We start from the raw sequence: 57,671 nt of genomic DNA on the forward strand, positions 1-57,671 counted from the left end.
AAGATTACTGTTGAAAATTCACTAAATTATGAATAAGGAGTTGTGTCATAAGTGAAAATGGAACAAGTGCAAACGCTGGAACGTAATGAAACGAAGCTGGTTGGTTACTCTGTAACGGCGTCGTTAATTCAAGATCTTGAAACTAGAATTGTCGTAAGGTTACGCGAAGAACTCTTTGGAAAGCGTCATGAGATTGCAAATCGTTTAGATGATGACGGGATTTACTTAGTCCAAGTTTACCCGGACGGAGAATGGACGCCAGATGTTCCTTTCGTAAGTATTGTTGCGGTAGAAGTCGACGATTTTGCCCATATTCCCGAGGGATTAATTCGGCATACAATACCGGCTGGAAAATATGTGAAGGTTACTCATAAGGGACCTGAATCCCAAATAGGAGAAACGTATGATTCAATTCGTGATGAATGCATAGCCAGTTCTCGGTCTTTTGATTTCGAGTATTGGGCTCACATGGAATCTCTTGAGCAAGAGGATAGCACTATAAATATTTATTTGCCCTTGTAAGCGTAAATAGGTGCCAACAACAAATGTCGGATGACAAGAATATGTACCGATTCAAACCGGGAGAATCGTGGCTTTTTCATCTTATCGAAACAGACTCTTGTCACAAGTCAAGAATCTATTTCGGTTGCCAATTGTGGACAAGAGAACGCGGGAAATGAGGTAGCTCATGTATAACGAACAATGGAAGCAGGCTGAAACAGCCCTGTCATATATGGAAGTTATTAAGCACGGTGAAAACCACCCGGTGACGATTAAAGGTGAATCGGAAGATCTGCAATGCATCGGAATCGGAACCGATGCCGCTGTATTTGTCTATGAACCTATGCCGGCTTACGCATACAAGCTATATGCGACACAGGCGCTTCCTAAGAAGGAAGCAGAGATTGGAGTCTACCGTGCATTAGTGGGGAGCCCCTATTATCCCATGTTTTATGGAGCTGGAGAGCGGTATGTCGTGATTAGCTACGAACGTGGGTTAACGCTGTACGACTGTTTACTCTTGGGTGTGTCAGTCCCCAAGCAAGTTATCGATGACGTTGAGGAAGCACGATCGTTTGTTCGGGAGAAAGGCCTTAACCCGCGAGATATTCACTTAAAAAATGTACTGCTGCAGGACGGTCGTGGTAAAGTGCTCGACGTGTCTGAATATATTCAGATCGGAAACGACAAGAGATGGGAGCATCTCGTTTGGGCGTACGACAACGTCTATCCACTACTAGAGGGGAGAAAGTTGCCGCTCTGGATGCTGGAGGCGGTGAGAAACGGATATTACCGTCTTGATCCATCTAGCGTAAACTTACAGGAATTTGCGGATCGAATTAGTAGACTGTTTTTTAGAAGATAGATACTTGGTTGATGTGACTTATAGTCAACAGACCTTAGATATGCGTTCGATTATTATTGTTATTAATGCAAGAAAGTCATCAGGCGTTCACTGATGACTTTCTTGCATTAATTTATATATAAGTAAGCATCAAATACTTCCCACCGATGCACCTCTAGCCGCCATATCATCCGATTGGAGCACAGTCGCCACATTTTGGATGCTCTTTCGGCATGGCTAGATAAAGCAGAGACCGCGTGTGCTGCCGAAGAGCGGAATTGACGTAGCGCGTGTCGTAACCGTATCTTGTCGTTAAATTTCTCGTCCGACATTCGTGCCCGTCCTATACATTTTTTCTGCTTCAATAGGACTTTCTTTTGCTGTTACATGGTGCGGAATTACCCGGTAAACTTGAACCGGTCCGCCGAATACAGCCGACCTATACTTTTCCACATGCTGCTTGGGCAAGGAGCGGTTATAATAGCCGGGTACATATTTATTGATCATTTCCTGAAGTACATGGGTGGCTTCATCCAAATCTGTGATCGACGCTGCTTGTCCAAATATCATTACGCTCATATAAGCCGTATCTGTTTTGGCAGGTACCGGATTCGTAATGGTTCCGTATTCCTCACATACCGTAAAACATACCTCAGGATTTTCACTCATGACCTGATTACGTCTTCCATCTCCAGCTCCGTGAAAATAGAGCTTCCCCTCAGTCCATACATAATTAAGCGGTACAACATAGGGCAGGTTCCCATCAACCAATCCAAGATACCCAGTTCTCGCTTGGTGAAGGAAACTTTCGATTTTCTCCTGATCCTGGCATTCCCTGATCTTGTAACGAACCGAATCCATTTCAAAATCTCTCCTTTCACTCATAAGATATTCATCCCACTCCAATTGTCTTAACTCCGATAGTCTTCTAGAGTGCGGCAACGACCCCAGATTGCAAATACCAGCGTTATTACGATAGTATATCAATGAATGGAGTGTGGTTAAATATCCAAACATCACAGTTATGAACAATCCATAATTAATATTAGATGGTTGGAGCTTCTATTTGGAGGTGTGCACGATGATGAAAGTAATTCGTAATGATAAGAAACCGGTTAGTAAATGGAATCAAGTCACTATTGATAATAGTCCCCATGAACCCTATTTGGATGACCAATTTCAAAAGAACTGGCGACAATCGTTTCTACACGCATCGGCTGAAAGGATTTATCAAGCTGGGCTTACGGTAATCCCTATGGTTTTACACCATTACGTGAGCAAATTCAGCGTTATTTATCACTTGAACGAGGTATCCATATCCAAACAAATCAGATTCTGTTGACCTCAGGAGCTCAGCACAGCATTGACTTAATCGCACAATCGCTTTTATCTGATGGGGACACTGTCTCTGTAGAAGATCCCGGTTTTCCAGTTGCCTGGATGGCGATGAAATATCAGCGTATGAATGTGGTGTCCGTTCCCGTTGACAAGTATGGTCTTGTGGTTGAGCGTATTCCCCCACAATCCAAACTGACCTTTGTGACCCCTTCGCACTAGTGCGCAGTCGGGGTCGTTATGTCGGAGCCGCGCAGGCAACAATTGCTACATAAGGCCGTTCAAGAACAATCTTGGATCATTGAGGACGATTATGATAGTGAATTTCGATATCGTGGGGAGCAAACTTCCAACGCTGATTAGCCAGGAACCTAACAATACCTTGTACCTCATGAGTTTTTCTAAAATGATTGCTCCAGGCATTCGTATTTCGGCTATCGTTGGATCTGTCGAGGCAATTGCTCAACTAGCCAGGGTACGGGAGCTAACTTACCGTCATCTTCCGATTATGGACAAGCCAGGGGAGCAATCGGCGCATCCTAACGGAATTGGATTTACGGAATCGAACCGAACAAGCTCCTTGCGAAGCTCGTTTTAGATTGTAGTTATTTTACCTGCTGTCACATTTTGGGTCGAGCTGTTCGTTGTATAGAGTGAAAGGGGGGGAGACGGCTTGAATGATGCGGAGTTAAATCAGATCATTACAGATGTGTTGAATGGGAGGACAGAAAAATTTGAGGAAATCATGGAGGTCTATCAAAAACCGATTTTTCTCTATTGTTATCATATGCTAGGCAATTATGCCGAAGCCGAGGATAACGCACAGGAAGTATTTTTGAAGACATTCCGCAACTTGCAGAAATTTACCCAGCATGAGATGAATTTTGGCGCCTGGTTATACAAGATTGCCTATCATCAATGTATCGACATCATCCGTAAGCGAAAGCTGGTGAAATATATGCCTTTCTTTTACCAGGATGACAAAGAAAATAAAGATGTCGATTTGCATATTGAAGCCAACTATTTTGATGAATCCGTACATCAGGCCATGGCGAAATTATAGGCGGAAGAGCGTAATTTGTTAATCTTACGTTGTGTCGAGGATAAAAGCTACCAGGAGATCGGTTTGATTCTCGGCAAAAACAGCGCCAGCCTTCGTAAAAAATACGAACGTACATCTGCAAAATTTCGAAAGTATTATGCTCAAGTGAAGGGAGTGGGAGTGTATGAATATGGACAAGGATCGGGATTTGAAAAAACTGTTTGATGACCCGCGCATTCCCGACGCCGACTTGACAGGAAAAGTAATGAGAATACTACATGCTAAGCCAAAAGAAAAGGAGAGGTTTTTTGTGAAATATAAAGTTGCTTTGACTGCGTTTGTAGGGATGATGTTAATGGCCTCCACGGGTTATGCGGCAGTTCAATATCATTCTTTGAACAACAAGGATGGCGAAGTCGTATATGAGACTAAATCGACGAAAGATTACGGAAAAACAGAATCGAAAGATGAGGTAGAGCGTTACAAGGCATTTTATGAACTTAAGGATAAGGTGCTAAAGAACGGGGAAGCTGGGCTGTTCTATATGGTTGCCAATAACCCGAATCATGAAACAATTCTTGGAACGAAGGTGACTATCTTCCAAGATCTTTCTCAATTGCGCGATAAGATTACGGATAAATCCATTAAGATCGCAGACAAAGTCAATGGAAATTATACATTCCAAAAGGCGGACGTAATCTTTAAAAATGCTCAGGAAGTGAATCCTCCTTCTTCGGAAGAAAAAAAGAAAATGGCAGAAAAGCTGAGAAAGCAGGCGGAAGAATCCAATCAGGGATATGCCATGATGCCGGTTGAAATGACAGATCAGTTTTTCCTTCTCTTTGCTACGTATCAAAATGGCGAAGATGAAATCGGGGTTGATATCACTAATCTGAGTGGAAAGAGCGATCCTACAATGTATATTGACGAGAACGTTGAATTTAAGCAGGAGAAGGTTCAAGTGAAGGGAGTAGAAATGCTGCATACAGAATATGGTCCTTCGCAGACGCACGAGCTGAAATGGGTATACGAGAGCCCAGACAAAAAGGTAAAATACGCCTATACTTTACGTGGAGACATAAATAAAGTAAGCAAAGAAACTTTGATGAAAATTGCCGAAGGCTATTTGGAATAATAAATATTAAAACAACGGGAATCTTCTCCAAAGCTAATTGGGGTTGATTCCCGTTTTTCCTTTTGGCAGGGACCGGCTACATGCTTTATGATTGGACCGTTTCGGGCGCAAGGCAACGAAATAGATGGCCAATATAAATTTTATTCTAGACACTCATTTAATCGGCCCCGATTATTGAAGATAAAAGTGTTTTTCGTATTAATGAGATTAGTAAATCAGATTACTTATTTGAATAAGTTCATTTTAAAGTTTTCTCTATATAATCCCAATTAAATATTTTTTTCATTTCCTCATTTGCTTCTTGCTCACTAATATTACTTCCTTCATTCACCCACCAATTGAGTACGCCTAATGATGCACCGGAAAAGGCAGCTAAAGCGATCTCTGAAGAGAATGATAGGATTTGATTACTATTTTCATCTTGAATAACATTTTTAACCCCTTTATTCATCTCTTTCATAATGATGTACCTTAAAGAATCCTTTTCTTCTGTTAACAATTGTGAAAATAGTGCTTTATACTTCAATGACATGTTGAATAATTTAATCAGGTTTTCACGAATATTACCCTCAATAAATTGAAATTCCTTGGCTATATTTTGTAATCCATAAGCCATTAAATCATATTTATCATCAAAATGCGTATAAAACGTTGTGCGATGAACCATAGCTTCTTCACAAATTTCCTTTACAGAAATAGTATGAAATGAATGACGTTCTAGTAAAGTAAATAATGATTGAACTAAGAGTTTTCTAGTTCTCATGACGCGTAAGTCTTCTTTCTTTTTGTTATCCATTCAGCAAAATCTCCTTCGTGTCTAGTTAATCGACATTTTCGAAATACTGTTCGTTGCCTACATAAGTTATACACTATATCATATAAACTACAGCAGTACAAAAAATATACACGTGTATAAAATAGGCTGTTAAGTATATTTTAAGGGAGTGTAGCTAATATGAAGGATGATTTAAAGGTAGTTATTATTGGCGGTGGGCTTGGCGGAGCAGCAACAGCAACAGCGTTACACAAACGTGGTATTCAAGCGCATATATATGAGCAAGCACCAGAGTTAACTGAAGTAGGTGCTGGAATTGTTATGCATCCACCAACGCAACATTTATTATATAAATGGGGTTTAGGTGAGTTATGTGAAGAAAAAGGGAAAACTGTTGAAAAACTTGATATGTTAACAGCAAAAGGTGAATTAATAGCAGATGGCCCGAAAAGTGGATTAGATTTATTGACTTTAGATAGTTTAGAAGGGTACAAGCCACGTGTTATCCATCGTGCACATTTATTAAATACCCTATTAACACCGTTATCAAGTGAATATATTCATTTAGATCATAAATGTGAGTCTATGATTGAGCATGAAGATCATGTAGAGATTCGGTTTACAAATGGGAAAGTTGTACAGGCAGATGTAGTGATTGCAGCGGACGGTATTCACTCAAATACGCGTAAAATCTTTAGTAATGATGAACCGATCTTTTGTGGGGCCCATTCAATTCGTACTATTTTCAGTTATGAGGAAACCAAACATCTAGTGGAAGAAAAACGTGTTGTAATGTACCAAGAGGGTGATATAATTGCGTTCCTTATTCCAGTCGCCAATGGTGTTGCATTAGATATGATCTATCCGACGCAAGATGCGTCATGGTCAAAATCTGTAGATAAAGAGCTAATTCTATCACACGTAGGACATTTTGAAGAAGGATTTGTGCGATTATTTGATTCATTAGAATATCCAGTAATGTCGCGCGCGTTATATTTTAGACAACCACTTGAGAAATGGAGTACAAGCCGTATTACATTACTTGGTGATTCAGCACATGCAATGTTGCCAACGCTAGGTCAAGGTGCAAACTCTGCTATTCAAGATGCTGAAGCAATCGCTGATGCATTAGCTTCATGTGAGACGATTACTGAGGCATTTGAACAATATGAACAAGAACGCCGACCAGTTACAACTGCTATTCAAACACAATCTCAAAATCCTGAATTGCTAAAGGCATAGTAATACTGACGTGTCACTAAGATGGGTGACACGTTTTTCTGTTTTATTCTTCTTGTTGCTTATAAGTCATATAACTATCTGCATCTAACCGAATTTACGCATCGGAAGATTGAAATATATGCACTTAATTTTTTACTGAAGCTTTCGGATAGTTTGATTAAGAAATTAAAAATGGCAATAAGATAACTAAAAAACCAGCCACTAATAAGAAGTTCCAAAAATGTGAGATAACAATTCCCCTTGAAATTCCATTACACAAAACAATATTCACTAAGTTGAGGGCTTTTTTTAGGGTACCAAAAAACCTAAAGCATAATAATTTCATATTTATTTTAACATAAATATCCAATTATCATCTATAATTCACAGAGAATATAGGAACTTCCTTTTCCATAATTATTATTTATCAACCTTAAGCTTTTAGTATAGCCTTTAAAATTAGATCAAAGATAAATAATGAAGAACAGGGGAAAGGAGAAAACCGGCACTTGCCGGTTTTTTTATTTTCTGCGGTTTTAAGCCTTTTGCATTCCGCATTGTAACAAGAGTAAAGCGACTAACCTTCCAGGAGGCCGAGCCTCATTAAAAATTAGAGAAGGGGAGAATCGGAAGACAAGATTCTCTATTGTGTTTACTTTTTTAAACCAGATTTATTTAGCTTTAAAAGTAATTCAATAATAGGATAAGGAATAGAGCACAGTTAGGAGCTACCGATTCGATCAATATTACGTAAAATTCTATTTTGACGAATAATTATTGGTTGGTGTCCGTTGTACCAATAGTAGTTGCATTGGAACCCTTATTCTATAAGGATTTTTGGGTTATGCATCTATTTTAGATTCACAAATTATGTGAACTAAAAGTAATTGCATAACATCCAAGTGTACCAAAAGTAGTAGCATAAATAAGGAAACTATTCGTTTGATGAAAGTAAATGCAACTAACATCACCTTCCTTTTTTCTTGATAAAAATACCAAATGAAAAGGAAGAGGAGAAGGCAATAGAGTTTCATTATTGGATGAATAGTAAACAAAATGTTCAATATGAGAATCTGATTTGCCCGGTAAAACCATTAAAATAATTAACCGTCTAAGCCACGATCTTCTGCCGTTGCAGTCTTCCAGCGCGTACGAGTTGAAAACGTAGAGGAGGCACGGGGACTATCAATTCCGGCAGCCTCTATTGCAGACTGTACTGTATTGATATACAATGTACTTGAACGGTAAGTACACTTACGGGAAGTGAGCTTAATTGGAAATTGTTATCAGCAGTAATACGAGTAAGCCAATCTATGAACAAATCTCTTCACAAATCAAAGCGATGGTGATGAAAGGAGAATTAAAAACAGGCGATCCAATTCCATCTATGCGTTCGCTCGCCAAGACGATCCATGTAAGTGTGATCACGGTGCAAAAAGCATATGAAGATTTGCAACGTGATGGGTTTATTGAAACGACGGTTGGACGAGGTAGTTTTATCTCCGCACAAAATCGAAATTTTATCCAAGAAGAACAGCAGAAAATAATTGAAGAATATTTAAGGTTGGCCACGGAAACCGCACGAACTAGCGGGATAAATTTAGAACAACTCATAGAGCTTTTAAAGTTGTATTACAGGGAGGACTAGTCGATGAATTATTGTTTAGAAGTCAAAAGCCTTTCGAAGACCTATCCCGGTTCCAATTTTAGTTTGGATAATGTCTCTTTTTCCATTCCTCAAGGAAGTATCATGGGATTTGTGGGAGAGAATGGGGCGGGCAAAACGACGACCATTAGTTCAATTTTGAATGTGGTCAAGCGAGACAGCGGGATGATCAAAATCTTTGGCGAAGAAATGACGGAGGAACGAACTGACATCCTCAACAATATCGGGGTTGTGTTTGATGCAATTAATTTCCCCGAGGCTCTAACTGCCAACAGGTTAGCTGCGGTGTTTAATGATATTTATCAAAAATGGGACGGCGATCTCTTCCGGAATCTAATCCGCAGACTTCAGGTGCCTGCTCACATAAAAATAAAAGATCTGTCACGTGGCATGACTATGAAGCTAGCCGTGGCAGTGGCTTTGTCGCATGGAGCAAAACTGCTGCTGTTGGACGAGGCTACTTCCGGCCTTGACCCTGTTGTCAGAGAAGAGATGCTAGATTTGTTTTTAGAGTTTGTGGAAAATGAAGAGCATTCCATTCTCATGTCTTCACACATTACCAGTGACTTGGAAAAAATTGCAGATTATATCACGTTTATTCACAATGGCAAAATCATTTTAACAGAGCAAAAAGATTTGCTGTTGTACAAATATGGAATTGCCCGTTGCAAAGTGGAGCAGTTTCAGAATCTTGACAAGTTAGAGTATCTTGCATACAGGAAAAGAGGACTACAAATCGATGTATTGATCTCTAACAAAGGGAGTTTTGCCAAGAAGCATCATGAAATCATCGTCGATGATGTGACCATTGATGAAATTATGCTGTTACTGGTCAAGGGGGATAAATAAATGAGGGGACTAATCCGCAACAATTTTTATTCTATGGCAAGCAATATCCGCTTAGCTTTAGTAATAGCCGGTTTTTTAGCATTGGTTCCTTTGGTACTCAAGGATACGACGATGATTTCGATGATTTTTGGCATACAAATATTCCTGTTTATTGCCAATACTGGCACCTCGCTGCGAGTGGATGAAACCTCCAGATGGAACAAATTTGAACTGACGCTACCGATCCGACGCCGAACTATTATTGGGGCGAAGTACGTGTCATTCTCCATACTGATCCTCTTTGGAGTGATGATGAGTTTGCTTACTCTTGCAGTTGTCTATGTTGTAGGTTTGCAACTCGATTCTCGGGCTGTGATATATAGTTTTGGATTCGGACTTACGTTGTCGATCACATCAGTGGCTTTGATGTATCCAATAATGCTGAGGATCGGTACGGAAAAAAATGAACTCGTCGTATTCTTTTCGGGATTTGGCGCTATAGGGATTATGCTGGTACTTGCCGCATTACTGGCGCCTGTTACAGGAGGCATGGAGCTTCGTCACCCGTTAGTCAGTATGGTGTCATCGTGTACGGCAATAATCCTGTTTATCATATCATTCTTTGTTTCAGTCCACATTCATCGGAATAAAGAGTTTAAGTAGTTTAGAAATTGGATTCGTGTTGCCGATAATAAAACAAAGTTAAGAAATACAAGCGAAATCCATAACCAACTAATTATGGACACGTCGTATCAGCCATTTCAATATAATCACCTTCCCTTTTTCTTGATTAAAGTACCAAATGATGGGGATACCAAGCAACCGAAAGGGAAGACCCATAAGTCAACATGGCAATTGAACGGCTGCCATTGTCTAGACTAATACACAAAACTAGTATTTTGTACATATGTCTATAAATCGATTTAATGATTTTCGTTCTGTTTTTTATAAGTTCCCCTTTCTTGCAGTAAAAAAGCAATTCGGATTTAATCCGAATTGCTTTTTCTTTGAATACTGTGCTCCGGTACCAAACCCTCTTCGATTGCCGGATTTATCATTCATCCTGGATTCCCGGCAACTCATAACGTTGTTACAAATGGCAATCCTAAAACATCAGCTATTGTTCCGCGTTCTGGAAATATTTATTAATTACTCCTTTAATCCTTCTAACTCCAGCAGCAGAAGATTGTTCTTTTTTAATACTGAACTTTCCTAAGTTTGTTGTATCTTCTACATGAGGTCCTCCACATACTTCTCGACTCCAAACTTTCCCTTCGTTATCTTTGATTGTATACACCTTAACGATATCCGGATATTTATCCCAAAAATTCCCTTCAACATTACATTCTTTCGCTTCAATTTTAGGCAGCTCTGAAATATAGGTAACTGCTTTTGATGAAATCGCATCATTCACATACTTTTCCACCTCAGCTATTTGCTCTGGCGTAAGTTTTTCATCATGGTTGAAGTCAAACCGTAATCGTTCTGAAGTAATATTACTTCCTTGTTGATGAACATGATCACCTAAAACTTCCCTTAAACCAGCAAGTAATAAATGAGATACCGTGTGCAGCGCTGTTGTTTCTGTTGAATGTTCAGCTAATCCACCTTTAAATTTACCCGCAGAAGCAGTTCTGCTCTTTTCAGCATGTTTCTTTGCCGCCTCTATATAAGACGCCTTGTCCTCCATGCTATATCCACTTTCAGTTAGAAACTCTTCCGTCAACTCCAAGGGAAACCCATATGTTTCGTAAAAATAAAAGGCATCTGCACCTGTAACTTTACCCTTATTCTTAAGATGTTTTTGTATTTCAAATTCTCCTTGCTGTAAAGTTCTATAGAAAAGATTTTCTTCCTTATTTACTATTTCGATAACTTTCTTTTTATTACCGATCAAATCCTCATAAGCTGTTGCTTCATCTATATAAACTTCAGACAACTCACCCACAAAACTTCCTTGTATACCTATTTTTTTACCTGCACGAATCGCCCTTCTTAATAACCTTCTTGTTATATACCCTGCATCACTATTAGCTGGCTCCGCACCATCATTAATTAGAAAAGTAGCCGCTCTCACATGATCAAGTATGATTCTAAACGACTTTAAATCGTCAGTATATTGTTTACCACTTAACTCCATCAATTTTTTCTTGGGATTAAGGAAGAAAGCCGTATTATAAATATCCTTGTCACCATTAAGGGCTGTTGCAACCCTTTCTAATCCGCCTCCATAATCAATATTGGGATTTTGCATTTTTACAAATCCTGTGTCTTCTTTTTTGTAACACATAAATACGTTGTTCCCAATTTCTAAAAACCTCTCGCTTACAGAAGCAGGATGATCCAGTGAATCACCGCCTGGTTCAAGATCATAGAACATTTCACTATCAGACCCACCCGGTTCACCAACAGGCATATCCAATGGACTTCCGGCTCGACTCCACCAATTTTCTTTTTCATCGTATAAGAATATTTTTCCACCTCTAGATGCCCCATATTGATAGGGATCATCTTCAATGATAGGTTCTATACCAACTGATTTAAATTTTTCTGACCAGATATGAATGGCTTCCGTATCTTTCTGTATATTCAAATCATCACTTCCTATAAAAGCACTGATATACAGCCTGCCAGGATCAATTCCTAATTCGATAATATGCCAATTCCAAATGGCATCGATTTGCTTTTTCTTATAGTTATTTTCATTTGCTTTAAACTCCCATCGACCTATCATTTCAAAAAATGTCAGATGCGACGTATCTCCTACTTCATCAATATCCACTGTCCTTAAACACTTCTGAATATTAGCAATCTCATTACCTATCGGATGCTTTTCCCCCAATAAATATGGAACCATAGGTTGCATTCCACTTCCTGTAAACAACGTTGAGGGATCATTTTCTGGTAACAAGCTAGAAGAGGGCACTTGGCTAGCCCCTATTCCTTTCATAAAATCAATATATGATTTTCTTAACTCATCTGGTGTCATTTTCACCATGCTCAATACCTCCATTTCAATTATTAATTATTCTCGGAAAATTATTTTGCAAATATTCAAACGAGAAGAAATAAAACAAAAAAGCCCTAAGCTGACATATTTCTTGTCAACTTAGGGCGAACTATTATGTCCGTGTTACCACCTAATTTCAGATTTCTCTGCACTCTATCAATACGGGATATCTCCGATATTGTTTCCTGAATAACGGTGGAACTCCGTTGAAGCCTACTAAGATTCCTCTGTTCGGTTCACAGCTCCGAGACTGCTTCACTATTAGATCAATGAAGATTCGCACCAACCATCTTCTCTCTGTGAGATCCCTAATACCTACTATTTCTCATCATAGCCTTTTCGTTTTAAGTTAAACCAATGCTATCACACTCAACTTGCTCCGTCAATTTAATTCCACTATTTTTTATAAGGTATAAGTCTGTCGATTCTACCATCAGCTTTGGTAATTCGGTTGCTTCGCATCCTCTGACTTTAGCCAAATTATAATTCTCCCCAACCTCAATTCCACATTCCTGTTTACCTGTGAAATAATCAGGAGGTACAACAAACTTGGGTGGGGAAGTATCGCCTCCGGAGCGGAGGTGATAACCCTTTGTGGCATGATGGATTTTCCCCAGAAATTCGCCCCACTTTTGAAAAGGGCAGAAATTAGTTAATCTGCCCTTTTCTTTGAAGGTTATTGCTTGTTAAAGAGATAGAGATAGGATTCATTCGTTGATAAACTTCTCAAATTCACTTTTCAGCCAATGCTGATTCTGATATGCAATATACTGTTCCATCCGAATCAGTAGATCAACCAATTCTGGCTTTGTTAACTGCATATAACGCTGTCTGACTCGATCTATGTCGCGATCCTGTTTTATGTGCTTGAAAGCATCCAGATCATTATCTAAGGGCTTAGATGACCTTTTGCGCGGATTATAAACCTTGGTTGTTCTATACTGAAGAAAATGATTATGAAGTTCTTGGTTCTTACGAATTGTGTTTTGGTGGATACCTATTCCTTCTGGATCAATAACCTTTGATTTGTCCGAAACAGTTCGGTAAGAAACCGTTTTACCCTCTTTAATAAGCGTATCAATTGCTTTTACACCAAGTTCAAGTGAACGGTTCTTCTTCTTGTCGTAAGATGCTTGAAGCCATTCCAGTTCAGTTGTTTGAGGTGATACGGATTTCCGGCGCATATGTCTCATCCCTTTGAGATTTCTCTATCAGTTGTATTTCCTTAAGTTCGTTTTTAGCTCTATTTTTTGCGATCTTCATTTTCTTTACTTCAAGGAGTAGACCCAACTGCTCAAATCGTTTTTCACTCTCCTCCGCCCAATTATAAAAGGCGGCTATTTCGTCTTTAAATTCCGGACGCGGAACTTTTGCTCCACATCCGACACAAGCCATTTTAGTCGGGCATACGGAGTCAATAGTACATATACCTCCCACTACCTTTGACATGGTTCCTACCTTTTCGCGGTAATCTTCATAAATCTCTTTAAGCTCTTCCGGTCCCCTAAGAATCCCCTTTTGGATATCGACATATGAAATCCAGTTTTCGTGAAGTGAGTTTATGGATTCGGAAACCTGTTGAGCTGTGGGTGCAGAATAGTATGAAGTCACCTCAATGTCCTTTTGATGGAGCAGCGTTTTCACAATGTCGACCGGTATTTTTTCCGTTTGAACCGCATGTGTCGCAAATGCATGTCTCAACAGATGAGCTTTCAAAACAACTTGATTGCCTTCTGCAGATTGAATCACAATACCATGCAAAAGAAAACGAAGGATCGCATTAAGTCCAGTGAACAAACTCATCCTGATCAAATAGCGATGGATCTGTTTAATGAAGTCGAAGCTGAAGCCGATCCCCTCGTGCCAGAACCAACGGTCGAGATGAAACACTACAAATACAAGTTCCGGTAGCCGATATATTGAATGGATGCTTTAAAAGTCTGAATCAAAAATGTAATGCTATTTGCCGTGTTATACAAGAAAATAAAGGAGTTGGTATAGTTGTTAAATGTAGCTGCACTCAACAGCTTTAATACTGTGAGTTCAAAAATGGTAAACCAGAAGATTTCGAATTTAGGCGTTTCTTTTGAAGATGTTCTATCGACACAGGGATCGAAGTCGGTTTTGTCGGAATTGGAGAATAAATTCGGCATTAAGATCAGCGTAAATGCTATACCAAAGACTAAAGAAGCTGTGAGGAGCGTTTACTCGAATAGTGTTGGTAAAGGTAATGTTACAATCGCTCCAAATATACTAAATAAGATGTCAACAAATCCACAATTGCAAAAAAAAGTAGAAGCGATAATACAGGATCATTTTGATTCTAGTGTTAACGATAAACCCGGTGATGCCAGTGGTGTCATTATTCATCCGGATGGAACAGTTACTTTTTGGGTTATTGGTGATTATTTGACACCTGCTGAAAGGGAAAAGATTCAAAAAGAAGTAGAGGCCGATAAAAAGAAGAAAGCGGAGAAGCTTGAGTCGTTGAGTAAATTAAGCAGCACTCCCCTCTCTCAATTGGGTCTGGCCAGTTTGGATTCAATGCTGCGAAAAAAGAATCTATTTGCGTAAATAATAAATAAATTCTTGAATTACCGCCTGGGTCAATGAGTTATGACCGATTAGGCGGTTTTGTTTTTATCGTATTATCTTCTCATGCATATGTAGAGCTTGCTAGGTGTTCACGGTTTGACGCTTACTATTAAAACTTCAACGTACAAATCACCTTGATCACTATATAGGTCATTTTCTAGACCTCTTGGGTTGCCAATGAGGAGTTTAATAAAAAGAGCAGGATACCGAAGCACCTGCTCATCAATGTGTATTATTTAACTCCCTCCAGTTCCAGAAATCCAGCCTTATGAAGCAAATGCTGTACGGTAAACTACGGGGCAATTCCTGGTTGCTCTGTCGGCTGTTTTGGTCGGATTTTTTGCTTTGAAACCGACCCCGAATCCATATTATCCAATTATCTGATGTAGCTTTCTGTAACGAGCTGCCCACTGGATGGTACCGGATTATCGTAGCGCTCTTAGAAACGTAATTTCCAATCGCTAACTGAAACATTCATCAAAGGGTGGATTCAGTCAGATGAACACTTGATATTCACTTAGTATCTTCCGGATCAGGCCGGTTCCTCCTCTATTAAATCCCTCGCGATCCTTGTGGACTGTCAAAAGAACTACTTACCTTGTGAAACCAAATAACCGGCTATAAAGTCTCTTTAGATACTTTGTAAGTATCAGTAAGTTATAGCACCGCCACAATGTAGGTAACTTTATGTCAAAATTCTATAATGTAGGCAGTTTAGTGCATTTTAGCGTGACATTAATTTACCTACATAAAAATAAAAAAGCCTGATTTATCAGGCTTTTACAGATACTGCTTATGTAGGCACTTTAGTGTCATTGGATACCCCCCATGACTGCGCGGGCTTGGCTTCGAATGCATTCCAAGCGTTCACGTGTTAAAAGGTTTTTGTTGGCTATAACCGTTGATAGATATTGCTCTGCTTGAGAGACAGTCATATCATTCTTAAATAGTCTGCTGATTTCCTCATGCAGGAGTGCTTCTAAGGAATCATTTTTATTCACCGGTATGTTCGTGGTACTGAAACACTTCACTCTCTCTTGTTCTACCTGGTTCTCCCTCAACTGTTGCTGTTCTAAGTCCAGCCGTACACTGTTGGCCTCTCTTACTATTTCTGTTTCATATTGTAATGATAGAATATTCAACCTCTCTTGCATGGAATCAGTCTCTTCGGGTTCCCACCATGTAAAGCTCTGTTTAGAATGATCGAGTGATGTAGCCCTTTCAAGTGAAATGGAAGCTCTATAAACATGGTAGCCAAACTTCTTCTGCTTTGCAGGAATAAATCGTTGGATGAAAGCATTACCTGCTCCCGGATCGACATATGCAAGGCTAAACACATCAGTTGTTTGAAAGGTCTCTTGACCGAAGTGATTTTGTAAACCAAACCATTCTCGTAACACAAATGGTTTACCGAAGGTACTGATAAACTCTGTAACAAAAGAACTCCACTGTAGATCAATTTCACTACTTACTGTCATCTGCTGCTCCGCTTTATAGAAAGAGACCATCGAACGATCCGGTACTTCTGCAAGCCATGATGAATCAATGAAAAAGAACGGTTTGAATCCTGCATCACGATATGTCTCCGAACGTTTTTGTATGTAGTTGTGATAAGACTCGTCCTGCCGTGATCCCGTGACGTAATCAACGGACCAATTCGTATCGTCTGGAAACGTTAATATAATATCAGGAACGATCTTGAGTAATGTCCGGAATAAGTAACCGTCTTGTACAATAACAGAGTGGGGTTTCAACTGACCCTCTAGATATGTACGTATGATAGCGCGTCCCACGCGATGTTTTGTCGGTTCTTCCACTGATTGAATACGATTTGTGTAGCGATCGTAGTTATGAGCACTTGGACAGGATTCTCCTTGATGTCTAAAGTGGGGTGAATTTATTCGAAGAACCATACTCACCGGTTGATTACAACACAGACAAGAAAAGGCCTTTTTTTGGGAGTGGATACGATACTTTCTCTCTAATAGGGATATAATATTTTCTTGTGGCAGCCCCTTCTCACTTTGTTCGAACCACTCTTTTGCGATCAATACATCCTGATCATAAAATTTCGCAACTTCCATATTAGCCTCCATAATTATTCCTTTGTTTAATTCTTCTACTCTTCATTACAAGTGAAGGAATCTCCCATTTAACTGCAAACTAAGTACAAAAAAAATTTTTCACTTGACGGATTGTCAAGCCAAGTGCGACAGGGCATCCATGAATGATTCGTGAGCTGTCTTCCAACCTAAGCATTTCCTTGGTCGGTTATTAATGAGATTAAGTGCGGTTGCTAGTTCATCATCAGTCACCTCAGCGAAGTCTTTGCCCTTAGGAAAGAACTCTCGAAGGAGACCATTTCCATTCTCATTGGAACCACGTTGCCAGGAGGAATAGGGATCAGCAAAATAGACATCGATGTTGTGAGTGAACTCTAAAGAGGCATAACAGGCAAACTCTTTCCCGCGATCCGTGGTTGCGGTTTGGAAAGTGCCCTGAGGATACTGAGATGCAGCAACGCCAAAGGCGATCTCCATAGAAAGTGCTGTTCGGTCAGACATTTTAATGGCCGTATATAGTCGTGTCTTTCGCTCAATCAAGGTTGCAACACATGCCATGCTCTTTCCTCGACTGGAGACAACGGTGTCGAGTTCCCAATGTCCAAATGTCTCGCGGGACCGGATTTCCTTTGGCCGCTGTTTAATCGACTTACCCACCAGAAAGCGTCCTCGTGTTTCTAACGGTTTACGTCGTTTTCCTTTGTGGCGAAGCATGCTTATCTTTGCACATGCTAAACGCCCATCGTATAGCCAACGGTAGATTGTTTTGAAAGAGATCATGGGATTTCCAGTGGTCTTGTACCACTGTGAAATTTGTTCAGGAGACCACGTCTGTCGTAGTTTTTCCTCGACTTGCTTGGCTAGTTCCGTTGTCCATTTCCCCACAGGTGTGAAGGATTCTCGTCACTTCTGATAGGATCGTTGAGAGACTTCCGCCTCATAACTGCCCTCTACTTGGTTGCGTGTAATCTCACTTGCTACGGTGGAGTGATATCGCCCAATCTCTTGGGCAATGGCACGGACGGTCCACCCTTGTCGGTTGAGGATGTCTAGCTGGCTGCGTTCAATTATGCTAAGATGAGTGTAGCTCAGGGTCTGATTCTCCTTGTGAATGGTGTTGTGGTAACTTCATTCTACACGAATCAGCCATGGGCCGTTTTTATTCTCTTAGCAGCTGTCGAACTTCATATTACAATCCGTCTATTGTTATATATCACGTAATATCACTATCTTGTTTTTGAAGTCACTGTTGATATATTCTCTTGAGAAAATTCATACCACGTTACATCCCTTTTAGCATCTTCTTCTTTAACAAAAGCTTTATATGAATCTTTAGTAACTAGTTTATTATTGATGTAGTATGCTATGGCGAATGTGGTAATTGATTCATCAGTAGCACTTGATTCATGATAAGCTAAATTGTCAATTTCACAGGAATTGGTTTGGAATCTTAATTTTCCATATCCGTTGTAAGTTAACCCGCCGCTTAACCATCTAAATGTTCCGTCAGTTTTAAGATCACTTAACTGGTCGTTTCCAAAAAAGTAGCCATAGACTTCACCGTTCATATAATGCAGGACTTCAACAAAATTTGGATTCTCATCTACTGTTAATCCAAGAACAACTTCAGGTATTTTGTCACCATCCATATCAAGCACGGCAAAGTGATTTATTTTTATTTTAGATGTAGTTCCATAAATCTCGTTATTAGTTAAAAAATCATTCAAATATACCTTTTTCTTAGTTTCTATGCTGTAAAATTCAATCTTATTTTGCAATACTATCTTATATGCTTCCATTGCTAAACTCTTATTGTTCTCAGGTTTACTTTCAGAAGGAGTAATATGGGCAGAAGAAGTAATTGTTGGAACACTGGTGTCAGAAATTTTATTACTACTTGAGCTACTGTCATTATTTAGGTTTAAACTGCTTTTATTGGTGGAACACGCAGTTATTGAAATACTTAACAGAAACATAAGAAGCACACACTTAATTTGTGATTTCATTTAATCTCTCCTCAACTATTTGCTTCTGTCGCACTTCATATTACAATCCGTCACTTATATAAATGGGATGATATATAGTAATCATTTTATCACAAAGGAATATTATGGATGTATTATTTTAGCGAATAATATATTGATAGCAAGTTTAAATTCTGATAAATACAAAAACCTCGTAGGTCGCGGTCTTATCTATATCATCTCACTGTCGATTTATGAGAAAATACTCCTCCCAGCTTGTCATTCGTAGAATTTATCGCTGAAGTGATAACAAGCTTGTAATGCCGCCGATAGACCACCTGTGGCTTATATATTTCCTCTACGGTGTCAATTACGGTACGGTCTCCTGTAAGGGGGTGAGACTGACCCTTATGTTTATCGGATTCCCCTCCTCAAACCAGCGAATTGAATTCAGGTTTTTATTTATCGAATTGCAGATAAAACTGTATTACAAATGTATCGGTCTTGTCTTATTGTTTACACTGTAAACAGAGGTGTGGCAATGAAGACAGTTCTAAAAGCAGTCGGTCAACGAGTCAGAGATTTAAGAAAACAGTTGGGTTTATCTCAAGAAGAGCTTGGAGAAAAGGCTGGCTTTCATTTTTCTTATATTGGTGGGGTTGAACGTGCCGAGAAAAACATCACGATCGTAAATCTTCAAAAAATTGCAGATGCTCTTGATGTCCCTTTAAATGACTTATTCGTTTATTCAAAATACTCTAAGACAACAAATAGAAGTAATGATAAAGATATTTTGTTGAATGATATTGTTGGACGATTATCTACTATGAAAAAAAATGAACTAAACAAAGTTCAATTGTTCCTAAATGAGTTTTTTTAGCAAATAATAAAAGAAGCAGCTCTCGTGAGCTGCTTCTTTTATTATTTTTATTTTAACAACAACTGGTGTTCAAAGAAAATAAAGTATTAGACTGAAGTTGTTGATTGGACGCGGTTTATTGGTTACAAAATCGTCAGGTGTAGAAAAATAAGATGTAGACTGAGCTACCGGCAGAGCTCTATAAGAGACTTGATTCGGAAAATAAAGTATTAGACTGCTTGAATCGTACATACTCGAACCGGCCGCCGCTGTCGGCGCGCCGATTTCAAGCCGGGCCGTATTCGGAAGCACCAGGAGCGTGTGAACTGCAGCTGCTCGATCTGGCGTACCAGTCTAGAGCTGGCCACCGCCGGGTGCAACCATCGGGAGCTCAAAGTAATTGAAACTGCAACAGGGCCAAGGACTTACTGGCTATTTCGTCGTCTGTTATTTATCCAAAAGTGTAGTTTCTGGAGGGTAGAAACTAGATTGTGTAGTATTGTGATCTGTCACTGTCCATGGTTTACTTACGAGTGTACCGTCTGAACGCTGTACACTATATTCTGAAACCAATATATATTTAGACCATGCGACATTATAGTTTTTATCATTGATGATTGAATGTTCTTGCGTTGTTTCAGTCATTTGTATGGTTGTATGACTTACAGTTGTTTCTAGTTGCTCTGTGTATTGATAAGATAAACTAGCAGCTACATTAAAACGCCCCTCCTTACCAAATTGAAACCCTGCGTCTACCCCAATCGATAGCGTATCAGAAGAATCGGGTGTTTCGAAAGCGAGTTTATATAACCATTCAGATATCCGCGAGAGGATCGAATCCTTACGCCGTCAACAATCACAAGCACCCACTCCAAAGCAAATAAAGCGTGAGATAAATGATGCGAATAAGGATATACTCATCGAAATGTTAAAACGCAAAATCAAAGCACTGGAGAACGAGAACAAAGAATTACGAGAAGAAATGAAAAAGGCTTATGCTCAGATTCACGAAAAATTTTAGTTACACTTCATTGAGCTAACGAGCAGTTTTGCGACAAAACACTGCATGTACAACATAAAGCAAACACTAGCCCTCAACAGCGCGGTTTCTCTTAGGCCGCGTCTTTTGCATTTAATCCCTCCATAACAAACGACAAAATATATTTTACCCGGGTAATATTGACTTTTTATTTTTACCCGGGTAAAATTAGTGAAGCATTCAGAGGAGGATCTACAGAATGAGAGATGATCAAACGCGCTTTTGCTGCACGGCATTTTTGGGTGTGGGAGTCGTCGCCAGTGGTTCGTTACAGCACGTTGTTTCTACAGTGAAGGATGCTCTGGATGACAGAGACCTCACACAGCTGCTTATATTTGACGATACCACGGGGAAGCAAATAGATGTTGATTTCCGTGGGAAGACAGATGACGTGCTCAAACGATTAGGAGAACAGTTTGGCGACTTGCCCGGTACGGAAATGAATCACCAGCATACACGGCGGGTCGGTCGACCCAAGCTGGGGGTTGTATCCGGTGAGGTTACATTATTGCCCAAAGATTGGGAATGGCTGAAGAGTCAACCTGGAGGGGCGTCGTTAACATTACGAAAACTCGTTGGTGATGCTCGCCGTGCTGGAGGAAAACAGAGCAAGATACGAGAGTCACAAGAAGCAACATATCACTTTATGACAGCTATGGCCGGGAACTTCCATCAATACGAAGAAGCTCTGCGGGCACTGTATGCTGGTGATTTGGATCGTTTTTACCACTGCATCGATGACTGGGCACCTGATATCAGAAACCATATCAAAAGATTAGCCGCTAATGCATTCCCTGAAGGGAACTAATGAACGAAAGAATGTGTAGGCGTAAGGAATTTAGAATAAAAAAAGGAACAACGAAAGGAGCCACACTATGACAGAATTTGAATTTAATCGTTACATCGAACCATCGCAACGTGCTGGCATGAGGTTCATACAGCGAGGCATCGAGGGCAGCATCGTCATGTTGAACCTCATGCGTTTTCGTGATGTTGCCGATTACACAGCCAATCCTGAACTAACACCGGAGGTCCCAATCAGCGGTGCCGAAGCTTTCAACCGCTATATCGAGCACACCCTCCCATTTCTCCGTGAAAGCGGAGGTGAAATCATGTTTCTTGGCGATGGCGGAGAGTTTCTTATCGGACCCGAAGACGAAAGATGGGATCTTGTCATGATGATCCGCCAGAGCAGCGCGCAGTCGTTTCTTGCTTTTTCAAGTCATCAAGACTACATGGCCGGTATCGGGCATCGGACTGCAGCGATCGAAGATTCACGCCTTCTGCCTATGACAGAACTTACAATACCGAATTAATTGGAGGAGAACATAATCATGAACATTCTGAAAGTCAAAAGCGTCGAATTGGCCTATGACAGTTTTGGTAACGAAAATGACGAGGCTATTATCCTAATCGCCGGGCTTGGAACCCAGATGATCCGATGGACGGATTCGTTTTGTCGGATATTAGCAGCGCGGGGCTTTCGCGTAATCCGCTTTGACAATCGCGACGTAGGTTGCTCGACGCATTTTAGCCATTATCCGACGCTGGATTTTGACGCACTGGCGACTGCTCTCATGTCGGGAAAGCGACCGGACATCCCTTACACTCTCGATGACATGTCCAACGACGCTATCGGACTACTCGATGCCCTTTCAATTGACCGGGCACATTTCGTTGGCAGGTCGATGGGCGGAATGATTGCCCAGATTGCTGCCGGTGAGTACCCTGAACGGGTTTTATCACTCACCTCCATTATGTCCAGTTCCGGTAATCCCACACTTCCGCAAACTTCCCCGGATGTCATGGCGATGATGACTAAACCAGCGCCGAACCCATTTGAGGATGAAGCAGGATTCTTGGCGCACAGCGTCTCTTTTGCCAAACGCATCGCCGGCACCGGCTATCTGTTTGAAGAGGACGCATATCGAGCGCTCATTCTGGAGGAAGTCCAGCGAGCCTACGATCCAGGCAGTGTTGGACGACAAATTGCTGCGATCGCTGTCTCCGGTGATCGTCGTCCGCGGCTGGCGACCATAAAAGTACCAACACTTGTCATTCATGGGGTGGACGATCCCCTGTTCGTCCCGGCGTGTGGCGAGGACACGGCTTCTGCCATTCCGGGCGCTGAGCTAATGTTGGTTGACGGCATGGGACACGACTTACCGCACCAACTGTACAAAGTAATCGCTGATGGCATAGAGCGAACGGCTCGTCGCAATTGACACGTGCTTCCTGAATAGCAACCAGCTGGAGTCCCGCGGTGCCCAATAGAGCTGAGTAGGCCCAGGGGCGCAGCGCTTATTCATTGAACTAAACGGGACACGATAGTTAAAAATAAAGGGTTCTACATATTAGTTATGCATAATATGTAGAACCCTTTATTTTCTTTCTACAACTGGAACCACCATTATTCACTAATCCAGTACCATCTTCATCTATCACAATATCCAATGTAATCGGAATTACCTTATCGTTTACTAGTGGATCATTTGCAATCTTCACATTATTTATGACATCCATAATATCGTTTTCTTGCGGTTCATCCAGCGTCAACCGGAAACTTGGACCGCAACATCCACGTTCTTTAGATGCAAATCGAAGAGAATCCCCGTGAGCTTAGTCTAGCAAGTTCTATAGAAATAAAGCCAAAAATATATGCCCTTCCTGAATATTAAGCCTACTCAGAGAGAATCATTAAAAGTCTTATATACAAAATAAAGAGAAGGGACAGTCTTATCACTGTCTCTTCTCTTTATTTAAATGACATTAGCAATAATCATGCTGTCTGTTCTTTTTTTCGTTTTCCCTTTGGTTTTATTGTTTTTTTACTTGTACTATTATTTAAAGCTTCAATACTAGCCTGAAGTGCAGTCATAAGATCTACTACATTATTCTTCTGTTGAATAACCGTATATTGAATCTGCTCACCTTGAATTTTTTTGTTAATTGCATCGTTTAACTGGTTCCTATAATCATCCTGATATTTTGTAGGCTCAAACTCAGCTGATAGAAGTTGTACTATGGATTGCGCCATTGCTAACTCTTTAGGATCAACAACAGGATTAATCAGCACATTAGGTACATCTTGAATCGGCCTGATTTCATCAAAGTAATAAAGGGTTTCTAATACTAGACAGTTATTAACGACCCTAATTGCACCCAAACTGCTTTTCGAACGAATTGACACTTTGCATATACCTATCTTGCTAGTCGTCTTTAGGGCTTCCATCAAAAGAGTGTAACTTCTATCAGCTCGATTATCAGGAGATAGATAATATGTTTTCTGAAAATATATGGGGTCAATTTCATCAATATTTACAAAATCCATAATCTTTATTTCTTTATTTAATTCAGGTAGAAGTTGGTCTAACTCTTCCTTGTCAAAAAGGATATATTGGTTCTTTTGATACTCGTAGCCCTTTACAAGATCTTGAGTAACGATATCCTGATTACACTGAGTGCACGATTTGAGTAAAGATATTGGTGAACCGCATGTTCGATGAATTTGTCTCATCGTGATATCTTTATCCTCAGTTGCAGCGTGCATCTTTATCGGTAGATGTACAAGCCCAAAACTTAATGCACCTTTCCATAATGTATGCATATTTAATCTACCTTTCAAGTTTTTAGAAACATCCTTTCCATTTTTGATGTGAATTAATCAACACTATGAATCAGACATTACGAGGTGCTTTTGGACGGTGTAATTCTCATCGTTTTACAACGATCTGGACGTCCGTTGGGGGATCTTAACGAATACTCATCTCACCTTATTAGTGTTCGATGTGCGTAACTCATTCATATCGAAGGAGCGGCTGCTTTTTTTAGTTCGTTGGCAGAAAAAGTAGCTGCCATTGAGGTGTTACGTACCCCCTATTGTCACACCGCCATCTCGCTGCGCCGAACTGGACGTGAAGCTATAACAACCAAACTTTAATTTACGCCAACAAAAAGAGATCTGTCGGGTGACAGGCCTCTTTCATTTCCCATTAAGTTTGTTTGAACTTATATACTTTCGTAGCAATGGGACCAAGTTCTTGTCCAGAGCAAAGGACAAGAACTTAATCGCGCAACAGACTCCCCCGAACGAACCTGAGTTTGCATACACGCCTTAAAGATCCCATCACCTATTTATTATCCTTTATTCGTCTCAACTATAAACGAATAGACTAACTTGCCTGTTTCTATTAGTTATTCATTAATTGACTTTTCTAAGTTTACTAAGCCCAATAAAACTCTCAAGTGCTATTGGAAATATATCCTCCCCAAAATCAGATTTATTTTGAACTGCTTTCCAAATACCAGCACTATTTTTATCATTAGAATCATAACCTATAACAGTTTCTAATTTTGGAATATTAAAGTGTAATTTTTCAAGAGAAGCAGCATTAATTAATCTCCAGTTTGTAGTGATCATACTTCGTTTTGTTTTGTCACTTAGGAGCTCACCCTTTGAATTAAAAACATTGATACTCGATACTCCATTCGTATATATTTCACTTTCTTGTAGATCTTCAAGTGAGTCGAAAGATAAATCTAATGCAAAGTTATCTTCAAAATCAAAATCATTTATACAAAAAAACTCTATTCCGAGATGTTTGCATAAATTTATTAGAACAGCAGCTGTTATCTTACCATGATGAGGAACAATCGATATATTAAAAAAACTTAAGTATGTTTCTGCATACTTCTCATCACCAGTAAGAGCTAATACTTTTTTCTTTATGATTTCTTTATATGTCATTAAGTCATTCGGACCTTCTACCAGCACAACCTTTTGACTAAAGACAATCTTATTTAAATTCGGCTCTATCAATTTTATATAATTGTTGTAATCATTAATTTCAGACAGGACAAATTCCTTGTCTTGAATCTCTGTTAATGCTCTGTCGGGTTTATGTATATGCTCATCAGGTAAATCTGAGTGGCTTGGCAAACTGGATGAAATAAGGAAGAACCTAAAGTCAGGGATGAGGTATACATATCGGGAATAAAAAATCATAGCAGTTACACAGTGAAAACCATTCACTGGCACCGTACCAGTGTTCTTACCTACGTTTGTTTGAAATAAACTCCAACATACCAGGGCAATAGTATTGTTTTTTCTAAAATTATCTGATTACAGTGGTGTTTTTCCTCTTTATCCATTAGTCCTCCAATCAGGAATAATATTCACATACCATTTATTCCCTGTCGGAGGATAAGAGCATGTACCCATTCCCTCTTAGCACTCTAGGAATGAGTTCTTCAACTTTATTTATTTAGATCATTATTAATTCTGCTATTTCTTTTGATATGGGAACAATGGAAATTTTTTTTGCTTCGTTGGCAGAAAATAGCAGCGCTTGAGGTGTTACGTCCCCCCCCCCTCTCTCATCTAAAATTGCTGTTACCAACCTAAAAAGGTATATTCCAGAGGAAAAATTTCAGATAAAGTTATACGACCTTATAATGGTTGAAACAAAGAATGTATACAGCAGTTTTGTTGACCAAAATGATTTTTCATTGCGAACACCTTTCACAGATGATCAATTGGCCATTCGGTTATTAAAATATGAGACAAGACTTGAAGTCGTGCTTCCACTTATGGCAACCGGAGCTTATTGGGGAAAACTAAACCAACATTATTTTTGAGTGAAAAACCTTGAATATTTGGGTGATATAAAGCAGTATGATGGATTAACCGTTTGGCTAGATCTTCAATTTCACCCAGTCTTATTGCTCTCTTATACTGGTGGGATAGCTTCATTAGCCAATAATCAATATGATTTTCTTAAAACTCTAATGATCAAACCAATATGTCATCGTCAACGTCCTCATATTGCATAATTTCATAAATACCCATATGTTAACTAAAATATCAACATTGGGTATTTTTCAAATAAAGCTTCTCTTTGTTGAATATCCACAATATCGGCTGAGCGGGTCCCTCAATAGAACGAACTGATGCAGGTACTCATTGAATAGCTGAATCAGCGCTGGACCACCAGCAGGACCGATAAGCGTCTTGGCAACCTGAGGAGTCCACAGATGCTGATCACATCGACTTCTCAAAGCCAGGTCATCAAGAGCTGCCTCCCAATAATGATTGAGCGCCCATCCCTGTGATTGGAACTCGCGTGCCCAACGTGTTAAAGTCACTCCGATGCTCTGCACTTGAATGGCTAGCTCGCTTCTCCACTATCCCTAAGAACCAGTGCGCTAAGCAGAAGTATAGCCTCTCTCCCGGCAATTGCCAGACTAGCTTCAAGATTATCGAGCAACAACTCCGAAGCGGTGGACTGACCAAGCTGTACCCTGATCGCTGAAAGCAACACCCCTAATTCGCGGACGACCATCCTTCGCTCGGTAAACACCGTCGGGAAGAGCCCATTCGCCATTGTTCTGTGATTGCTTAATTGACTTATTCGTCTGTTCGCCGATTAGTCCATCAATATCGATGCTCTCTCCCCATTTTATACTATGCCTACCCAACGTTAAACGATATTCTAACATTTTACACCTCTCCTTCTGTTGGTTAGGATAACATCCCTAGATTCTAATTGAACAGAAGGCACTTTATTGTATTATCGCATCAATTCAGTAAGATAAGAACATTATTGAAACTATAAAAAGACCATTTATAGAAGCATGGTTTTTCCACGTTCCAACCTTCCTATTACCTGACTCCGCTCATCATCTAACGAGTTCCCATTCAAAGCGAGCAAAATACCTGACTCTTGGAATGCCTTAGCCATATAGATTACATACTCAATACTAGTCAAAAGACCCCACTTTGTTAAAGTGGAGTCGTACACGATGATCTATTCCAAAAATGCAATTAATTATTATTTAAATACTACTGTTACATTTATCGTTGAGACATCGTCACTGAAATTCATCGCGGCGGTCAAGCAAATTGTCGCCTAGCCTCAAATATGTATAGTTATGTTTTTACTAACGTGTTCAGGGTTAAGCCACACTTCATCCTGTAATGACCATTTTCGCGTAATGTCTGATATTAAAAGAATGCATATCTGTTGTCTAAACTTAATTGATATTCGGAGATGAATATTTAGATTCATGTAGGGAAAATATATTAATGTTCAAAATAGATTATGAGGAGAATTGGTGATGAAGAAAATCTGGTCATTGTTATTTGCTTTAACAATATTTTCATGCGCGCTTTCTTTACCTGCTTTCGCGCAACAAACAAGTCGAGATAATATGATGATAACGAATAACACCCGAATGAACAACAACTTCGATACTAACAGCACAACTAATACTCAAACGAATGGGTATGAAATTGACAGTAATCGTAACAATTCTAATAACTACCGAACAAATGCGGTAACTGATGATAACGATTTTGATTGGGGATGGCTAGGCTTACTTGGTTTAACTGGCTTATTCGGATTAAGGAATCGTGATCACGAACGCAACAAAAAATAAATTTGAAAAATTTCAACAAATGAAAAGAGGTAGAAATGAAATGGGAATTCTAAACGGTAATCCAAAACATGAACCGATGCATTATGGAGAAGTATTTACTGTATGGCAAGGCTCCGCTGTAGCTAAGGGTGCCGTATCTTGCTACCAAACATACTTAAACCACGCAGGTGACAAAGACCTTAAAAAAGTGCTTGAAGCTTTAATTGATCAAGCAAAATTAGAGATTAAAGAGCTCGATACTTTACTCACAGATAACGGAATTATTCCTGCACCAGTTATGCCTGAAAGACCACTTGTAAAACTAGAAGATATTCCTGCAGGCGCAAGATTTAGTGATCCTGAAATAGCAGCTAAAATTGCAGCTGACACTTCTATTGGTTTGGTTGCATGTAGCCAAGCTATGGGCCAATCAGTAAGGGCAGATATTGGAGCTCTATTTGCTAAATATCATCTTTCTAAAGCAGCCTTAGGTTTTCGGATACTTGAGTTAACAAAAGAAAAAGGTTGGCTTGTCCCTCCTCCTCTTCAATTGATACGTCCCGAGGTTTAATTTACACTCGTTTAACTCATTTCGCTTTCAAAAAACTAGGAGGAATACACAATGATCAACAATCTAAACCAACAACAACAGCAACTAGCACAAGCAGAACAGCTTATACAGCAATTGGTGTCACAGACACAACAGGCTTCCATCCAATATCAGCACCTATTAGCTCAAGAGCAACAAAATGCAAGAACACTAGAGCAACTTTCCCAAAGAGAGCAACAAGCGGCTCAAATCATTCAAACCGCATTACAAGGACATCAAAATGCGATTCAACAATTACAACAAGTATCGGGATTATGCAAACAAATAGCTCAATCTACTAACCAATTTACTCCTAATGCGATTTTGTCCAATCAACATTTACATCCAAATACATTTCCCAACCATTCCATTCAATAATAGGAGGATCTCTATTGTATTTCTACAAAGAAGATTTAATTAATATTATTAAAAAGGACAAACCAGACCCAGCAGCAGCTAAGGTTTTGCAAGAAACGCTTGGTGGACAATTCGGAGAAATGCGTACTATGATGCAATACTTCTTCCAAAGTAGTAATTTCCGGGGTAAAGAGACACAATTCCGTGATTTAATACGTGGTGTATTTCTTGAGGAGATCAGCCACGTTGAGCTCGTTCAACAAACCATTAATCAACTGCTTAACGACTCTGGTGAAGACTCTCCAGGAAATGCTGGGGTTGATTCGGCCCCTTTGGATGAAGCCATTAAACATGCCAATCCTCATCATTTCATTGTAGGTGCAAAGAGCTCTTTGCCTGTTGATGCGGCAGGTAATCCATGGCTGGGCAATTATGTATATAGCCATGGCAATCTAATTAGTGACCTTTTGGACAATCTTGTCCTAGAGTCAACCGGGGTTCTGCAGAAATCACGAATCTACGAAATGAGCTCCAACCAAACATTTCGTGAGACCCTTGCATTTCTAATCGTTCGTGACAATGCCCATCAGAACGCTTTCGCTAAAGCGTTGGAAACGCTTGGAGTAGAATGGGGCAAGCTCTTCCCGGTACCCAATTATGATATTAATAAATACCCGGAATGCCGCAAGTATGTAGATTTGGGATACCATAATGCTCAGTTTAATTTCCGTCTGGATCAATCTCGTATTGGTGAAATATTTAATGGTAAGTCTCCTAGCCGTAATGGCGGACAATTAGAGGTTACACCACCACCAGATGGCTTTCCTATCCCCTACTTACCTGAAATGCCAAATGAACATAGCCCAGGTATCTATGATATGAACGCCTAGTAGTAATAAAAGCCTGCTTATTACTATTAAGCAGGCTTTTATTACATTTGAAACAATCAGACTTAAGATGGAGATAAAAGTATTTACAAGGTGGCGATCTGACATGGATAAAGAATTATCTTATGGTGATGACTATCACTACTTACCTATAACTTCGATTAAAAGTGGTGTTGGACAAGAAGTAACTTCAGATTTATTTTGTTTAACGATTCAAATTGTCAATGTCATTTTCATAGGTCAACCTAATTCCGATAATTGGATATTAGTTGATGCAGGAATGCCTAAATCTGCTGACACCATTATAGCGGCTTCTGAAGAACGGTTCGGTCCTAAAAGCAAGCCCAAAGCGATAATTCTAACCCACGGACACTTTGACCATGTTGGTGCTATTGTTGAGCTCATAGACCATTGGGGGGTTCCCGTTTATGCACATGAACTGGAATTACCTTATTTAACAGGCAAGCAAAACTATCCAGATCCTGATCCAACCGTTGAAGGAGGATTGATTGCCAAAATGTCTCCTTTATTTCCTAACGAAGCCATTCATCTTGGTCATCATGTAACAAAGCTTCCTTCTGACTATACGATACCATCAATGTCAGAATGGCGATGGATCCACACGTCTGGACATACGCCTGGTCATATCTCTTTATTCAGAGAACGTGATCGTTTGCTCATCGCTGGAGATGCATTTGTAACGGTCAAGCAAGAATATCTGTATGACGTTATTTCCCAGAAACCAGAAATCAGCGGACCTCCTCGCTATTTAACAACAGATTGGCAAGCCGCATTAGAGTCCGTTAGGTCATTAGAAGCATTGAAACCGTTGATTGCCATTACGGGACATGGCCTCCCCTTTGCCGGAGAAATTTTGACGCATAGTCTGAAACAATTGGCTGATGAATTTGATCGTAAAGCTGTACCGCGATATGGAAAGTATGTAAATTGACTAATTTTGTTTGAATTTAAAGCTGAGACATAGATCGTTACCCCAAGATCTTTGTGTTGGATTTTCATTTCTGTCGGACATGATAGCTAATATTATGGAAATAGCGAAATAAAAATCATCCTAGGGTGATTTTTTTAGTATACAAGTGAAATTAAGTAACAGTTCTCTACTACGCTAGCTCTATCACTAGCTAATCCTGCCTTCGGTGATGGTGTAAGGTGGTTCATGATAGCCTTCCCTGCTGGATAAATTTCCAGGTGCTCACCCAACAGTGATACATGTCTTGTTGATTCCTACCCATTCAGCACTAGTAACATGGGATACATTTTATCTTAAAGACGGCTATAATGTTTAATATTTAATGTTATCACCTTGATCGCTATTACTGGGAGTAACTGCGAATAACGTTAGTAATCCGCCGACCAACCCTACGGATGCCATAGTGCCAAATGTCAACCAATGCCCTTTGTTTATTAGAAGCGATATTACCAATGGCCCCAGTGCCACTCCAATGAACCGCATGCTACTATATAAGGAGGTAATCGTACCCCGGTTATCCTTCTCAATTCCCTCAGTAATTAATGCATCCATACAAGGTAGTGCTACTCCAATGCCAACTCCACTTAAACTTAAGAATCCCACCATCAGATAAATCCCTTTATTAAAACCAGTTAAAACCATAGATATAGTTAACAGTACCATCCCACTAAATCCCAGCCACTTCATCAGTGTTTTATTCTTTCCTATAATCTTTCCACTTCCATATGAAGAGAGGCAAAGAAGTGAGAGTGGGATAGCTAGCACAAAACCCTTTGTGGCCCCACGAAGATTATATTTAGATTCCAGTGTCTCTGATAAATAGAATAACACTCCAAAAGTTACAAACATGCAGATGCCGCCGATTGCAAAAATAGAATAGAGCCAACGCCCTTTTTCATGCAAAATGTCTCTTATTTCTGATGTGAATTGACGTAAACTTGTATTCTCTGGTTTTTCATTTTTCTCTGGTTTTGGATTTTCTACTAAAAGCAAAACCATTAGAAATGAAATCAAACAAAGTATAGGAATCGCTATAAAAGGAGCAAACCAAAGTAGTGTGCCTAAATACGCGCCCAATATCGGACTGAGAACCTTTCCGAAAGTGTTGGAGGTTTCAATAAGTCCTAAATTTTTGCTAACTTCTGTTTCATCTTTAAAAAGGTCACCTATAAAAGGAAGGACGATTGGAAAAGCCCCCGCAGCTCCAATTCCCTGTAGCAAACGTCCAGTCAGTATAATCCAATAGGCGCTTAACCCCTCCATAAACCAAGAAGCTGCTACACATATCGTCCCGCCTACAGCAGTAATAAGCAAGCTTGGTAGTATAATTTTTTTTCGCCCAAAACGATCAGACAAATATCCTGCAATCGGAATCATCGGAATCGCTACGAGCCCGTAAACCGTAATGATCATACTGACTTGAAAAGCAGTAATTCCTAGCTGGCGTGATATTTGTGGCAGAATAGGTAGTAGCATTGAATTACCGAGTGTCATAATTAATGGAATTGAAGCAAGTGCAACTAACTCCCATTTTTTGTTCTTCATGAACGAACCACCTTTATCTTTATTTGTAGCATTGTTTACTGTATGTTCAAATTTCTTAGTAATCAAATGTTATTCCAATTAAAAACTTGTATTAAAAATAGGTTTGTCCGAATAGCCTATTTACGTAGTATGTTATAGAACAAGTTAAAGGGGGAAGAACAAGATCAATACATTTTTTAGTTATATTTTTCTTGGTTTGTCACTTTCCGCACCCATTGGACCCATCAATGCTGCACAGCTAAACAAGGGCATTCAAGGAGGATTTTGGCATGCATATGTTATCGGGCTTGGTGCTATAAGTGCGGATATTATCTATATGTTGCTAGTGTATTTTGGAGTCATACATCTGCTTGACTCTCCATTTATAAAAGCCTTTCTATGGATTTTCGGCTTTTTTGTGTTAGTATATACAGGCATTGAAAGCATCAAAGATGCAGGGAAAATCTCATCTCCTGCTGAGATGCGAAGTAGCGGTTCTTCATTGGGTAAAACATTTATATCTGGATTCCTGTTGTCTTTATTGAATCCATTATCTATCCTTTTCTGGCTCGGTATTTACGGATCTATACTGGCAAAAGCTGCCAACGAATTTCCGATACAGCAACTTTTAATATACAGTGGTGCTATCGTACTCGGCATTCTCCTTTGGGATGTAACCATGGCCGCTGTTTCTAGCATCTTTCGCGAATTTTTGACACTCCGAGTCTTAAAAGGCATTTCTATGCTGTCTGGACTGTCACTTGTAGGGTTTGGCTCATATTTTGGTGTACAAGCCTTTCAGTTACTATTTATCCACTAAAACTTTTTCTTTCGCATTCGTTTGATTCCATTCATTCGAAGCCCTGAGTCTTTTGCTAAAGGATAATGCTCTTTCACTGCTTGTTCTATTTCAAACATTCTTTCCACATGAATTATTTTTCTTTTTGCGAAACCAGTGAACGATTAAGTCACATGCTGCGATCACAGAAACAAGTAGCAGACTGATATAAAATCCTGGACGGCTGAGAGCGTGAAAAAGGGTGCCGACCACTGCCATACCAATCAACAGAAACCCAATCCATCGTTTTACCCCACTCAACTTTTTTGCCTTCAGTAGTTTACCTGAAGAGAGCAAAATAAAAGACCAGTTATACAAAAGCATCAATCCGGCTGCAGTAGTGATATATTCATAAACTTTTCCAGGCATTAGTAGCGACAATACAATCGTTGCTAATAATCCGCCTGATATTAAGAAGAGAGCATAAAGTGGGTATTTATCTTTCCACTTACGCGAGAAAATTCTGGGAGCATCGCCTTCCTGAGCAAGAGTAATCATCATAGAAGTCACTGCGTAAAGTGATGCTATCATTGTGGAGAATCCAGCTATAATCAACACGGCATTAAAAACATGTGGAACAAAGATGAGATGGTCACTGCTCAGCGCAAGTACAAAGGGGCTTTCTTTCGGATTAAAAGCTCCTAAAGGCACCATGCATACAGCCAAACCAATAGAAATCACATACACTGTCGTTAGAAGTAAAAGCATGACCTTGCCTGCCTTTGGTGCTTCCTCCGGCTTTTCAAGACGAAAAGACATAATGCCAAGGACCTCAATGCCACCATATGCATAAAAGGCAAAAATAAAAGAGGACCATAACCCCATACCCCCGTTTGGAAATATAGCAGAATAGTTAAGTGGGAACTTAGGCGAATATTTCCCTCCTCCAATCCATCCAGCTAGGAGAGCGGTTGCAATGATCAGAAACATGAGTATGGCAGCTATCTTGATTACAGCCAACACATTTTCAACCCGGTCAAAACCCTTATTACCAAAAAAAACGATAAGGAGACCTAATATTCCGAACCCTGCCGCAAATACCCACATGGGAACTGATGGAAACCAAAAGCGGGAGAAAATAGACAATGCTGTCAACTGACTTCCCATAATAAGCAGCTCTGAGCACCAATATACCCAACCGCTCCCGAATCCGGCCCAACTCCCGAAAGCTTTTTTAGCATAGGAACGAAAAGATCCCTGCTCTGCATGATCTGCCGTCATGCTTGATAGAGCATCGAATACAACGTAGGTACCAACGCCCGCCAGAATGTATGCAATAAGTACTGCTGGCCCTCCGATCGAAATTGTCAGACTGGACCCGAGGAAATAGCCGGTACCAATCGTTCCCGCAACGCCAAGTAAAGATAATTGCCACCATTTCAAGTTTTGTTCACCTTGGGCTGGAGTTTTGCTCATGATTTCACTCCTTAGAAATTTAGGGGGTAATCTCCTTCAGATTTAACTCTGATGTTTCAGGATAACCCTCTTGCGAGAATCTCATTCACTATTTTTATAAATGATCACCCTTTGTAAATAGGTGAAAATATGACCGCCTAGAAGAGAGTGAAATTGTACAAATTGTATATATTTACAAAATAAAACCCCAAACAACAATCTGGGTTGGCATGAGACTTTAGAGACTCACGAATGGATTTGAAAAGAAATACAGCTAACATTAAGTATAATTTCATTTTTCAAACAATCCCAAGTTATTCCTAATAAGTCAGATGCAAATTGAAATCATATGTTGCAACAATCCTGAACATTACTTCAATGACTTCAATGACTTCAATGAAAAAAGCAGGCTATCGTAGCGCCTGCTCTTCAATGTGTTGTATCATTCAACTAAGTGTTCCGTTAGTTCAATATGAGATCACACCTGTTGATTAACCAAATTATGTAACCTCAATAAACCAAAAGTGGTTATATTTCTGAACAATATGTTGAATCCGCACCAGCCATTCAATCGGTAATCTACAAAGAGCAAACAGGCGAGAGAATCGTGCAAAAGAAAGGGTTGCATGCCGAGGCAATGTTGGATTAGTGGCATCAAACATCCACTTGAGCAGCACGTAAACCATCAAAGCTCCAAACAATTGACCATACACAGCATTTTCGGCGGTACCAAACAATGTGGGGGATGTTTAAATGCTGTTTAATCCAACGGAAAAAGACCTCGATTTGCCAACGAGCTTTATACATAATATGGAGTGAATTTGTTGGGGTTATGATATCAGATGGAACCCGAGTGGAAGAGATAATCGCTATGTCAATAGCTTTGTTGTTCATCTTGTTGCAATCACTTGTCTTATCTCCTCCATTAAAACAATGTTAGAAACAATCTTATTGGCTTTTCCCACTGATTTGAATGCATTGTCTGAAATTATTAAGTTAACAAAGATGTCCCGTTTAGAAGAAGTTAGATAAGTACAATTAAAGTAAGTCTAAATCGTCTTCAGTAATTCTATATAGGAGGAAATCACATTTCAAAAGAATGGAATGTAACTTTATTCTCTCGGATTCCAAGATAAAAGAAATAATTATTATCAGCCAAACGGCAATCGGACTATATTCTTGGCCTCAAACGGCAATCGGAACAGATTCTTGACAATGCTTAATGACAAGAATCTGTTCCGATAAAACAAAAAAACCGCGATCTACGCGGACATTAATCGGACTATATTCTTGTCATCTTACACTTCTTCTGCCAATTGCAAGGCTTTGGTTTTGAGTCTACCAGCTCTGTCAAGATCGCCTTTTAAAACAGCTTGCTTGGATCTCGTCTCCCAAAGACCTGCCCTATTATATAGTTTTCCTGCTTTGCTCACCATGCTTGTTCACACCTTCACCGTATGTGTCTTCCATTCATTACACACTGTTATATTCACTGAGGATCCTCCGGATCTAACAGCCTAATAATATCTTTGGCCAACAAGATCAGGCGGTTTTCCTGCTCACCAACCTGCTTATTCTTCAGTTCTTGTCGTAAATAACGAATTTCATTTTTCAAACTTGTAATTTCAAATAAGTGTTCGAGCATAAGTCTCTTCAAACGCTCGTTCTCTTCCTCGGTTTTACCGCAGCGTTCGCATTTATCATTCATGTTTTAATGCACGCTCCCTATCATTTGCTATACACTAAGCTATTCACTTTGTTTCATACTTACCAGGAAACATGATTTTCTCTAATTCAAGTTCCGCGATGCGCTTGCCTGTGTTAATTCCGTAGAGGAATTGACTAGACGACGAAGCGGTGTATATAGCCTTTCCAGGTATGCAAAGAATGCAACAAGTGAACCTATCGTCAAGTTCCCGTAGATTACCTGATAACCGCCGTAAGCAATAACCAACAATGGAGCAATATCCGTTAATGTGTTAATAATTCCGTTGGTCAATGCGTTCCATCTGGTATGTGCTACTGCTCGGTTAAGAAAATGTTCGTTTTTATGTGCAAACAAGTCTTTCTCGTGCTGTTCAAGAGTGAAGCTCTTAATGATCGGTATGCCGTTAACACGTTCATATAGGTATCCTTGCATCTCCGCTAGCGATTGTGAACGCGATTTCGTTAAGTCTTTCAACCTACGATATAGAATTTTGATGGCTATGGCGTAAAAAGGCAAAATGGCAATTGCTACGACCGTAAGCGAAGTATTCATATAACTCATAATGCCTAAAGCTATTGATAACGTGATAAGATCCAGCCAAATATTCATCATGCCGGTTTCCACGAGACTTTTCGTTTGTCCAACATCGTTCATGATGCGGGAGATGACTTCCCCCACTTTATGATTCTGGTAATAGCGTAAGGATAATTACTGGGCATGATCGTATAGACGATTCCGAATATCAAATAAGATGCGGTTGGTCACCAATTGCGCGAAATATTGGCGGTAGTACTCGATAGGGTAACGTATGACGACGAACAAGATAAAAGCTCCCCCCATGAGCCACATGAGTTGTGAGATCTTCTCATCAACGGACAATGAGCTTAGTAACAAATCATCGACCACATACTTCATGACTAATGGCAATGCTAAAGGGATCCCAAATTTGATAATCCCGATTAGTACGGTAATCAACAAAATAGGCCAATAAGGCTTTACGAATTTAAAATAAGTTTTCAGGTTTATCAACGCTGGATCACCTCTTATCTGGCAATGTTTAACTATCGGTCATTATATCCCCCGTGGGGGGATGTGTCAAAGTGAAAAAAGCAGCTCATAAGAGCTGCCGGATTATACTTCCACATTCTCAATTCTAGATTTCTTAATGATGTAAAAATTCTGGATTTTCTTGTAAATCAACACAAGTACTAAGTAAAGCACGGTGACGACTACGATCGTTCCACCAGAGGCAAGGTCAAATACATAGGCAATAAATAAACCGCTCAATACGGACAGCTCACCGAATAGGATCGCGTAAATTAAGGTCTGACGAAAACTATTGGCTAAGCGAAGGGCGATTGCGACAGGTAGCGTGATCATGGCCGACACGAGCAAGATGCCAACGACCTGCATCGAAACACTAATGACAAGTGCGACTAAGATGCTAAATATAAGATTGATGAATCGGTGCGGAATGCCCGATATGCGAGCACTCTCCTCATCAAACGAGAGATATAGCAATTCTTTATAGAACACCCAAATCACGGATACGATGACAGCACTGGCAATCGTGATCGTAATCAGGTTATTCCGAGTAACAGAGAGCAAGCTTCCGAATAGATACCCGAACAAATCCACATTAAAACCATTGGCTAAGCTAATCAGCACGACGCCCAGACCAATGCCGGTAGACAAGATAATGGGTATCGCGAGTTCTTGGTAAGAACGATAGATTTGGATAAAAAACGGATGATGATCAAAGGCACTTTTTTTACGATCATATTTGTCATCATTGCCCCATTCTTGTTATCCTCCATCTGGACAATCATACTTACCCCAATCCAATTTACTATATCATTTACCCTCATTCTAATCATGATGCTATACCGCTTAATTAAAACAGGTGTCAATATGATACATATTCCGCCGATCGTAAATTATTGGTTATTGTCACTCTTTTATTTCCTAGTTATTCGCAATTTTGTCTACATGATTTTGAGAGTTCATCTATTGGTAAAGCACCTGGTAGAAACGACTCATAACATCAATATATTACTTTTTACGAATCATTTGATATGGCGTGATACCCTTCTCATTGTAATAATCTTGGGATTATTAACACCTTGTATGATTTATAAGAGTTTCAATAGAAAAGTAAGAAAGATGAACTTAGAATAAAATGTAGTTCCGAAATGTACAGGGTCAAAGCTTATTTCTAAAGTAACGTCAGTGATATCTGGTTCCTGAAGGAGTTTATTAATATCATCTGTAACAGCATAAATATCACATTCTTAATTCAGTACCACAAACACCCTTTAAAGGTAATTAGCCGTTATTCAGGTATTGATTTTTTAGTTTCATTGCAATAAAAAGGAAGGTTAAGAGACCGTGAACAGCTAATATCGCGATCAGACATTGTATGAGAAATTCGATGTCTGGAAGGAAAAGACCCACTGTCCTCCATGAGATACCCATACTATATGTGAATAATGGAATCAGTCCGACAGCGAATATGACGGAGATGAGCCCCGTAGATACCCATAACGTTTTATTTATCATGGTTTTGCGTCGTAAACGGATTAAGCTTAGTATGGATATAATAACCATTAATAATGCAACCCCAAGCGTAATCCATTGCGTGCTCACTTTCATTTCTGCCAATTTCGGGCTTTGGCCATTCATAATAGATCGAATTCCCTCCATTATACTTAAGTACGAAACAGCTTCTAATTCATGATACTTATTCATCAAAAGAACGGCGCCCAGATCTTTTTCGGGAATAAAGAATACTTCCGATTTATATTCAGGCGTTGCACCCGTATGATAAGGATACTTATCGCCCGATCTGGGGAAGTGCCAGCCCAAGCCGTATCGTCTATCATTTTCTGGGGGTGTTTGTAAATGTTTTAGACTTTGTTCGGTTAATAAATCCCCGCCGTATAGCATGAATTTTATAAATTTGGCGAGATCACTAGAGCTTGAAGACATATAACCATAAGGTGCTCCCGATTGATCATACAACCCACCGCCTTTAACAGGCTTGCCGAACCATGAATGAAAACCGGGTACAAATCCTTTGTCAATCGCTCTTTCATAATCGGCAGTAGTGTCATTCATGCCAAGAGGAGAGAATATATATTTATCCATAAATACTGAGAATGACTGGTTGGAGACCGACTCAATTATAGCTCCTAAAAGTAAATAGTTAGCTGAATTATTTTCATATACCTCACCCGGAACATGGTTTAACTTTACTCCACTGAGTTCTGTAACGGCTTGAGTAATGCCTTTCTCCTTATCACGATCTTGCTGATCTGTCACTTTCATTCCGTCATATGCGCTAATTCCGCTCGTCTGTTCTAATAGATTACGTACAGTTATTGATTTTGTACTGTCTGTTTGATAGGTAAACCAAGGGATATAAGTCTTCTACCAATGTCATAATAGCAAGTGATGTCAATGGTTTGCTTACCGAACCTATTAGAAAAGTCGTATCTTCCGTTACGGCTGATCCATCACTCATTGTCCCCCAGCTATTTTGAAAGACGGTCTGACCGTTATGTATCACTGCCAGCGAAGCACCCGGAATATGATATTCCTCCAGCGCTTCTTTCATAAATGTTTCGATTTGTTGAGTCGTATCGCGACCTTCAGCAGCTAGAGAAAGAGAAGGAGCAACGAGCAGGAAGATGAATAAACTGGTTAGTAGTATTTTTTTCATCTGATTTCACCTTTCGTATGAGTTTAGTTATGTGTTCAAGTGAAAATGTATTAACTTAAACAGAATGGGATTTACTTATATATAGCTCAAGAAGCTCGATCAATAATCTATACGATTGGTCAATATCAAATTCATCGTCGACAATTTTCTGAAGCGCTAGTCCGTCGAAGCAAGCTAATAGTATACCGGCAAGCGCAGAGGCCTTTTGGGAATCGCCAACAAAGTGCTGCAACGGCATGGAAAGACTATCTCTCCCACTCTTGAGAATAGACGCTACGTGCTGTTCAAGATGCCCGCTTTCGCTTTTTATCCCTAGAGAAAAAATCTCATATCGCCAACGATACCAGTCGGGATTGTCTACCGCTCTGGATTTGATTTCAAGTAGAACTGATTCGAAGTTTACACCGTCATCCGGCTGTCCGTCATATTGACTTTGGTAATGCTTTTGGATTTCATTCTGTACGGAAAGTAACAGTTCTTCTTTATTTTTAAAATAATAATGAACAAGTCCCGAAGTGATATCGGCTTCGCTTGCAATATCTTTAATCGTAGCGTCGTCTTATAGAAGGATTTTATTGCCGCTAAAAAATGTTTTATTGTTTGAGAACTTTTCTTTGTCAATATAACTAATTGAAACTCATCTCGAGGTCTTAACTTGTAGCTCCAGTTATATTGTTTCTCTGTCTAATAAATCACTGAATTATAGACGTTAGGATCATTTTGCGAAAGTACCGCCACAATGTAGGTAACCTTATGTCAAAATCCCACAATGTGGGCAGATTAGTGCATTTTGGCGTGACATCAATTTGCCAACATAAAAATAAAAAAGCCTGATTCGGCAGGCTTTGCTGATACTGCTTATGTAGGCACTTTAGTGTCACTGGACAGTAATGAGTCGGCAAAACCTGCACTAATCTCCAACCGTCTCGCATGCTCATCTATTGTGTCTCTATGTGTTGCGGATGAGAAAAATCCACCTAACGAAGTCTCTACATATTTGTACTCATACATGATTACCCCACCCTTCACTCAGTATGTTTTTTAATTACGAGTTCTGGTCAATTAACGTTTCAATTGCCCTACCAGTTAGTGTAAACGGCGGCAGCTTATCGTTCTGGTCGGCTACCGTTGTTTTATCATTAAGCTATAGTGTCCCGTTAGTTGAATGTTCACCTATTGGAATGAATCAAGGCACTTTTTATGGATGTTTTTAGTTCATCCAACTTTTCTTGAGGAATCTTCTTTCTTATACGCAGGACTATATCTTGGCCTGTTATGAAATGCCTATTGCGACGTTATTGCGCTGAAATCTCGAACTTCGTGCCGGCATCTCCGGCAAAAACAATAGATCCTCCCGCGGGTAGTTCAACCTGTTCCTTGCCTCCGATGATACTAAAGTAGGTGCATGATCCCATTGCATCATAAACGGCGAAGGAAGCGTTCGAGGGCATGTTCACCTTAATGGCCTTACTCCCGTCTTTGTCGCTTATCGTATACCATTGCGCGTATCCGTCGGGCGGAATCGTAACGATTGATTTTTTAGCGAAGTTAAAAGGCTTCACGGCGTCCTCGTTCACTAAGATGATCCCACCAAGATTCAAGTACTCAACGCCTTCCTGTGTAAAGAACGTATAACTTGAGAGATCCCGCCCGTTTATTCCCGGAATTTGCAATTCGGAGATGGCTGAATTCGGGCCGGTTATTCGCTTATCCAACACGTACCCTGGAAATTGTTTCGACACATTCAAGTGGATGGTTATCGACGTCAAATAAGAAATCGACGTGTACTTCTCATTCAGCAGATAATACTTCTTTCCATCGCGCTTAATCCATGCCTCTATTGTCCCTGCCGGAAGATCTTGGGGCTGGAGCTTCTCGGCGCTGTACATTGATATAGCTATCTGCCCAAGACCCGGGAAAGAATGGTATCGACGAAGCCATAAGTAGGTGCGTCCGTTCTCCTCAGTCACGAAGCTGATCATCCTATTCCCATCCGCACTCCGGAACGTGCCGTCTGCCGAATAATAGTAGATCTCGTCTGGATTAACTGGCGATTGCTCCGAAGTGATGGACATGACGCCACCTTCGGTAATATCTATATTTGCCGTTGTACGTGATGAGCCATAGATTCCTGAATACATGCGTGATAGAGAACCGTGTCCCCGCCTTTGGTCAGCGCCTTTATCCCATATTCGCTGAAGGGATACAGATTGACGCTGTCCCAGCCAAGACCGTATTCGAATGAGTTGTCCGCATCGTCAGGCCACAACGGCGTCTTATACTCGTCTTGCGCCATGGCCGCAGCCGATTTACCGGACAAGACTTCTTCCGCTTCCCCCGTGAAAACTTGCGAGAATCGAGTTAAATCTTCCGCCGTGGAATAAATGCCTCCCGATCCGATTGCGTTGAGCGTCTCGTTGGGAAGTTGTCCTGCATAGGTAGGATAATAGAGTCCCGCCATCTTCGCTGTGTCCAGAGAATCAAGTGGCGTCTTTGTATTGGTCATACCCAGAGGTTCCGTAATATATCGATGGATAAAAGAGGTAAAGTTCATGCCACTAACTCGCTCGGCCACAATCTCGGCTAGCGTAAATCCGTCATTGCAGTAAACCGAAAAAGCGCCCGGGTTCGCCTTCAAGGTCTGATCGGCCAGTTCCTTCAGCAGTGTATCGTGGGCGTACGTATCGTTATCTTCAAATAAAAAGGCGTTCGTCTGCGACGATCCATTCAAACCGGAAGAGTGATTCAGCAGCATGCGCGGCGTAATCTGTTTGTAGCGTTCGTCCTTCATCGCAAACTCGGGTATATACTGGACGACCGGCTTATCGAGGTCGATCTTCCCTTGATCAATAAGGGCGTATTGCACGCTGTTCGTATCGTAAGCTTTCGTGAGGAGATCTGCCTTCTCCTTTGCATAATTCCGGGTTACTTCGTAGGTGATTAAAGCCTTGCTCGAAGGCGAGTCCATTGCCGCCGTTGGCTCAGATGTATTCAGCGCCCCTGCTATGTTCTGCGTCTCTGCCGGTGCTTTGTTGTCGTCGCAGGAGGCTAGCAGCAGACACGAAGATAGCACAACTCCCATTATCCATCGACTTTTCATCATTCGAACTCTCCTTCCGGAGTTTTAGTAGATATGAACAAAAATTGGTATATTTAAATATTAATAAAAAAATTAGTATTTATGCAAAACTGCCCGTTACTTCAATGCGAAAGGGAGCAGCTGCCCATAACGGTTTGCTCCCTGGTTATTTGCACTATCGTGTCCCGTTAGCTTAATGAAAAACTGACTTAAATCCTCGAAATGCTATGGGAGAATCCAATGAACAGAAGCGTAAATATGGTGTTATACGAAGTTTAACACTCCTTGAAATACGGTCAAAGCTTCTTGATATGATAATTTCTTGTTAGAATAAAAATAGTAAGTGTTTGTTTTCTTTCATCTTCTTTATAAATTTAACGATTCCTCGAATAATAATTATTGATAAAATGATAATAATGACTGGAGCAATTTCTAAAATAAAAACAGGTGCTAATGCTGATAATGAAACGAAAATCTCGTAAATAAAAAAATAATCAACTATTCCAGCAACTACAAAAGACATTACAATAAATTGAAATTTCTGATAATAATAACTAAGCTTATAATAGGCTCTTCTTAAGTAATCAAAAGCTTTCATACTTCACCTCAATGCAATTTATTTACAATATGCTACGATTATGTTTAGAAATGGTTTCAGGTGTTTGTGTAATTGTGTATATCGATTAATTTGCGAACTTCGCAATTAATTCCATACTTGGAGTTATTCGCGAAGCGTTTAAACTATCCTGCCCGTTAGCTTAACAGCGCCAAGTCAATAGCTCAGAAAAGGAGCCATTAATCGGCTCCGTGTTCATTCAGCGGCGACTCTTGAAACAATCCAAATTGACTTTTAAGCCAAATTTGATTTTGTACTGCAACATGTGGCCTAATTCCCCCTCGTTACCTCATATGCTTCTCCAAAAATCCATATCCCCAATATATTTTGCAGCATCAACAATAGTATTAAATAGCAAAAAGGAGATCTAATTGAGGCTACACTCTCAATTGGTTCTGTAACGGCTATATCTTTTTGGTGTAGCAACTCCTTAACTATATCAAGTGGTAATTTTTCATTCTGAGCAGCATGTGTAGCAAAGGCATGTCTCAGTAAATGCGACTTTACAATCACTTGCCTACCGTCAGAAGCTTGGATGATGATACCGTGAAGCAAAAACCTCAATATGGCATTTAATGTAGCTGCATTGATATGGCGATTTTCATATTGAAAGATATATTTTTTTACTGTCATTAAATGTTTTCTACTCTCAACATCGTATTCAACGCTAGGCAGGCTATCACTGCTATAGGATTCCTTTAATTCTTTGATTATTTCGGTCATAAACTTATATAGGTCTTCGGGAACATAGTAATTTTCAACTTCCTCTCTTCCCTTTGGGATCAATCGATAAATAAAGTTTTTTCGAGGAGGTTGTATGTTTGAATCCGTCGTGATTACACAACAATCTTTGTCATAACTTATTTGCAACAACTCGTTAATACGTGCCCCCGATGAGGTAATTATATCTAGAGAAAATCGGGCAAACATACTGGCTATATAGAACGGTTCCAAGTTAATCAATATACTTTTTGAGAATCGTTGTCTTCTGGTTACTTGAAATCCTTGAGTTAATAAACCAGGATTTCGCGAGAAGAATGGCGTTGCTTTTTTTCCTTCTGAATCAACATCGTATCCCCAATGGGTAAGATAGTCTTGAACTTCCTTTTTTTGATCAGAAGAATAGTGATTTCCTTCCCATTTACCCAGCAAACGATAACGCAATATATCAATGAACCAAGGTCCGTCGCCCTCGGTATGATCATCTAATCTTTCAGCTTTAGTAAACTCCAAAAAGACAAATTCGCTTTCATCATTATATAATTTATGATGCTTCGCCTTTCCCTCATACTCCAGATCAAAACTTTCATAATCCCATATCGTAAAGAACCATCTCTCGTTTGCATATTCTGATTCATCGTATGAAAACTCAACTGGAAAACTTAGATTCTCGCTCTTAATTTGTCTGACGGCTCGTTTAACGGCTTTTCTAAGTCGTTTGATCTGATTCCATCTGAAATGACCTTCAGCTCTTATTTCGGGCAGCAGAGGTGTTATCGCCGAAGTATCTTCTTTCCGCTTCGTTTTTGCATTAGTGATTGCTCTGGTTCTCACATTGAAATCTCGATTGTCAAACGGAATGTCTTTTAAAACATACGTATACAATGACTTCTGTTGTTCGACACTGAACTGTGTACCAATCCATTTTTTTAAGTTGAACTGAAAAGTATTATAGCCTGTCACTATTGACTGACGTTGACGATCGGTATGTTCAGAAAGTATTAAACCAACTACGTAATCTTGGATGTGGCTGGCTTGTAACTGATCTATATGAGTAAGTCTATAATAATCAAAAATATTTCTGAACCTTGCATTTAGCACACTTACAATATTCATTATTGACTGAGGGGTTAAGCTTCGATCTGTCAAACATATAAGTGCGAGGGCAAACTGATTTGTCCAAGGCACATCCAGACATTGTCGATAAAAATACTTCAGATTTTTTTCGTCAACCTTATCCCAGTAGAACAAACCGTTTGGGTCGCTTAGAAATAACAAATCGTCAGGCAAACGATTATAAAGTAATTTGACCCACAGTTTATCTTCAAGCTTATTTACAATGTCCGAATAATTAATCATTAATCTTCCATCCCCTCATAAAAATCAAGCAACCAATCCTCTGGTGTTTGAGGCTCATTAAGATGTAATGAAGTATCTTTCTTCATTTTATTATCGCTATTTAATGATCTCTTGGTGTTGAAAAATTCTTGTTCTCGTTTCAAATAGTTTTCTTGCATTTGCTCATGTAAGTCTCTGAATTTCTGTTCATCATAATAATGCTCATACACAGAAAGCGTATCGGGATCTCGCCATTTCATATACTCAACGAGCTGTTTTTTCTTGTCTTCAATTTGGGGTAGTGATTCCGATTCATCATAGATGCTCCGTAACATTGAAGTTACAAACCAGTGTCGAGCTTTATGGGGATTTAATTTAATTCCAGCATTATTAATGATTTTGTTCCAATTTGAATAAAACGCAGAATATTTATAGGAATCCCCTTTGATCGTAATAAATAATGGAGCTTGATCATCTAGTTCATTAAATGTGGCTGGCGAGGAAGCATGCTCATACCGCTCCGTGTTGACGTATTTAATCAGCAGTTTTAGCGTATCTGAAGATATACGAATGAACTTTACACGCCGCTTATAACTTCCTTTATTTGAGGCAGCCAACTCATGGATATTCGATCGTTTCCGATAATCACCCAGTGTCAACTCAAGAATCTCCGAAATTCTTGCACCTGTTTCGAATAGAAATCTTATGATTACTTCATCTCGCAATGACCAGTGAATATTACTACCAGCTTGATAGATTCGATAAGGTAAGTCCCAATCACCAATAATCTCAGGAACCCATTTCTCGTTAATAATTTTGAAATAAGAATCCGTTTGTCTACGGTATACAACTGGTTCTTCTGTTCCAGCATCCTTCGGCATCTTAGGTCTATTCTGTCTGACACCCTTAATGTCATTTACTTGATAATCAAATGCTGAATCAGCAAGTGGATTAGAATATTCATACATCTTTAAACGAATCATTGAACGATAAAAGCTTTTAATCGATGAAAGGAACAACTTGACCGTTTTAGGACTCTTACCTGTCAAATATATTCCTTCATGCTGCTCTCTACCTCGTACTTTACACATCATCTGTGTAACTAAATATTGCCTTACGACTTCTTTAATAGCATCTGGTTCATCGTTCCATACAACACTTCTTCTTTGATAAGATCCATTGTGTTTAAACCAGTTAAAGAATGGTTCCAACGTATTTAGATAGGAGATTACAGAAGACTCCCCTATTCTTTTCACTTGATCATGATAGTATTCTGTTAACGGAATGAAAGGCTTCTTTTCGTCATCAAAGACTATTAATTTGTATTTGCTATCAAAGTCAGCAGGACAATATGCATGAAAAAATTTGCCCATAAGCAGCATCCTTACCCGTTAAGTTTCACAAAAAATAGAAGCATTCTATTAAGTCCAAAGAGTGCTCCATCTTTAATGTCTAACATCAAATGAAGATACTAATAATTAAACATTTAGTCAATTAAAATATACAATTGTATTTACATAGTATTTTATACATATGTCAGTGTTCTCTTGCTTCTTCATTAATATTATCAAAATACGTCTTTGTTGTTTTCGAGATGTGTCACATTTCGTAAATCGTGATAATTACAAACAAAAGGAGCCTCACTGGCTCCTTTTGTTCTACGAACATTAAAAAATCCCCGTTTGGGGATTATAATAATTTTTTGCGGTCTTCAATACCTTGGTTATAAATGTTCAATATTGTAGCAAGATCAATTGTTGTGCTCTCTATCCTTTCAATTATTTATTCTTCTGCTTTGCAACTTGCATACCGCCGATGATAAGCATGATAATCCCAATTACTGCTAGAATAATCCGAACTAAGAATGGACTCAATGAAAACACAGTTTCACCTTGCCAGTGCAATCCGAACAACCTTTCATTCAGCCCCACAATCGCCAATAATGGCTTAAGAAACAAACTCAGCGCTAATAATACTATCCCCCAAATAATATTGCTATTCATTGATTCAAAACCTCTTTTCCAATTAAGATAAATGAAGATTAGTTCACAATAAAACGATCTATCATTGCCTTTCTAGAATTTTATCCGATATTGTCAATGTTTGCTTGATAATATCCACAACAGGTCCATAATTCTCTGTAATAAAAAAGTGTCCACCATCTACCGTATGAAAAGTCGCTGCCCCACCTGCATAATATCTCCACTCGCACATGTCATACATTATAGCACTGTGGTCGTTGCGACCATTAATGATTGTAATATCACAAGCGATCTTATCTTTTTTCTCTTGGTGACAATATGTTTCTGATATCTTAAAATCAGCGTGCAATATCGGTAAGAATAAATCAAGCAACTCTGCGTTTACATATCGAATGAGCAGCTTCAACGTCTTAATTCTTCGTTTATAGCTGCCTTTATTAGTTGCAGCAAATTCATGTTGGTCGGATCGTGAACGATAATCACCCATCGTTAATTCTAATATTTCAGAGATTCTTGCCCCCGTTTCAAACATGAACCTTGTTATGACTTCGTCTCTCAAACACCAATTCTGGGACTGACCAGCACGGTATATCCGATACGGTAAATCACTATCGCCGATGATTTCAGGTATCCACTCTTCATTTATAATTTTAAAGTAAGAGTCCGTTTGATTGCGATATTCCATCGACTCCTCTGTTCCAGCTGCTTGAAACACTCTTGTTTTGTTTGGTCGGACCCCTTGCCTATCTGATAAGTTATTTTCAAACTCTAAATCGGTTAACGGATTCCCTTGTGCATACATTCCCATTCGATTCATTGTCTTGTAGAAGTTCTTAAGTGCTGATAAGAACAACTGCACTGACTTCGAACTCTTATTCGTTAGATAAATGCCCTCATGATTATCACGCCCACGTACCTTACAATGCATAACTTGAATCAGATATTGCCTTACTGCTTCTTGAACATCATTCAGATTGTCACTCCACGCAACAACTCTTCCTTTGGAACGACTATTATGTTTCATCCAATAGAAGAAAGGTTCTAATGTATGTAAGTAAGCAATAACGGAACTTTCACTAATTCTATTTACATGTTCATGATAAAAATAAATCAATGGAAGGAATGGCTCGTTATCATCATCAAACACTAGCAATTGATATTTGCTCTCGACATCCTTTGGACAAAAAACGTGATAAAACGTAGTAAACTCCTCCATTTAAAAACAATAAAAATAAGGCATACTTTTCTGCTATAAAAATTGTGTCCTCCCAAAATGTGTCACATTTCGTAGAATAGCAGGAAAATAATACCTTAGTCAATAGATTTAGTGATTCTATATTATATAGTATTTTGTACATATGTCGCGTCTCGCTACTTACTCGGGTTGGACTTTCACCAACTAGCAATTAACGGCTTGCTGGGCACGCAAAAAATATAAAAAAGGCTCCAAAAAGTCAGCTTTCACCGACTTTTTGGGCAGCCTCTTGTCTAAGTTATTCGCTTACACAGTTTGAACCAGAAGAATCTCATCTATAATCGGAATCTCTCTTTTTAGCATAGCTAAGAGACTCTCGTCAACGGTATTATCAACTTCGCAAACCGTAATCGCAGGACCATTGATTTTTGAACGTTCATTTCCCATGCGGGCGATGTTGCATCCTTTTTCCTGAATTATCCATGATAGATCTGCAATGACTCCATTTCGATCAGTATGGCGGATCACTAGGGTTGGCCGTTCACCGCTAAATTTTAACGGATAACCATCAAATTCTTGGACTTCCACTTTACCCCCACCTAAAGAGCTTGCTAATACCTTTATCTTATGCGATTCTCCCTCTAATTCAATCAAAACGGTGTTCGGATTGTAGCTTCCAAGAACTCGTTTTGTAAATTCATACTTTAATCCATTTTTTTCGGCTAATTCTTTCGCATTCGGAATGTCATCATCCATCATTGTTAACCCGAGAACACCTGCTAAGAGAGCTAAATCTGTCCCGTGTCCCTGGTAAGTTTCAGCAAAAGAGCCCATCAGGGTGAACTTTGCAAATAGAGGTTTTTCGTTTAAAAGCTGGTAAGCAATATTACCAATCCGAACAGCCCCGGCTGTATGAGAACTCGAAGGTTCCACCATTACAGGACCAATGATCTCATAAGCTCTTTGGTATTTAACCGGCCCACTGGCATTAGATTTGCCCCCTAGAATCTTCTCTTTTATTTGTTGCCCTGCTGGAGTTCCAGCCAAACCTCCCATTCCCGTTTCTCTTAACGATTCGGGCATTTGCTGTCCGACCTCATGCATTATTTGAATGACTTCATCCGGAGGAATCATGCTACTCACCCCAGCTAACACCATATCTGCCGCAGCTAGAGCGGTAATGGCATGTAAACCGTTGCGATAGATGCACGGAATTCCCACCAGCCCGGCAACAGAATCACAAACCAATCCCAATGAATTTTTTAACGCAATCCCAACCGCATTTCCCACCTGCTTTGGTGTTCCGCCAGCAAGTTCTACTAATGTACCTGCAGCCATTGCAGTGGCTGACCCAATTCCAGCCTGGCAGCCGGCTTCAACCTCTAATATCGAAGCTTTATTGGCAATCACTAAGCCAAGTGCAGCAGCAGTAAAAGTCGACTGTACAACTTGGTCACGGGTAAATCTTCCGCTGTCTAGAGCATGAACGAGTACAGCTGGCAAAACCCCAGCCGAACCGGCTGTTGGTGTCGCTACAATTCTCCCCATTGCCGCATTAACCTCTGATACTGCAAGTGCATTGGCTGCGGCCTGTAAGGTTGTAGAATTGACAAAGGAGTTCCCACTTTTAGTATACTCATAAAGACGGTTTCCATCTCCCCCAGTTAAACCAGTACGAGACATTACCGGACTCTCAGTTCCTCTGCGAACAGCCTCCTCCATAACCGTAAATTGTTCTGACATTTTTTCAATAATCGTCTCTCTCGATAAACCTTTCTGTACCTCTTCTGTTTTTATCATTAATTCTGCAATAGTTATATTCTCCCGCTCTGCCATTCCCAATAATTCCTGCAAATTTGTAAAAGACATGTTGTCACTCCTTTAAGCTAATCGATGCTGTTGCAAAAAGATTATTCCACCGCAGATAAATAATCAAGAACTTTTATCACACCATACTTCGTAATATAAGAAGGAATCGACTAATCAATAAAAGAGAGCTTGATCAGATGCCAATGACAAGTCACCTGACAAGCTCAAAAGTTATAGATTTAATTATTTAATTAGAAGAATGATTTCAAACTTGCTAGGACAGTGAGAACGCCCACAACAATGACAAATACATTGCTAGGTTTTCCTCTGTATTTAGCTAATACAGGAACTTTACGGATCGCATACATTGGTAAAACACATAAAATAGCAGCAACTAAAGGTCCGCTGAGAGTATCGATAATTCCAAGAATGCTTGGATTTGCATAAGCAGTATACCAGCATGTTAATACTACAAAAACAAGGATACCTCTCTTAACTGTTTTTTCTTTTAGGTCTTTTCCGCGCGCTTTACCAGACGAGATAACCATGTCACGCATTACCTCGTATACTCCTACATAATGGCCAAGAAAGGACTTTGTTACGGCCACAAACGCAATAATAGGAGCTGCAATAGCGATTACAGGCGAATCAAGCCGATTGGCAAGATATGAAAGTATTGATAAATTCTGTTCTTTTGCCATTGCAAGATCATTTGGAGTCAAACACAAGACACTGCTCCAAACAAAGAACATAACTACACCGAATGTCATTATATAACAAAATTTTTGTATTTGAGCACATTTGGCGTCAGCAGCTATTCCATAAGTTTGTTTCTGTTTCACAACAAATGACGATATCATAGGAGAATGATTAAACGAGAATACTATGATTGGCAAAATCAACCATATCATACTGAAGTATCCTCCTACTCCTGTTGAAGCAGTAGTAATACTTGAAAAACTAAGCATCGACGTATTCCAATTTGGAATTAAAGATATTGAGATAAAAAGCAGCGAAGCTATGAAAGGATAAACTAGCATGCTCATTACCTTTACAGTAATATCTTGACCAAAATTCAGTATAGCTATAAGACCGAGTACTAATACAAGCGATAAAATGGCTCTTGGTGGCTCATTCATGTGCAATTGATTCACGATAAAACTACTTGCAGTATTTGTTAGTGCAACCGAATACATCAGCACGATAGTATAAATTGAGAAGAAATATACTATGTTAAAAATTACACTTGCCTTATTACCGAAATACTTTCTTATCGTACCTGTAATCCCCTCTTCAGCAGAATCGGAAGCGCATATCATTTTAGCCATCGCCCTATGCGAGTAATACATGACAGGAAATGCAAGTATTGTAATTAACAATAATGATAATAAACCTCCTGCTCCCGCATTAATAGGTAAAAAAAGTACGCCTGCTCCAATTGCAGTTCCAAAAAGGCTCAATGCCCAGGTGGTATCTTGTTTATGCCATTTTTTGGGATTTAGATGTTTTTCATTATTTACTGTAGTATTTTCCGCTGTAAATTCTAGTTTTTCCGCTGTATTCCCATTCATATTATAATTCCTCCCTGTATACTGTTTCAAAACCACTTTTATTGACACAAAAATAATTCTAAGACCCTACACCTTACACGGGATAGCTCTGTCTAGTTTTTATCTTTCTTTTCTAGTAACCTTTTCTCCAAAAATTTTGTTTTTAATAGCAATTCCTGTGGGTGTGGCTGCAACTCCGCCTAAACCTGTCTCTCTTAATTCGCGAGGCATCTGTCTTCCTACTATAAACATCGCTTCAATTACTTCGTCAGCATTGATGATGTTGATTACGCCCGCTAATGCAATGTCCGCTGCTACTAAGGCATTAGCCATTCCAATAGCATTTCTCTTTACACAAGGAATTTCTACCAAACCTGCAACCGGATCACAAACTAAACCGAGTAAGTTTTGTAGTGCAGTTGAGAAAGCTTCAGAAGATTGCTGAGGTGTTCCTCCGGCAGCTTCTACTGCTGCTGCTGCAGCCATTGCTGAGGCACTACCTACTTCAGCTTGACATCCTCCGAAGGCTCCGGAAATACAAGCGTTATTTGCAACTATCATTCCAAATAGAGCTGAAGTGAATAGAAAATGGATCTTTTCTTCATGACTTAACTGTAATCTATCTTGAATACTAAACAGTACTCCCGGGATCGTCCCACTTGCGCCTGCTGTTGGAGTTGCACAAATAACCCCCATCGATGCATTTACTTCATTAACTCCCATAGCGTTTTGGACCCCGAACATCATCAAATCTCCAGAAAGGGTTTTCCCACTTTCACGATATTGTTTTATTTTAACAGCGTCCCCTCCGGATAAACCGGTCGGAGAAAATACTCCGTTGCCCTCAGTACTTTTCTTAGCAGAATTTTCCATAGTCACTAAATTTTTTTCCATTTTACTCCAAATTTTTTCATAAGAAGTTTTAGTTTGCTCGATTTCCTGCTCAATTGCTAATTCATAAATTGGCTTTTGTTTTTGATTAGCCGCATCGATAATTTCCTTTATAGTCATGTACATAAAATGTTTCACCCCTAATCTAATTAAAAAATAATGATATTAGCTGTACTGCTAAAAGTCCTCAATTTCTTCTGAACATCACTAGGTAATTGAGAATCCAAATCAAATTCATATAAATATTTTCCTGACTTTTCCAAACTATTAAAATTGTTAATTTTCACATTATATTGTTTAAAGATCCTGCGTAATATAAATTCAAGGTCATCTCTTTCGGAAATCGCTATAATAACCGGCAATGGCCCTTGAAGATTTAAGCTAAACCCGTCAATTTCTATATGTTTGATTTCAATTAATCCGCCACCGACTGAAATACCCATTGTTCTAATACTTCGATTTTCATCCTCCAGATAAATATCTGCAGTATTCGGATGACCGGTAGGACTATCACCTGCTTCTTCTAAAAAGGTAATGTCAATTCCTTTAGATTCTGCTATTTCAATAGCACCGGGCACTCTACTATCATCGGTAGCAAATCCTAATATACCGGAAATAATTGCAAAATCAGTTCCGTGTCCTTTATGGGTTTCAGCAAATGATTCATAATACCTTACCACAACTTTTTTTGGAAGACCTTGAAATAATTTATTGGCAACTGTTCCAATAGCTAAGGCACCTGCAGTATGTGAACTGGAGGGGCCGATCATAACCGGTCCAATCACATCAAAACAACTTTTGTAATTAACAACCTTTTTTTCTTTAATAGGTACTACCTTCATGTTCATATAAGTTTCCTCCCCATAGTTGCCATACTAGTTACTAGAATTACCAATCTAAATAAGAGACCGGACTACGATAATGTCAGCTTGAGTAAGAGGTTCAATAGCAACAGAAACTGTACCTAACAGTTATTACCTAATTTCATTTTCCGGTGTCATTCCAACTAAAGGAATAATAGCGCCTATCATGTAAGGGCTTTCAAGAGTAACAGTAGGAATCGAACCCCTTTCTTAGTACTAATTGTTCTCTTGGATAAATTATCGTTGCAATAATACTCGTTGCAATAATACTCGTTGCAATCAATGCTATCAAAACAACGATCATTTTAATCTGATCCTTCTTAACCAATTTAGAATAATTTATTACAGTAACTATTTTTTATTACTACATATATAGAATACTACATAAGTGATCATGATGTCAAAAAAATAATAATAAATTATTTTTATAGAAGTTTATTATTGCAATATTTGGGTGTTACCAAAGTCTTTTATAATTTCAGTATTATAAATAACCTGAATCCGTGACGATACATTTAATTTTTCTCCCTGTAAAGTTCCAAAAACCTTGTTATAATAGGTTATCTATCTATTTTGAATTGGCTATAGCTAAAAAAAAGAAGAATGCATCCAAGAACGTGAAGGAAAGCGCGTCTTTTATGGATCCGTAATGGTCAAACCGAAGCGAGCAATTTCATAGTGAATGAAAAATTCAGGAATAACTGATTGCTCTTATAAGGAGGAATACTTAATTGGATAATGAACTATTTCGACACTATCAAAATATAATGAATTATTTCGGGGGAGTTTTGGGATCTAATTATGAATTTGTTTTACATGTTTTAAATCCTAATGAAGGTTTTCATATCGGTCACATAGTCAATGGAGACTTAAGTGAAAGATCTTTAAATGCCCCATTAACTAACTATGCAAAAAAATTAATCAACGAAAAAGTATATTTAGATAAGGATTATGTTTTAGATTATGTTGGAGAAGGACCAAGAGGTAAAAAATATCGTTCATCAACTTTATTTATAAAAGATCGTGAAGGTCAATTGCAAGGTCTTTTATGTATAAATTTTGATGCGGATGTCTATAGGAAAGTCGCAAAGGATATATTAAAATTGGCCAATCTAAGCTTAGATATAGAAGTTATCGAAAAGGAAACTGATCAGGAACAACCTGTTGAAAAACTTACCGGTAATATTCGTAATATCATTTATTCAGTAATAGATAAAGATATATTAGAATCCGGTGCTCAATTATCACCTGAACAAAAGAGACTTGCTATTTCTAAATTAAAAGAATACGGGGTATTTGAAATTAAAGGTAAAATAAATGAAGTTGCTGATATAATGGGAATGTCGGAATCAAGTGTTTATCGTTATCATCAAATGATATCGCGCAACGACAAGTATCTCCAATCGAACCAGAACAATTGAGCAATATCAAAAGGATGTTATTTATGAAGAGTTTCTGGCTCAAATACTGCAAAAGGAATAGGATTATCGACAGCTGGAGAGGTCAAGCCTGGTTATTTCAGCAGAGCTCAGAACATAATAAATACAACCGATTAACAGCAAAATTAAAGAGGCATTACGTAATTTCAATTTTATTACGCGATGCCTCTTCTTATATTACTACTCCCCTCCCCCCCCCAACCTCTTCTCTCGATGCCTACCAACTCGTACAATTTTCGCGCGCGATTGAACAATCAATCCGTTACCTCGGACTTTGTTCATATCCTCTTGACGATGTGCACGACAAATCTTTAATTATGTTTCAAAACATTTTTGTTGAATATGCACTATCCTCACCTGATACGTCAATCTCTGGTGTTTTCCTCAATCCAAAATATTACACATTAGCCTTTGCAATCAGCTGCGTCTTATTTACTTTTGCCTTTTTCACAGTAACTGCATATTTATTTTCATGGGAGCTTAATGCCATTACTTCACTATCAACAACAACCTGTCCCATATTATTAATTTGAAATTTTATTCTATCCTTACCTACATCAAGATGAGGACCGACATATGGAATTACCGTAACGACCACATCAATATGTGATAGTATTTGAACTCCAGTGTAGTACCACCAAGGAATGGAGCAAATGTTGGGTGGATAGGATAGCTTGTTTCTATAATCAATAAAATACTCTTATTTCATGATTTAAACCAAAGTAAAAATCACCTCAAAGAATAATTAGAGAGGTGATTTTTATCAAACTTTATTACAAATAATCAATCTTTAATATAAACGATCAATCTTTTTTACAAAGCTAGACTTTCAATCAGATATGTAGAACCCTTTCTAGCATGTCCCATTTGAATTACACGTTATTCAAACGTCCTGTGTAACTATACTGCCCGTTAGCTTAACGCCACTGCTTAGTCTGTATCATTTATTCATGAGATAGTTACCCTGTCTGTTCAGGTATGGCTCAAGAAAAGTGCACGAAATTAAGATCTAATTGATAACCGTTCACATTTACGTAGAACAATATATGTTCTTGTCCTCAATCGGCAAAGGATACATGTTCTTGTCATTGCTTTTTGACAAGAACATATATCGTTAAAACAAAAAAAGCCGCAACTACGCGACTTTTATGTATGTATGTTCTTGTCACCCGACACCTTCGTATAATCTTTTTTTATAGTAACCCCATAGTCAAGAATCAATTGTTTTGTATTTGGTCTAATTCCACAGCTCTTTAGCAACTAGTTTTCCATTATTACGGAGTAATAATCATTCAGGTTGCTTTTTTCCGATACTCTAAGTGGCTTGCTGACTGTCGAGAAGGCTGCCCATCCCGAATACAAGGATAAACCTTTAGTTGTATCAAGAGATCCTGCCCGCGATCGAGAATTATTCTGGCAGCTTGTCCGCTCAAAATTGGTACCTGGGCATTGCTAAAGCCCCGGTTCTGAAACCATGGAGCCTGGAGTATACCGTACATTACTGTTGCGGCGGTTTGGGTTTCGGATTGCAGTTCGTAGCCCCTCCACATTCTGCATGTCCACTTGGATCAATATATTTCAGCGGATTATTCTGCACATACGTATACCGATTCAAACTCAGCGGGTTTGTCAGTTCCCCTTCATACGTATCCTCCGATATAAACCGCTTTTCCTCCGGCGAGTAGAAATTAGTATGTTACGCTTGTTCTGCCCAGTTAGCCGGATATGTTACATAGATAAATCGTGCATATTCTGGCACAGAAAATTGAATCTTACTTCCTTTTGGAATCAGGATCACTTCTCCTGGACCAGCTGACACCTTTGTACCATCAATGATAACATCCAGATGTCCCTCAATCACATAATCAATTTCATCATAGTTAAGT

At 39.3% G+C, this 57,671-nt stretch carries 52 protein-coding genes, 12 pseudogenes and 1 other annotated feature (1 of these 65 cut by a window edge); of the genes and pseudogenes, 25 read left to right on the forward strand and 39 right to left on the reverse strand.

Translation table 11 applies throughout. The features are described from left to right. Positions 1-57 precede the first annotated feature (57 nt). Together UB51_RS08155 and UB51_RS08160 are read left to right on the forward strand one after the other, a co-directional pair. On the forward strand, positions 58-522 hold the full coding sequence (locus tag UB51_RS08155) for a GyrI-like domain-containing protein (protein ID WP_234405642.1): 465 nt from the start codon (positions 58-60) through the stop codon (positions 520-522). Between the two features lie 166 nt (positions 523-688). After that, the gene (locus UB51_RS08160) at positions 689-1,366 is read left to right on the forward strand and encodes a protein kinase family protein (protein WP_044876885.1); all 678 of its coding nucleotides are present in this window, start codon (positions 689-691) and stop codon (positions 1,364-1,366) included. Between the two features lie 291 nt (positions 1,367-1,657). Here the strand turns inward: UB51_RS08160 and UB51_RS08165 are convergent, their stop codons facing one another. After that, a complete protein-coding gene (locus UB51_RS08165; protein ID WP_044876886.1) occupies positions 1,658-2,206 on the reverse strand; it encodes a pyridoxamine 5'-phosphate oxidase family protein in 549 nt (182 codons plus the stop codon). 268 nt (positions 2,207-2,474) lie between these two features. Here UB51_RS08165 and UB51_RS08170 point away from each other — a divergent pair. The 4 genes and pseudogenes from UB51_RS08170 to UB51_RS08180 form a co-directional block, all read left to right on the forward strand. Next, a pseudogene (locus UB51_RS08170) lies at positions 2,475-3,197 on the forward strand (aminotransferase-like domain-containing protein); the annotation flags it as partial. A gap of 156 nt (positions 3,198-3,353) precedes the next feature. Further along, positions 3,354-3,743 (forward strand): RNA polymerase sigma factor, encoded by a 390-nt coding sequence (locus UB51_RS08175; RefSeq protein WP_234405568.1) that lies wholly within the window; start codon positions 3,354-3,356, stop codon positions 3,741-3,743. A 15-nt stretch (positions 3,744-3,758) separates the two neighbouring features. Beyond that, a complete protein-coding gene (locus tag UB51_RS29405; RefSeq protein WP_324607754.1) occupies positions 3,759-3,947 on the forward strand; it encodes a sigma-70 RNA polymerase sigma factor region 4 domain-containing protein in 189 nt (62 codons plus the stop codon). Further along, complete coding sequence (locus UB51_RS08180) at positions 3,907-4,857, forward strand: hypothetical protein (protein WP_044876887.1); 951 nt, start codon at positions 3,907-3,909, stop codon at positions 4,855-4,857. The genes UB51_RS29405 and UB51_RS08180 overlap by 41 nt, the downstream gene beginning before the upstream one ends. 238 nt (positions 4,858-5,095) lie before the next feature. On the opposite strand, the gene UB51_RS26315 is transcribed toward UB51_RS08180, so the two are convergent. Beyond that, the gene (locus tag UB51_RS26315; protein WP_052675807.1) at positions 5,096-5,653 is read right to left on the reverse strand and encodes a TetR/AcrR family transcriptional regulator; all 558 of its coding nucleotides are present in this window, start codon (positions 5,651-5,653) and stop codon (positions 5,096-5,098) included. A gap of 159 nt (positions 5,654-5,812) precedes the next feature. Here UB51_RS26315 and UB51_RS08190 point away from each other — a divergent pair, with 159 nt between their 5' ends. The 4 genes from UB51_RS08190 to UB51_RS08205 all read left to right on the forward strand — a co-directional run bounded on the left by UB51_RS08190 (position 5,813) and on the right by UB51_RS08205 (position 10,010). Then, positions 5,813-6,874, forward strand: a complete 1,062-nt coding sequence (locus UB51_RS08190; RefSeq protein ID WP_044876888.1) for an FAD-dependent oxidoreductase — start codon at positions 5,813-5,815, stop codon at positions 6,872-6,874. Positions 6,875-8,126: 1,252 nt separating this feature from the next. Next, positions 8,127-8,501, forward strand: a complete 375-nt coding sequence (locus tag UB51_RS08195) for a GntR family transcriptional regulator (protein ID WP_044876889.1) — start codon at positions 8,127-8,129, stop codon at positions 8,499-8,501. 3 nt (positions 8,502-8,504) lie between these two features. Then, positions 8,505-9,368 (forward strand): ABC transporter ATP-binding protein, encoded by an 864-nt coding sequence (locus tag UB51_RS08200; RefSeq protein ID WP_044876890.1) that lies wholly within the window; start codon positions 8,505-8,507, stop codon positions 9,366-9,368. Next, the gene (locus UB51_RS08205) at positions 9,369-10,010 is read left to right on the forward strand and encodes an ABC-2 transporter permease (protein WP_044876891.1); all 642 of its coding nucleotides are present in this window, start codon (positions 9,369-9,371) and stop codon (positions 10,008-10,010) included. Between the two features lie 454 nt (positions 10,011-10,464). Here the strand turns inward: UB51_RS08205 and UB51_RS08210 are convergent, their stop codons facing one another. From UB51_RS08210 to UB51_RS08220, 4 genes are all read right to left on the reverse strand, one after another. Then, positions 10,465-12,345, reverse strand: a complete 1,881-nt coding sequence (locus UB51_RS08210) for an alanine--tRNA ligase (protein WP_044876892.1) — start codon at positions 12,343-12,345, stop codon at positions 10,465-10,467. Positions 12,346-12,454: 109 nt separating this feature from the next. After that, positions 12,455-12,698: a binding site (T-box leader), on the reverse strand. Positions 12,699-12,701: 3 nt separating this feature from the next. Continuing rightward, on the reverse strand, positions 12,702-12,836 hold the full coding sequence (locus tag UB51_RS29260) for a hypothetical protein (RefSeq protein WP_267884730.1): 135 nt from the start codon (positions 12,834-12,836) through the stop codon (positions 12,702-12,704). A 228-nt stretch (positions 12,837-13,064) separates the two neighbouring features. Next, entirely contained in the window at positions 13,065-13,541 is a 477-nt protein-coding gene (locus UB51_RS08215) for a hypothetical protein (protein WP_044876893.1), read from the reverse strand. Next, on the reverse strand, positions 13,507-14,247 hold the full coding sequence (locus tag UB51_RS08220; protein WP_160297236.1) for a hypothetical protein: 741 nt from the start codon (positions 14,245-14,247) through the stop codon (positions 13,507-13,509). Before UB51_RS08220 ends, UB51_RS08215 begins: the two co-directional genes overlap by 35 nt. Before the next feature lie 111 nt (positions 14,248-14,358). On the opposite strand from UB51_RS08220, the gene UB51_RS08225 reads away from it, so the two are divergent. After that, a complete protein-coding gene (locus tag UB51_RS08225; protein WP_044876895.1) occupies positions 14,359-14,931 on the forward strand; it encodes a DUF6033 family protein in 573 nt (190 codons plus the stop codon). 833 nt (positions 14,932-15,764) lie between these two features. Here the strand turns inward: UB51_RS08225 and UB51_RS08230 are convergent. The 3 genes and pseudogenes from UB51_RS08230 to UB51_RS08240 form a co-directional block, all read right to left on the reverse strand. Beyond that, positions 15,765-17,036, reverse strand: a complete 1,272-nt coding sequence (locus UB51_RS08230; RefSeq protein ID WP_044876896.1) for a hypothetical protein — start codon at positions 17,034-17,036, stop codon at positions 15,765-15,767. 114 nt (positions 17,037-17,150) lie between these two features. Beyond that, positions 17,151-18,107: pseudogene (locus tag UB51_RS08235) on the reverse strand (IS30 family transposase). A gap of 134 nt (positions 18,108-18,241) precedes the next feature. Beyond that, entirely contained in the window at positions 18,242-19,021 is a 780-nt protein-coding gene (locus UB51_RS08240; RefSeq protein ID WP_044879979.1) for a hypothetical protein, read from the reverse strand. A 499-nt stretch (positions 19,022-19,520) separates the two neighbouring features. On the opposite strand from UB51_RS08240, the gene UB51_RS08245 reads away from it, so the two are divergent. The 5 genes and pseudogenes from UB51_RS08245 (at position 19,521) to UB51_RS08265 (ending at position 23,102) form a co-directional block, all read left to right on the forward strand. Then, positions 19,521-19,859 carry a helix-turn-helix domain-containing protein gene (locus UB51_RS08245; RefSeq protein ID WP_044876897.1) on the forward strand — a complete coding sequence of 113 codons (339 nt, stop codon included), beginning with the start codon at positions 19,521-19,523 and terminating at the stop codon, positions 19,857-19,859. Between the two features lie 730 nt (positions 19,860-20,589). Continuing rightward, a pseudogene (locus tag UB51_RS28810) lies at positions 20,590-20,859 on the forward strand (DUF6262 family protein); the annotation flags it as partial. 217 nt (positions 20,860-21,076) lie between these two features. Beyond that, on the forward strand, positions 21,077-21,685 hold the full coding sequence (locus UB51_RS08255; RefSeq protein ID WP_044876898.1) for a DUF2239 family protein: 609 nt from the start codon (positions 21,077-21,079) through the stop codon (positions 21,683-21,685). Positions 21,686-21,752: 67 nt separating this feature from the next. Further along, positions 21,753-22,193, forward strand: a complete 441-nt coding sequence (locus UB51_RS08260) for a hypothetical protein (RefSeq protein WP_044876899.1) — start codon at positions 21,753-21,755, stop codon at positions 22,191-22,193. A gap of 18 nt (positions 22,194-22,211) precedes the next feature. Further along, complete coding sequence (locus UB51_RS08265; protein ID WP_044876900.1) at positions 22,212-23,102, forward strand: alpha/beta fold hydrolase; 891 nt, start codon at positions 22,212-22,214, stop codon at positions 23,100-23,102. Between the two features lie 554 nt (positions 23,103-23,656). On the opposite strand, the gene ku is transcribed toward UB51_RS08265, so the two are convergent. From ku to UB51_RS28175, 6 genes and pseudogenes are all read right to left on the reverse strand, one after another. Further along, positions 23,657-24,502, reverse strand: coding sequence for a non-homologous end joining protein Ku (gene ku, locus UB51_RS08275; RefSeq protein WP_234405569.1), 846 nt, complete (start codon positions 24,500-24,502; stop codon positions 23,657-23,659). A 576-nt stretch (positions 24,503-25,078) separates the two neighbouring features. Next, the gene (locus UB51_RS08280) at positions 25,079-25,915 is read right to left on the reverse strand and encodes a TOPRIM nucleotidyl transferase/hydrolase domain-containing protein (protein WP_144406980.1); all 837 of its coding nucleotides are present in this window, start codon (positions 25,913-25,915) and stop codon (positions 25,079-25,081) included. A 762-nt stretch (positions 25,916-26,677) separates the two neighbouring features. Continuing rightward, positions 26,678-26,801, reverse strand: a pseudogene (locus UB51_RS29600) (SDR family NAD(P)-dependent oxidoreductase); the annotation flags it as partial. After that, positions 26,758-27,021 (reverse strand): hypothetical protein, encoded by a 264-nt coding sequence (locus UB51_RS26320; RefSeq protein WP_144406981.1) that lies wholly within the window; start codon positions 27,019-27,021, stop codon positions 26,758-26,760. The gene UB51_RS26320 and the pseudogene UB51_RS29600, both read right to left, overlap by 44 nt. Before the next feature lie 111 nt (positions 27,022-27,132). Beyond that, positions 27,133-27,375, reverse strand: a complete 243-nt coding sequence (locus UB51_RS26325; protein ID WP_052675811.1) for a hypothetical protein — start codon at positions 27,373-27,375, stop codon at positions 27,133-27,135. A gap of 125 nt (positions 27,376-27,500) precedes the next feature. Continuing rightward, a complete protein-coding gene (locus UB51_RS28175) occupies positions 27,501-27,644 on the reverse strand; it encodes a hypothetical protein (protein WP_160297237.1) in 144 nt (47 codons plus the stop codon). Positions 27,645-27,993: 349 nt separating this feature from the next. Between UB51_RS28175 and UB51_RS08295 the strand changes: the two genes are divergently transcribed. The 5 genes from UB51_RS08295 to UB51_RS08315 all read left to right on the forward strand — a co-directional run bounded on the left by UB51_RS08295 (position 27,994) and on the right by UB51_RS08315 (position 31,078). Beyond that, the gene (locus UB51_RS08295) at positions 27,994-28,314 is read left to right on the forward strand and encodes a WGxxGxxG family protein (RefSeq protein WP_044876902.1); all 321 of its coding nucleotides are present in this window, start codon (positions 27,994-27,996) and stop codon (positions 28,312-28,314) included. A gap of 40 nt (positions 28,315-28,354) precedes the next feature. Further along, on the forward strand, positions 28,355-28,864 hold the full coding sequence (locus UB51_RS08300) for a DUF3231 family protein (protein ID WP_044876903.1): 510 nt from the start codon (positions 28,355-28,357) through the stop codon (positions 28,862-28,864). 51 nt (positions 28,865-28,915) lie between these two features. After that, positions 28,916-29,260: a hypothetical protein gene (locus tag UB51_RS08305; protein WP_044876904.1), complete on the forward strand. Its 345-nt coding sequence runs from the start codon at positions 28,916-28,918 to the stop codon at positions 29,258-29,260. A gap of 14 nt (positions 29,261-29,274) precedes the next feature. After that, positions 29,275-30,129: a manganese catalase family protein gene (locus UB51_RS08310; RefSeq protein WP_044876905.1), complete on the forward strand. Its 855-nt coding sequence runs from the start codon at positions 29,275-29,277 to the stop codon at positions 30,127-30,129. A 103-nt stretch (positions 30,130-30,232) separates the two neighbouring features. Further along, positions 30,233-31,078, forward strand: a complete 846-nt coding sequence (locus tag UB51_RS08315) for an MBL fold metallo-hydrolase (RefSeq protein ID WP_044876906.1) — start codon at positions 30,233-30,235, stop codon at positions 31,076-31,078. A gap of 351 nt (positions 31,079-31,429) precedes the next feature. Here the strand turns inward: UB51_RS08315 and UB51_RS08320 are convergent, their stop codons facing one another. Further along, positions 31,430-32,662 (reverse strand): bacillibactin exporter BcbE, encoded by a 1,233-nt coding sequence (locus UB51_RS08320; RefSeq protein ID WP_044876907.1) that lies wholly within the window; start codon positions 32,660-32,662, stop codon positions 31,430-31,432. A 163-nt stretch (positions 32,663-32,825) separates the two neighbouring features. Between UB51_RS08320 and UB51_RS08325 the strand changes: the two genes are divergently transcribed. Next, positions 32,826-33,461 carry a LysE family transporter gene (locus UB51_RS08325; protein ID WP_044876908.1) on the forward strand — a complete coding sequence of 212 codons (636 nt, stop codon included), beginning with the start codon at positions 32,826-32,828 and terminating at the stop codon, positions 33,459-33,461. 90 nt (positions 33,462-33,551) lie between these two features. On the opposite strand, the gene UB51_RS08330 is transcribed toward UB51_RS08325, so the two are convergent. From UB51_RS08330 to sdaAB, 20 genes and pseudogenes are all read right to left on the reverse strand, one after another. Beyond that, positions 33,552-34,895, reverse strand: coding sequence for an amino acid permease (locus tag UB51_RS08330; protein WP_044876909.1), 1,344 nt, complete (start codon positions 34,893-34,895; stop codon positions 33,552-33,554). 479 nt (positions 34,896-35,374) lie between these two features. Beyond that, positions 35,375-35,678 (reverse strand): annotated as a pseudogene (locus tag UB51_RS29605) (transposase); the annotation flags it as partial. A 494-nt stretch (positions 35,679-36,172) separates the two neighbouring features. Continuing rightward, a complete protein-coding gene (locus UB51_RS28180) occupies positions 36,173-36,310 on the reverse strand; it encodes a hypothetical protein (protein WP_160297238.1) in 138 nt (45 codons plus the stop codon). A gap of 53 nt (positions 36,311-36,363) precedes the next feature. After that, the gene (locus UB51_RS08335; RefSeq protein WP_044876910.1) at positions 36,364-36,582 is read right to left on the reverse strand and encodes a hypothetical protein; all 219 of its coding nucleotides are present in this window, start codon (positions 36,580-36,582) and stop codon (positions 36,364-36,366) included. A 96-nt stretch (positions 36,583-36,678) separates the two neighbouring features. Further along, positions 36,679-37,608: pseudogene (locus tag UB51_RS26965) on the reverse strand (ABC transporter transmembrane domain-containing protein); the annotation flags it as partial. A gap of 105 nt (positions 37,609-37,713) precedes the next feature. Further along, a complete protein-coding gene (locus UB51_RS08345) occupies positions 37,714-38,277 on the reverse strand; it encodes a metal ABC transporter permease (protein WP_052675814.1) in 564 nt (187 codons plus the stop codon). A 630-nt stretch (positions 38,278-38,907) separates the two neighbouring features. Then, positions 38,908-40,303: pseudogene (locus tag UB51_RS08350) on the reverse strand (serine hydrolase domain-containing protein). Positions 40,304-40,358: 55 nt separating this feature from the next. Then, complete coding sequence (locus tag UB51_RS28815; protein WP_234405570.1) at positions 40,359-40,541, reverse strand: hypothetical protein; 183 nt, start codon at positions 40,539-40,541, stop codon at positions 40,359-40,361. A gap of 237 nt (positions 40,542-40,778) precedes the next feature. Next, positions 40,779-40,850, reverse strand: a pseudogene (locus UB51_RS29270) (TetR family transcriptional regulator); the annotation flags it as partial. A 311-nt stretch (positions 40,851-41,161) separates the two neighbouring features. Beyond that, complete coding sequence (locus tag UB51_RS27660) at positions 41,162-41,314, reverse strand: DUF4177 domain-containing protein (RefSeq protein WP_199924994.1); 153 nt, start codon at positions 41,312-41,314, stop codon at positions 41,162-41,164. Positions 41,315-41,598: 284 nt separating this feature from the next. Then, positions 41,599-43,271: pseudogene (locus UB51_RS29610) on the reverse strand (serine hydrolase domain-containing protein). A gap of 436 nt (positions 43,272-43,707) precedes the next feature. After that, the gene (locus UB51_RS08370; RefSeq protein WP_044876913.1) at positions 43,708-43,980 is read right to left on the reverse strand and encodes a hypothetical protein; all 273 of its coding nucleotides are present in this window, start codon (positions 43,978-43,980) and stop codon (positions 43,708-43,710) included. Between the two features lie 288 nt (positions 43,981-44,268). Continuing rightward, a complete protein-coding gene (locus UB51_RS08375) occupies positions 44,269-46,077 on the reverse strand; it encodes a site-specific integrase (RefSeq protein ID WP_044876914.1) in 1,809 nt (602 codons plus the stop codon). Further along, on the reverse strand, positions 46,077-47,429 hold the full coding sequence (locus UB51_RS08380; RefSeq protein ID WP_044876915.1) for a tyrosine-type recombinase/integrase: 1,353 nt from the start codon (positions 47,427-47,429) through the stop codon (positions 46,077-46,079). Before UB51_RS08380 ends, UB51_RS08375 begins: the two co-directional genes overlap by 1 nt. A 405-nt stretch (positions 47,430-47,834) precedes the next feature. Continuing rightward, positions 47,835-48,059 carry a hypothetical protein gene (locus UB51_RS08385; protein ID WP_044876916.1) on the reverse strand — a complete coding sequence of 75 codons (225 nt, stop codon included), beginning with the start codon at positions 48,057-48,059 and terminating at the stop codon, positions 47,835-47,837. Positions 48,060-48,120: 61 nt separating this feature from the next. Next, entirely contained in the window at positions 48,121-49,185 is a 1,065-nt protein-coding gene (locus tag UB51_RS08390; RefSeq protein ID WP_234405643.1) for a thioesterase domain-containing protein, read from the reverse strand. A gap of 354 nt (positions 49,186-49,539) precedes the next feature. After that, on the reverse strand, positions 49,540-51,102 hold the full coding sequence (gene sdaAA / locus UB51_RS29410; protein WP_044876917.1) for an L-serine ammonia-lyase, iron-sulfur-dependent, subunit alpha: 1,563 nt from the start codon (positions 51,100-51,102) through the stop codon (positions 49,540-49,542). Positions 51,103-51,293: 191 nt separating this feature from the next. After that, positions 51,294-52,613, reverse strand: a complete 1,320-nt coding sequence (locus UB51_RS08400) for an aromatic amino acid transport family protein (protein ID WP_044876918.1) — start codon at positions 52,611-52,613, stop codon at positions 51,294-51,296. 99 nt (positions 52,614-52,712) lie between these two features. Further along, entirely contained in the window at positions 52,713-53,609 is an 897-nt protein-coding gene (sdaAA, locus tag UB51_RS08405; protein ID WP_044876919.1) for an L-serine ammonia-lyase, iron-sulfur-dependent, subunit alpha, read from the reverse strand. Between the two features lie 23 nt (positions 53,610-53,632). Next, the gene (gene sdaAB / locus UB51_RS08410; protein WP_044876920.1) at positions 53,633-54,331 is read right to left on the reverse strand and encodes an L-serine ammonia-lyase, iron-sulfur-dependent subunit beta; all 699 of its coding nucleotides are present in this window, start codon (positions 54,329-54,331) and stop codon (positions 53,633-53,635) included. Between the two features lie 746 nt (positions 54,332-55,077). On the opposite strand from sdaAB, the gene UB51_RS08415 reads away from it, so the two are divergent. Next, positions 55,078-55,767 (forward strand): helix-turn-helix transcriptional regulator, encoded by a 690-nt coding sequence (locus UB51_RS08415; RefSeq protein ID WP_044876921.1) that lies wholly within the window; start codon positions 55,078-55,080, stop codon positions 55,765-55,767. 23 nt (positions 55,768-55,790) lie between these two features. Beyond that, a complete protein-coding gene (locus UB51_RS28845; RefSeq protein ID WP_234405699.1) occupies positions 55,791-56,318 on the forward strand; it encodes a hypothetical protein in 528 nt (175 codons plus the stop codon). Positions 56,319-56,338: 20 nt separating this feature from the next. Here UB51_RS28845 and UB51_RS29615 read toward each other — a convergent pair. Next, positions 56,339-56,383 (reverse strand): annotated as a pseudogene (locus UB51_RS29615) (hypothetical protein); the annotation flags it as partial. Positions 56,384-57,082: 699 nt separating this feature from the next. Between UB51_RS29615 and polYB the strand changes: the two are divergent. Next, positions 57,083-57,216: pseudogene (gene polYB, locus UB51_RS28855) on the forward strand (DNA polymerase IV); the annotation flags it as partial. A gap of 124 nt (positions 57,217-57,340) precedes the next feature. On the opposite strand, the pseudogene UB51_RS29620 reads toward polYB, so the two are convergent. Both UB51_RS29620 and UB51_RS08430 read right to left on the reverse strand, forming a co-directional pair. After that, positions 57,341-57,463: pseudogene (locus UB51_RS29620) on the reverse strand (RHS repeat-associated core domain-containing protein); the annotation flags it as partial. Between the two features lie 18 nt (positions 57,464-57,481). After that, positions 57,482-57,671: the 3' end of a cupin domain-containing protein gene (locus tag UB51_RS08430; protein ID WP_044876924.1), read on the reverse strand. 269 nt of this gene lie beyond the right edge of the window; 190 of the gene's 459 nt are visible here — the last part of the coding sequence; its start codon lies off the right edge, out of view; its stop codon occupies positions 57,482-57,484.

It is taken from the genome of Paenibacillus sp. IHBB 10380 (assembly GCF_000949425.1).
Lineage (GTDB): Bacteria > Bacillota > Bacilli > Paenibacillales > Paenibacillaceae > Paenibacillus_AQ.

Bases quoted from the DNA above. Each gene is read 5' to 3' on its own strand.
- UB51_RS08255 (WP_044876898.1), top strand. From the start codon at position 21,077: ATGAGAGATGATCAAACGCGCTTTTGCTGCACGGCATTTTTGGGTGTG.
- UB51_RS28815 (WP_234405570.1), bottom strand. From the start codon at position 40,541: ATGCCGTTGCAGCACTTTGTTGGCGATTCCCAAAAGGCCTCTGCGCTT.
- UB51_RS08155 (WP_234405642.1), top strand. From the start codon at position 58: ATGGAACAAGTGCAAACGCTGGAACGTAATGAAACGAAGCTGGTTGGT.
- UB51_RS08380 (WP_044876915.1), bottom strand. From the start codon at position 47,429: ATGGGCAAATTTTTTCATGCATATTGTCCTGCTGACTTTGATAGCAAA.
- UB51_RS08400 (WP_044876918.1), bottom strand. From the start codon at position 52,613: ATGAATGGGAATACAGCGGAAAAACTAGAATTTACAGCGGAAAATACT.
- UB51_RS08375 (WP_044876914.1), bottom strand. From the start codon at position 46,077: ATGATTAATTATTCGGACATTGTAAATAAGCTTGAAGATAAACTGTGG.
- UB51_RS28180 (WP_160297238.1), bottom strand. From the start codon at position 36,310: ATGGTGAGCAAAGCAGGAAAACTATATAATAGGGCAGGTCTTTGGGAG.
- UB51_RS08305 (WP_044876904.1), top strand. From the start codon at position 28,916: ATGATCAACAATCTAAACCAACAACAACAGCAACTAGCACAAGCAGAA.
- UB51_RS08215 (WP_044876893.1), bottom strand. From the start codon at position 13,541: ATGCGCCGGAAATCCGTATCACCTCAAACAACTGAACTGGAATGGCTT.
- UB51_RS08370 (WP_044876913.1), bottom strand. From the start codon at position 43,980: ATGAAAGCTTTTGATTACTTAAGAAGAGCCTATTATAAGCTTAGTTAT.
- UB51_RS08160 (WP_044876885.1), top strand. From the start codon at position 689: ATGTATAACGAACAATGGAAGCAGGCTGAAACAGCCCTGTCATATATG.
- UB51_RS08335 (WP_044876910.1), bottom strand. From the start codon at position 36,582: ATGAATGATAAATGCGAACGCTGCGGTAAAACCGAGGAAGAGAACGAG.
- sdaAA (WP_044876919.1), bottom strand. From the start codon at position 53,609: ATGTACATGACTATAAAGGAAATTATCGATGCGGCTAATCAAAAACAA.
- UB51_RS08385 (WP_044876916.1), bottom strand. From the start codon at position 48,059: ATGAATAGCAATATTATTTGGGGGATAGTATTATTAGCGCTGAGTTTG.
- UB51_RS08300 (WP_044876903.1), top strand. From the start codon at position 28,355: ATGGGAATTCTAAACGGTAATCCAAAACATGAACCGATGCATTATGGA.
- UB51_RS26325 (WP_052675811.1), bottom strand. From the start codon at position 27,375: ATGTTAGAATATCGTTTAACGTTGGGTAGGCATAGTATAAAATGGGGA.
- UB51_RS08200 (WP_044876890.1), top strand. From the start codon at position 8,505: ATGAATTATTGTTTAGAAGTCAAAAGCCTTTCGAAGACCTATCCCGGT.
- UB51_RS08210 (WP_044876892.1), bottom strand. From the start codon at position 12,345: ATGGTGAAAATGACACCAGATGAGTTAAGAAAATCATATATTGATTTT.
- UB51_RS26315 (WP_052675807.1), bottom strand. From the start codon at position 5,653: ATGGATAACAAAAAGAAAGAAGACTTACGCGTCATGAGAACTAGAAAA.
- UB51_RS08245 (WP_044876897.1), top strand. From the start codon at position 19,521: ATGAAGACAGTTCTAAAAGCAGTCGGTCAACGAGTCAGAGATTTAAGA.
- UB51_RS08315 (WP_044876906.1), top strand. From the start codon at position 30,233: ATGGATAAAGAATTATCTTATGGTGATGACTATCACTACTTACCTATA.
- UB51_RS28845 (WP_234405699.1), top strand. From the start codon at position 55,791: ATGAAGAGTTTCTGGCTCAAATACTGCAAAAGGAATAGGATTATCGAC.
- UB51_RS08190 (WP_044876888.1), top strand. From the start codon at position 5,813: ATGAAGGATGATTTAAAGGTAGTTATTATTGGCGGTGGGCTTGGCGGA.
- UB51_RS08260 (WP_044876899.1), top strand. From the start codon at position 21,753: ATGACAGAATTTGAATTTAATCGTTACATCGAACCATCGCAACGTGCT.
- UB51_RS27660 (WP_199924994.1), bottom strand. From the start codon at position 41,314: ATGTATGAGTACAAATATGTAGAGACTTCGTTAGGTGGATTTTTCTCA.
- UB51_RS08320 (WP_044876907.1), bottom strand. From the start codon at position 32,662: ATGAAGAACAAAAAATGGGAGTTAGTTGCACTTGCTTCAATTCCATTA.
- UB51_RS08230 (WP_044876896.1), bottom strand. From the start codon at position 17,036: ATGGAAGTTGCGAAATTTTATGATCAGGATGTATTGATCGCAAAAGAG.
- UB51_RS08205 (WP_044876891.1), top strand. From the start codon at position 9,369: ATGAGGGGACTAATCCGCAACAATTTTTATTCTATGGCAAGCAATATC.
- sdaAA (WP_044876917.1), bottom strand. From the start codon at position 51,102: ATGTCTTTTACAAATTTGCAGGAATTATTGGGAATGGCAGAGCGGGAG.
- UB51_RS08295 (WP_044876902.1), top strand. From the start codon at position 27,994: ATGAAGAAAATCTGGTCATTGTTATTTGCTTTAACAATATTTTCATGC.
- UB51_RS08330 (WP_044876909.1), bottom strand. From the start codon at position 34,895: ATGAGCAAAACTCCAGCCCAAGGTGAACAAAACTTGAAATGGTGGCAA.
- UB51_RS08265 (WP_044876900.1), top strand. From the start codon at position 22,212: ATGAACATTCTGAAAGTCAAAAGCGTCGAATTGGCCTATGACAGTTTT.
- UB51_RS08240 (WP_044879979.1), bottom strand. From the start codon at position 19,021: ATGAAATCACAAATTAAGTGTGTGCTTCTTATGTTTCTGTTAAGTATT.
- sdaAB (WP_044876920.1), bottom strand. From the start codon at position 54,331: ATGAACATGAAGGTAGTACCTATTAAAGAAAAAAAGGTTGTTAATTAC.
- UB51_RS08165 (WP_044876886.1), bottom strand. From the start codon at position 2,206: ATGGATTCGGTTCGTTACAAGATCAGGGAATGCCAGGATCAGGAGAAA.
- UB51_RS08180 (WP_044876887.1), top strand. From the start codon at position 3,907: ATGAATATGGACAAGGATCGGGATTTGAAAAAACTGTTTGATGACCCG.